The sequence below is a fragment of the Pedobacter mendelii genome (assembly GCF_014635725.1).
In the GTDB taxonomy this organism is placed as follows: Bacteria; Bacteroidota; Bacteroidia; order Sphingobacteriales; family Sphingobacteriaceae; genus Pedobacter; species Pedobacter mendelii.
This window is the reverse complement of record NZ_BMDJ01000007.1, coordinates 1-57,671: the sequence shown is the minus strand read 5'-3', so window position 1 is coordinate 57,671 and position 57,671 is coordinate 1. Positions and strand designations below refer to the sequence as shown.

The following is a 57,671-nucleotide window of genomic DNA, read 5'->3' as shown; positions in this document are numbered from 1 at the left end:
TATAGTTTTGTATATTACTACCTCAGTACCAAATTTTACTACATGCACCTACCCGATTTAATTGCCGATTTAGGTTTAATACTTGCCGCAGCAGGGATAACCACATTAATATTTAAAAGCATTAAACAGCCTTTAGTTTTAGGATACATTTTAGCTGGCCTTTTGGTTGGTTCACATTTAAGCTTTTTTCCAACAGTAACCGATACAAAAAGTATTAATATTTGGGGTGAAATTGGCGTAATCTTTCTTCTTTTTAGTTTAGGTTTAGAGTTTAGTTTCAAAAAACTGGTTAAGGTTGGCGGTTCGGCATCTATCACAGCTATCGTTAAGGTGTTATTTATAATTTTGGCAGGCTATCTAGCTGGTAAAGCGATGGGCTGGAAAGATATGGATAGCTTATTTTTCGGTGGAATTCTCTCCATATCATCAACAATGATAGCCATAAAAGCTTTTGAAGAACTTGGTTTAAAGCATAAAAAATTTGCAGGCTTAGTTTTTGGAGTTTTAATTGTTGAAGATTTAGTAGCCATTTTGCTATTGGTACTATTTTCAACTTTAGCGGTAAGTCAGCAATCTGCCGGAACGGAAATGCTTTTCTCTATTTTAAAGCTTGCATTTTTCCTGGTATTATGGTTTTTGGGTGGCATATTTCTTATCCCATCATTTTTAAAAGCAACTAAAAAGCTAATGAACGATGAAACCATGTTGGTTGTATCATTAGCCTTATGTTTAGTTATGGTTTTACTAGCCGATAAAGTTGGTTTCTCTCCTGCCCTTGGTGCATTTATCATGGGTTCTATCTTGGCAGAAACTACACAAGCCGAAAGGATAGAACATTTAACCAAATCTGTAAAAGACTTATTTGCAGCGGTATTTTTTGTTTCCGTTGGGATGCTTATCGACCCGGCAATGTTGGTTAAATATGCGGTTCCCATATTGGTATCAACAGCCGTAATTATTTTTGGCAAAATCCTTTTTACCATTCTAGGTGCATTATTGTCGGGACAACCTTTAAAAACTTCGGTTCAATCGGGTATGAGCTTGGCACAAATTGGGGAGTTTTCATTTATTATCGCTTCATTGGGCTTAACGTTAAAAGTAACAAGTGATTTTCTTTACCCTATTGCCGTTGCTGCTGCAGCCATAACAACATTTACTTCGCCTTACCTCATCAAACTTTCTGAGCCTTTTTACGAATTTCTGAAACGTGTTTTACCACAAAAATGGCTTGATGGGATAGATAGATATAGTTCTAGTACTGAAGGTATCACAACATTAAGCGATTGGAGAATATTGCTGCGTTCATACATTTTCAATACCATCATTCATTCGGTTATTATTATCGCGATTATCTTTCTTACTTATCGTTATGTTCAGCCTTTTATCGTTAAAAATATTGCTAACAGCCTAACTTCAATCATCATAAGTATTGTAGTATCTTTTATTTTAATGGCACCTTTTCTTTGGGCATTGTCTATCCGAAGGATTCAAAAAACAGCTTATTCGCATCTTTGGCTAAATAAAAAATACACCAGAGGACCATTAATTGCTATTGAATTTTTCAGAATTGCACTAGGAATTTTCTTTGTTGGATTTTTAATGTATGAATTTTTCGATACCTGGGTTGCGGCGGGAATTGCTTTAGGTTTAATTGTTATAGGGATGATTATTTTTTCTCGAAGATTACAATCTTTCTATGATAAATTAGAGAAACGTTTCATGTTGAATCTGAATGCTCGTGAAAACCAAAAACCAGCAATTTTACCATGGGATACACATTTGGCCGAATTAACGGTTTCACCAGAGTCGGAAGTTGTGGGTAAAACTTTATCAGCACTAATGATTCGTGAAAAATATGGTGTTAATATTGCCATGATTGAACGTGGAAGAAATTCTATTCCAACCCCAGGAAGAGAGGAAAGACTTTACCCAAATGATAAATTACTTTTAATTGGAGCCGACGACCAACTAGCTGCCGTAAAATCAATTTTAGAGATAGACATGCCAGAAAATGAGCAGGAGAAAAGTTTCCCTGATAATGAAATGACTTTGCAGAAAGTGGTGATAAATACGGAATCGCCAGTTTATGGAATGAGCATTAGAAATGCAGGCATTCGTGAAAAAGCGCAAGCATTAATTGTTGGTATTGAACGTGGCGCTGATAGAATCTTAAATCCCTCATCAGATTTTATTTTCGATAATGGTGATGTGATTTGGATTGTTGGAAACAATAAGAAAATTAAAAAAGTGATTTAACTATCAGTTGTGCGCCTCAATACTATATACTCACATCTTAATACTTGATACTCACATATTGATACTTAATACTCACACCTTGATACTTAATACCCGCATCTTGATACTAGATACTCACATCTTGATACTTAACATTCACATATTGATACTAATTTATATCTTCGCGTACAACCCAACCTATGAAAGTTGACAGAGAAAAGAGTGAGTTTCTTGATGATATGATTGAGCAATGGCAAAGTGATGGATTCATAAACGAAGAAACAAGTAATAAACTACGTAAAAGCTACGAAGCTAAAAATTTCGATTGGTTGAGATTAGCACAATATGCATTTTGGGTTGCCTTGGCCTGCGGATTTATTGCACTCGGCTCGCTATTAATCGATAACACCATACTCAATTATTTAAAACGCGTTTACAATACACCTAATATAGTTATCGCAATTGTATCAGGTGGTTTAGCAGCTTGGTTATATATTTTGGGTTTCAGAAGAAAGAAGAAACTGGCACATTTAAAATTTAGCAACGAAGCTATTGTATTTTCAGCAATTCTATTAACAGCCAACGCCATTGCTTATTTTGGTAAAGCCATTGATAACGGTTCGGGTAATTTTTCTATTCTTATATTGATTTCAGTTTTCATTTATGGCACTTTAGGATACATTTTTACCTCAAGATTAATCTGGATTTTTGCTTTAATATCTCTTGGTGCCTGGTTTGGAACAGAAACAGGTTATTTAAGCCGTTGGAATTATTATTTCCTCGGAATGAATTATCCATTACGTTTTGTAGTATTTGGTGCAGTGTTAACCGCAGCATCTTTCATAATGAAAGCGATACCGAAAACGCAGCATTTCTTTCAGGTAACCTACATAGCAGGGATGGTTTATCTTTTCATTTCTTTATGGGCATTATCTGTATTCGGCAACTTTGCCAGTTTAGAAGAATGGTATACCGTAAGGCAATTAAACCTATTTTATTGGGCTTTAATTTCTGCAGGAGTTTGTGTAGCTAGCACCGTTTTCGGATTAAAATACCATGATGATATTGCCAGAGAATTTGGGATTACTTTTCTCTTCATCAATCTTTATACCCGTTATTTCGAATATTTTTGGGATAGCTGGCATAAAGCTTTATTCTTTTCGGTATTAGCTGCATCTTTTTGGTTAATTGGTAGAAAAGCTGAGAAGATTTGGAATGTAGAGTTTTTGAAGTGAACACCAACTGATAAATTTTTCCTTACAATTATTAGTATAAAAATTAACTGTATTAAAATGAAAAGTAAATAACTTCGATACAGCTTAAAGATGGTCTATTAAAATAAAGCCATTCGTATTATTCTTGGTCAGGATAAAAGTGCATAAGTAGTAAAATATACCAAGCCAGGAAACAAGTAAGCAAATTTTTACTAGTATTATACCTCATTGTTAATGAACTAAAACCAAAGTATTAAATAAACGAGATTTTTTAAAAAAGGAAATCAATTTATTTCATTTCATTAACCACAAAATCAACAAAACCAAATTACTGATTCTTATTTTGGTTAATCGCCTAATGCAAGTTCTTTTAAAAAATGTCGTTATAGCTGTAATTATAAACAACTTGTTTGAATTAAATAAGCTGTTAAACCTAAATCAGTATAAAATGAATTTGACAAAAAATCTTCTGTTTACAGTGCTCATCGGATTATCTTCACTAACCATGTATTCTTGCAAAGCAAAAAAATTAGTGGTTAAACCTACTTCTGCACCCATAGAAAAAACTGCTACACCAGTTGAAGAAAAAAAACCAGAACCTGCACCTCAGAAGGAGCCTGAAAGATCTGCTCCAATTGAAAAACCTGATTTTAACTTAGATAATATTCAGTTTGAATTTAACTCATTCGTTTTAAAAACCTCTTCTTTCCCAATATTGGATAAAGCAGTAATGGAAATGAAAAAGTCGCCCGATACAAAATTTGTGCTTAATGGCCATTCATCGGCTGAAGGTACACCTGAACATAATATGTCATTATCGGTTGATAGGGCGAATGCGGTAAAATCTTATTTTGTAAATGCAGGTCTTAGTGCTTCTAATTTTACAATTGTTGGTCATGGCGAAAAAGAACCAATCAGCAGTAATAATACTGAAGAAGGAAGAATGGTAAACAGAAGGACTGATATTAAAGTTCAAAATTAATATATAGATATAAGGCATAAACTTATAAATTATAAGGATACTGTCTCATAAATCAATTTATCTTCGCAGCTTGTCACGTTGAGCTTGTCGAAATGCCTTAAAAGGCAGTTTTGTAAGTCCTTCGATAGGCTCCGGAAATATTTCGTATCTATGAGACAGCCTCTTTACAGTTAAATAAAATACGAAATTTTATTAAAATATAATTATTGACTGCTTCACGATCAAATAAGCTGCAAGAACAAACAAGAAAATAGCGATTGATTTATTAATAATTAGGCTGCTTAGTGCAAATTTCTCCTGAATATAGGTTGCGAAATGTGCATAAAAGTAAAGTGCTAGTGCTGACCCAAATCCCGAACCAACACTAAAAACTATCAGCGAAAGATAGTCTGTCTTAATCCATTCGTGAAGGATAACGTAGTTACCAAAAAACAACCAGAAAGGTATTTGAACAGGATTTAATACACCAAGTATTAAACCGTAAAGTACACTACCACTTCTTTTATCTTCTTTTTTTTTACTTGTTTTCGGAGCTTTTTTACGATTTACCCAGGTTATGGTTCCCATTACAATGAACATGAGAATCATAAAGCAATCTACCAAAGTTCCAAGTCTAACTTCACTTACTGCCGAATTAGGATTGATATCGCTCATCGCCCAACGGGCAAATCGCATCATACCAAATGTAAAACAGATTTCTATGCAAGAAAATGAAAGAATAAAATACCAAACCTGCCGCATACCCTTGTTTATAGCAAGCTGAGCTACAGTAAGATTAATATTACCAGGGGGGATATAACCCATGGCATTGAGCATGATGCCTAAGAAAAACGTTATAAAAAGCATTACCGAAATTATGGATTTAAATTTAAATGCGATGCTAAATATTTTCCGGTATAAGAATTTTTAGTTTTAGCCAATTCTTCAGGAACGCCTTCAAAAACCAACTTACCTCCGCCATCTCCCCCTTCAGGGCCAATATCAATCACCCAATCGGCACATTTTATCATATCCATATTATGCTCGATAACCAAAATGGTGTTGCCCTGTTCGATTAATGTATTTAGTGCTTTCAATAACTTTTTAATATCGTGAAAGTGTAAGCCAGTAGTCGGTTCATCAAAAATGAATAAGGTTTTATTTGCATTATTCCCTTTAATTAAAAACGATGCAAGTTTAATCCGTTGCGCTTCTCCGCCTGATAACGTATTTGATGATTGACCCAAATGGACATAACCTAAGCCAACATCAACCAGTGGATTTAATTTATTAAGGATTTTTTGTTCATCCTTGAAAAAATCGACAGCCTCGTCAATCGTCATTTCTAAAATTTCGGATACATTTTTTTCTTTGTAGGTAATATCCAAAACCTGCTGTTTAAATCGTTTACCGCTACAGGCTTCGCAAGGCAGATAAATATCGGCCATAAACTGCATCTCGATTTTAACTTCACCTTCGCCCTGGCAAACATCGCAACGACCACCCTCTACATTAAAAGAAAATGCGGCGGGCTTTAATCCTGCTGCTTTTGCTGCCGCCAAACCTGAAAACAATGCGCGAATATCATCCCAGGCTTTAACATAGGTAACCGGGTTTGATCGACTCGAACGGCCAATCGGATTCTGGTCTACCATTTCAACCTGGCTGATTAAATCTGTATTGCCAAAAATTCCGTCATAACTGCCCGTTTGTTCTCCAGCATAATTTCCGATTGCTTTCTGCAAGGCGGGATATAGAATCTTCTTCACTAAACTGGTTTTTCCTGAACCTGAAACACCACTTACAGCTGTAAAAACACCAAGAGGAAATTTTACATCGATATTTTGAAGGTTGTTTTCTCTTGCACCTTTAATTAAAATATGGTCTTTCCACTTGCGCCTTTTTTCAGGAATGGCAATTTTCTCCAATCCTGCCAAATACCTACCGGTTAAGCTTTTTTTATCTTTTAAAATTTCTTCGTAATCACCACTAAACACTAAGTTCCCTCCGTGGGTTCCAGCTTCTGGTCCGATATCAATAATGTAATCGGCAGCTCGCATCATTTCCTCCTCATGTTCTACAACGATTACCGTATTACCAACATTTTTAAGCGAAATCAAAACCTCAATTAATTTATTGGTATCTCGTGGATGTAAACCTATACTCGGTTCATCCAAAACGTAGATAGAACCAACCAAGCTACTTCCTAATGAAGTGGCTAGATTAATTCTTTGCGATTCACCACCGGACAAAGTATTTGATAATCGATTTAATGTCAAATAACCTAATCCAACATTATTTAAGTAAAGAAAACGGTTATCTATTTCTGCCAATAAACGTTTGGCTATTTTTGTATCATTAGCATTTAGTTTTAAATCGTTAAAGAAAATTAAAGCTTTTGATAACGGCATTAATACCACATCGATGATAGATTTTTCAGCAATTTTTACATAAGATGCATCTTTGCGTAACCGAGAGCCTTTACAATCCGGACATATCGTTTTTCCGCGATAGCGAGATAGCATTACGCGGTATTGAATTTTATACGTTTGCTCTTCTAACTCTTTAAAAAAAGCATCTAAACCTGCGAAGTGCTTGTTACCGCTCCACAATAATTGTTGTTCTTTTTCTGTTAATCCGCTGTATGAGCGATGTATCGGGAAATCAAATTTTGGTGCAGCTTTAATAAAATTTTGCACCCAAACATTCATTTTTTCTCCCCGCCATGGCGCAATTGCATTATCGTAAACACTTTTGCTTTTATCCGGAATAACCAAATCTTCATCAATACCAATTACATTTCCGTAGCCTTCGCAACGCTTACAAGCACCATAAGGATTATTAAAAGAGAAAAAATTGGGTGTTGGTTCTTCAAAACGTATTCCATCGAGCTCAAATCTATCGCTAAAATGCTTGGTTTTACCTTCTGCTTCAACATAACTATCACCTTTACCTTCAAAAAATGCGGTCTGCACTGAATCTGCCAAACGGCTAAGGGTTTCTTCTTCGTTATCGGTTACAATCCTATCGATTAATATCTGTACAGTTTTATCATCCGTTAATTCAACATCTTTAAAATTAGCATCATCTAAAACAGATTCTATTTTTTCAATTTTATTATCAATCAAAACCCTTAAAAAACCCTTTTGCAATAAAATGGCGAGTTCCTCTTTAATTGTACGGTTATTATGCGGATATAGCGGGCAAAAAATAGTAACTGTTGTATCTTCAGGTAAAGCACTTACATAATCTACAACTGTGCTTACCGAATCCTTTTTAACTTCCTTGCCAGAAATTGGAGAAATCGTTTTTCCAATACGGGAAAAAAGTAATTTTAAATAATCATATATTTCTGTTGATGTCCCTACCGTAGAGCGTGGATTGGAAGTGATTACCTTTTGTTCAATAGCAATTGCAGGCGCAATACCTTTAATATAATCTACATCAGGTTTGTTCATTCTACCCATAAATTGACGGGCGTAAGATGATAAACTTTCTACATAACGGCGCTGACCTTCAGCGTAAAGCGTATCGAAAGCGAGTGATGATTTGCCAGAACCTGACATACCTGTTATTACCACCAATTTATTTTTCGGAATGGCAACATCTATATTTTTAAGATTGTGCACACGCGCACCTTTAATGATTATATTTTTATGCGGATCTTTTTCGGCTTCTTTTTTGCTCATGTATTATAACAGATGTAAAATATAACCCTTTTTGGCATAATTGGGTTTTATAAATAATATACAAAAATAGGGTACTGAGGCCGTTAATTTATTTTTTAACATTTTATTTTTTGTTTTTTGATAAAAAAAACACTTTCTTTGAATATTAACAACCTCAAAACCAAACTAACACATTCAAAAAACATAGGAGAGCAGCTATAGAAATTAAACTTTTACAAATTAATTTTTAGCAAATAGTACGGGATTTAGTGTAGGTAAACCTATGAATTTACAATCATATAATGATCAAGACCTGGTAAAGTTATACGTTACTGGGAATGAGAACGGATTGCAGGAACTTTTACGAAGACATAAAAGCAAAATTTATACTTCTATCTATTTATTGGTTAAAGACCAATATCTGGCGGAAGATATTTTTCAAGACACTTTTATCAAAGTAATAAATACACTGCGGTCAGGACGATATAACGAGGAAGGTAAGTTCTTACCTTGGGTAATGCGTATTGCGCACAATCTGGTCATCGATTATTTCAGAAAAGAGAAGCGCACGCCTATCATCACGAGTTCAGATGGTATGGATGTATTCAATATGCTACACTTTTATGATGAAAGTGCAGAAGAAAAAATGCTCCGCGACCAAACACATAAAGATTTAAAAGCGATGATTCATTTATTACCAGATGAACAGAAAGAAGTTCTTTTAATGCGTCACTATGCTGATTTGAGTTTCAAAGAAATTGCCGATTTAACCGATGTAAGTATTAATACTGCCTTAGGCCGGATGAGATATGCATTAAGCAATTTGCGCAAGATGCTTAAAACTAAAGAGATGACATATAAAGGGTAACGGATATATTACATAAAATGTTTTAGGGTTTAAAATAAAGCATAATAACTATCGTTAAGTTTATAAAACAATAACATTTAGTTGCTTATGACAAAAACCTCTACATCAAAAACAAATGTAAATTTACCTACCCAAAACATGTTTCAGTCAACAATTGATAATGAATCTGATGCGGAAATCGACTTATTTTACGAACAAATAAAAAGTAAGTTAGATGGATTAATTAAAAATCCTTCCGATGAATCGATAGGCAGAATATTAGCCTACAGCAAAAAGAAGTAATTTACACGAGCTAAAAAGCTGCATCACAAAGTGAAGCAGCTTTTTTTATGCCTTTCATTTACACTTTTATTACAAATTCTTCTTTCAAAAGCTATACCTTTGCTTAGTGTAATTTTAACACTAAGTATCGCTATGAACAAGAACTTACTTCCACTCACTTTAGGCGGTTTAGGCATAGGCATAACAGAATTTGTTATGATGGGCCTACTACCCGATATTGCAAAAGATTTAAATGTAACCATTCCAAAGGCTGGGCATTTAATTTCTGCGTATGCATTAGGTGTTGTAATTGGTGCACCATTGCTAATCATGATTGCAGGAAAATATCCACCGAAAAAGATTTTAATTGCTTTAATGGTTATGTTCACCGTGTTTAATGCATTTTCGGCCTTTGCTCCTACTTTTAATACACTATTTGTTGCTCGCTTCTTATCAGGATTGCCGCATGGTGCCTTTTTTGGTGTAGGTTCTGTAGTTGCTAGTCGCATAGCCGAAAAAGGAAAAACCGCACAGGCAGTATCTTTAATGTTTATGGGTTTAACCATTGCTAACATTGTTGGTGTGCCGTTGGGTACATTTATTGGTCATAATTTTTCTTGGCGAATTTCTTTTGCCGTTGTTGTTTTTGTTGGACTTGTTACTTTATTGAGCCTGAAACTTTGGTTACCTGCATTGGCAGCTACAAAAAACAGAGATTTAAAAGCGGAACTAAGTTTTTTTAAAAAACGAGAGGCATGGATAATCATCTTTATGATATCTATAGGTACCGGCGGCCTATTCACCTGGTATAGTTACATCGCACCTTTAATGACAGAAGTAGCCGGATTTTCACCAAATGCAGTAACCTATATTTTAATGCTAGCTGGTTTCGGTATGATGGTTGGAAATTATATTGGAGGCATACTTGCCGATAAGTTTTCGCCGGCAAAGGCATCGGCTGCACTATTAATAACAATGGCCGTAACGCTTACAATTGTTCATTTTATATCTGCAAGCCAGCCATTGGCATTAATAATGACTTTTGTTACTGGTGCTGTTTCATTTGCCTTAGCTGCCCCAATTCAAATGTTAATGATTCAAAGCGCAAAAGGTTCAGAAATGCTGGCCGCATCTGCTAGTCAGGCCAGTTTTAACATTGGTAATGCTTTAGGCGCATTTTTTGGTGGCCTTCCTCTTGTTTACGGTTTTGACTATACATCACCTGCTTATGTGGGTGCTGCAATGGCTTTGGTTGGTTCTTTCTTTGCATTTTGGCTAATAAAAAGTACCCAAACCACAACTGATGAGGTTAAGATGCCGGTAACTTCATTTCATTAATTTTTGAAAACGAAGGTTACTGCAATAAAAAATTGTTACTCCTGCTGTTCGCTGTAGCCTCGCAAAAAAGCTCGGGCTGCCGCTACCATCAGGTTTAAAAACAAAAGATTGTGCACCCAGCAAACCGTTAAAATGGAACACTACATTTGCAAATATAGCCCCGATTGAAGCGAGCACGTAGCAACAGCCATTTCGGCTGTTAGCGAAGTAAAGCGTAAAACGGGAACAAATTTAGTTTCTTATACAAGCCTTGCGCTACTAAATTATAAACCGCAGGATATATTTAAACCAGTTTGAAATTATTTTGGAAATGAAAAGGCAGTACTTATGGAGATCTTCAGCCCTGCTGTTCGCTGTAGCCTCGCAAGAAAGCTCGGCTGCCGCTGCCATCATGTTTAAAATTAATGGTAATTAACGTTGATTCAAATTTACAACCTTGATAGCGGCGAAGGTTTTCAGAACCATTTTGAGTTTATTAATTCTGATTATAACAATATAGTTTTTATTGCAGCCACCGTAAATATCAAAACCAAAGCATACGATAGAAAAAATTTTTGTGCCGAATATTTTAAAGATTTAAAAAAAAGATACAGCGACAAGCAGGATGAAAGCACCAAGTCACAAATTTGATTTTTCTAATAATTACTAAGCTTTATAAATCTGCTTGTTATATTTGCCGATGCTTAAAAAAGAACGTTATAAACTTTTTGTAGAACATTTTTCGGCGAAGCAGCCCGATGCAGAAACGGAGTTACATTACAATAATCCCTATCAACTATTAGTGGCAGTAATTCTTTCTGCTCAATGCACCGATAAGCGAATTAACATGGTTACTCCTGCATTGTTTCAACGTTTCCCAAATGCTAAAGCACTTGCCGAGGTTACTCCAGATATCGTTTTTGATTACATAAAAAGTATAAGTTACCCTAACAACAAAGCCAAACATTTGGTTGGAATGGCAAATATTCTGGTAAATCAATTTAACGAAGTTGTACCATCTGATGTTGATGAGTTGCAGAAAATGCCAGGGGTTGGGCGTAAAACAGCGAATGTAATTGCATCTGTTATTTATAATGCTCCGGCAATGGCGGTAGATACGCATGTGTTTAGGGTGGCCAACCGACTTGGCTTAACCAATGGAAAAACCCCTCTAGCCGTAGAAAAAGATTTAGTTAAAAACCTTCCTGAACATGATATTCACATTGCCCACCATTGGCTTATTTTACATGGCAGATATGTTTGTGTTGCCAGAAATCCTAAATGTGCTGTATGTGAGATTACTTATATGTGCCGCTATTTTGAAAGATTAATGGCACAAAACGAACGGGATAAATTGAAGGGCTGAGGATTGAGTTAAGATCGAGGCTGAGGGTAAGATTGAGATTAAGGCTGAGGCTGAGGTTAAGGCTGAGGTTGAGATTGAACTAATTTAATACAACACATAACCCACAGTCTGTAACTCATAACTTAAAAAAAAATAAAAAATACTATTGATATTAGCTAAAAAACAATTAACTTAGCTAAATATTTTAGTAACATAAATTATTTAACATACGACCACTTTAGCCGATAATCAATTATATTTACGCAATCAAAAAATGAAAAAAGATATGAGTACTGCGAATCCTGACAAACTAAAAGCCCTACAATTAACTTTAGATAAATTAGAGAAATCTTATGGTAAAGGAACGATAATGAAACTTGGCGATACAGCCATAGAGCCTATAGACTTTATTTCTACCGGTTCAATTAGTTTAGATATTGCTTTAGGTATTGGTGGCGTTCCCAAAGGTAGAGTAATAGAAATTTATGGGCCAGAATCATCAGGTAAAACTACCTTAGCTACCCATATAATCGCAGAAGCACAAAAAAAAGGTGGCATTGCAGCATTTATTGATGCAGAGCATGCTTTTGACCAGTTTTACGCTAAGAAACTTGGTGTTGATACAGACAATTTATTAATCTCTCAACCCGATAATGGAGAGCAGGCACTAGAAATTGCAGATAATTTAATTCGCTCTGGCGCTATTGATGTTATCGTTATTGACTCGGTTGCTGCCCTGGTACCAAAAAGTGAGATTGAAGGCGAAATGGGCGACAGTAAAATGGGGTTACATGCCCGTTTAATGAGTCAGGCCTTACGTAAATTAACAGGAACGATTTCAAAAACCGGATGTTGCTGTATTTTTATTAACCAGTTACGTGATAAAATAGGCGTAATGTTTGGTAACCCTGAAACGACTACAGGTGGTAATGCATTAAAATTTTATGCTTCAGTTCGTTTAGATATTCGTCGTATTTCTCAAATTAAAGATTCTGACGAAGTTTCTGGTAACCGAGTAAAAGTTAAAATCGTTAAAAATAAAGTTGCTCCACCTTTCCGTATCGCAGAATTTGATGTGATGTTTGGTGAAGGTATTTCTAAAAACGGCGAGATTGTAGATTTAGGTGTAGATTTTGGAATTATTAAAAAAGCAGGTTCATGGTATTCATACGGAGATACTAAATTAGGTCAGGGTAGAGATGCAGTTAAACAACTTTTAAGTGATAATCCAGAATTGGCTGATGAATTAGAAGTTAAAATTAAAGCCGAAGTAACAGGCGATAAACTTGAAGAAAAATAATCTTCAAAATTTTAAAAAAGCGGCTGTCTCATAAATACTAAATGTTATCCTGAGCCTGTAGAAGGACCTGTAAAACTGCCTTTTAAGGCGTTTCGACAAGCTCAACTTGACAAGGTGCAAAGATAAATTGATTTATGAGACAGGCTCTTTTTTTAACTATAAGTTAGCTATTATCCTGACTAAAAATAGCGTTAAAATCTTTCGTTATGTAAACGATTACCAAAATTGCTGCTATTAACAAAGCACCTAAAATGATAACTCCCCAGCTCCCTTTTAATTTATTTTTGTCTTTCCTAATCAGATAGTATAAAATTCCCATCAAAGGAATTGCGCAAACTATCCAAAATACTAATGATGCTCCTGTCATATAATTCAATTTTCAGTTGGCAATTTTCAAACCAACAATAAACAATTTAGCAATAAAATAATTATCCAGTTTACAGTTCTCAATTATAAGTTAACCTGCTAACCAATCTCAACAATTATTCAGTTTTCCACTTTGAGATCAATAATTCAGCGATAAAACAATTAATAAATTTACCGTTCTCAATTACAAGTTTCATTTAACCAACTTATAAACAATTAACCTTACTTAAAACTCCATTCTTGCCATTGGAGAAACTTCCTGTCCTACAAAATCTTGTTTTAAAAATTTGTGGTAACCTGCAATTGCAATCATTCCTGCATTATCTGTACAATATTGAAACGCAGGAATATAAACTTTCCATCCCAATTCAACAGCGGTTTCTTGTAATGTGTTCCTTAAACCAGAGTTAGCAGAAACACCACCAGCAATGGCAATTTCTGTAATTCCAAATTGCTTTGCTGCTTTTTTCAATTTATTCATCAAAATCTGAATAATGCTAAACTGAACTGAGGCACAAATATCATTTAAATTTTCTACGATAAAATTAGCGTTTTCCTGTTCTTGTTTCCGGATAAAATAAAGTATAGAAGTTTTAAAACCACTAAAACTAAAATTTAAATTGTCAATTCTTGGTTCGGCAAACTTATATGCTGCGGCGTTTCCCAATTGTGCATGCTTGTCAATTAATGGTCCGCCAGGATAAGGAAGTTGCAAAATTTTAGCTGTTTTATCAAAAGCTTCTCCTGCTGCATCATCTAAAGTTTCGCCTACAATTTCCATATCAAAATAATCTTTCACCAGCACAATTTGAGTATGGCCACCAGAAACCGTTAAGCACAAAAAAGGAAAGCTAGGTTTAGGATCATCAATAAAATGAGCTAATATGTGTGCATGCATGTGATTGACAGAAATTAGCGGTATATTTAAAGCCAACGCAAAAGATTTGGCAAAAGAAACACCCACTAAAAGCGAACCCAATAAACCCGGACCACGTGTAAAAGCTACAGCATTTATGTCTTGTTTTGTAACCTTTGCATTTATCAACGCCTGATGAACTGCCGGAACGATATTCTGTTGATGTACCCTTGAAGCCAATTCAGGGATTACACCACCATAATTTTCATGAATTGTTTGGTTTGCAATAACATTGGCCGTAATTTTGCCGTTGTTACAAATAGCGACAGATGTATCATCGCAAGAGGACTCGATAGCAAGTATAACAGACAAATTATTTTTATTTAAGCTGCAAAATTATTAAAAAACTATTTAAAATACTCCTTTGGGTAATTGCATCAATAATTTTGTTGCTAGCGCTACTAATCTTTTCGTTGCAATTTAAATCTGTTCAAACTTATTTTGCACAAAGAGCAGCGGCATATTTATCAAAAGAGCTTAATACTACTGTTTCAATTAAGAGCCTTTACATAAAGCCATTCAAATCTATTGTTTTTGAAGAGTTATTAGTTTTAGATCTTCAAAAAGATACTTTATTAAATGCTCCTAATTTCATGGTTGATCTCAATAATCTTTCTATAGAAAAGAAAATAATTGATATCAATACCGTCCAAATTAATAATGGGACGTTCTTTTTTAAAGAATTCAAAGATAATTCATCCAATCTTGATTTCATCATTAATTATTTTGATTCTGGTAAGCCGAGTGTAAAAGATCCGAAAAAGAAGCCTTACAAAATAGATTTCGGCAGAATTATCATCAACAAACTAAATTTTAAATACAAAAACTTTAAAGCAAAAAATTTAACTCAAGGGAAAAGTGTAAATTTTGATAATGTAGATGTTAAAGAGCTAAGTGTAATTTTAGAGGGATTAGACACAAAAAATCATCTGTTTAAAACCAACATTAAAAACCTGACGCTGAAAGAAAAGAGCGGTTTCTATTTAAAAAATTTAAGCGCAGAAACTACCGTAGATTCTAATGCCATTGAGCTAAAAAATCTTTTGCTGGTTACCAATCAAAGTCGGTTAACTAATTATTATCAAATGAAGTTTAACACCTTCAAGGATTTTAATAAATACATTGATAATGTTAGGATGAAAGCTGTTTTTAAAGATAGTCACATTACATGTAAAGACATTGCATTTTTTGCTCCTGAAATGAATTCTATGAAACTCGACATAGATGTTGATGGGCAAATTACAGGCTTAGTTAATAATTTAAAAGCAAAGAAACTATCTATTAAAGCGGGTAAGGCAACTTACATAAAAGGTGATTTTATTATAAAAGGTTTACCCAAGTGGAAAGAAACTTTTATGGATTTGAACATCGAAATGGCCGGAACTAATAAAACGGACCTCGACGAGGTACTTGCAGGAATAACTGGAAACAATAAAAAACTGGTTCCAATTATTGTAAACAAATTCGGAAACATTAATTTTAATGGCAGTTTTACGGGCTTTCAAAACGATTTTATAGCCTACGGAGAGTTTAAAACTAAAATAGGAAGAATCGTTTCTGATGTGAATATGAAAATCGATAAGAATAATATTCCATCGTACACAGGAAATGTAAAAACTTACGATTTTAATTTAGGCAATTTAATTGATGAAAAAAGTTTAGGTAAAATAACTTCCTCACTTTATGTAAAAGGTAGAGGTACAGAATTAAACCATTTAACAGAAAAACTAAATGGTGATATCACCTACATCGATTTTAACAATTACCGCTACAGAAACGTAAAAGTTGATGGTACTTTTGAAAATAAATATTTTGATGGAAAACTGAGCATCAATGATAAAAACATAAAATTGCTTTTCGATGGAGGTGTAAACTTAAATCCGAAATTACCAGTTTTTAATTTTAACGCGACAATTACCGGAGCAAAACTGAAGGCACTGAATCTGATGAAAGATTCGTTAAGGGTTGATGCAAAATTTACTACCAATTTCTCGGGTACAAACCTTAATAACATTGAAGGAAGATTGCTTATACAGGAAATTACTTTAAAAAACCCTAAAGGAACGTATAGCATTGATTCAGTTGAGTTAACAGCAAATGGTACTGGTGTAGCAAGAAACTTAACCATTAAATCTGATATTCTAGATGCCAGTATTAATGGAAAATATGATCTAAATTCTATTGGCTCTTACTACAAAGCCATCGCGAAAACATATGTACCATCTTTTCAAACAAAAATCATCAAATTTAACGAACAGATTTTTCAATTCAATTTAAAGATTAAGAAATTTGAACCACTTGCTCAATTGATCTCTCCTGGTTTAGAAATGGAGGAAGGTGCTAATTTTATTGGAAACTTCGATTCAAGAAATAATACTGCAACGCTGAATGGTTTTGTAAAGAATTTAAAATATCAAGGCATTGTTGTAAATAATATCATTGTGGATGAAAATACAACTCCACAACAATTACAGCTAAATATAACTTCGGATAAAGTTCAGATAAACGATAGTTTGTTTATAAAAGATGTGAATATTTCTAACATTCTCCGTAACGATAGTCTGGCTTTTAACTTAAAAATGTCAAGTGCTCAGGAAGAAAATCAATTGGATTTAAACGGCTTGGTAGAATTTACTAAAAACCAGGATACTACTGCACGGTTAAGCGTTTTACCATCTATTTTAAAAATAAACAAAGAAGAATGGCTTATTCAGGAAAAGGTTCGAATTATATTAAATAATGGTAAAACGGAAATTAAAAACTTTGATTTAACAAATGGAAACCAGAAACTTACCGTAGATGGCTTAATATCTGAAGATCCGAAGGATTTGCTAAAAGTTGGCTTTAAAGATTTTAGTTTAAAAACAATTAATCCATTTTCTAAAGGCTTTGGTGTAAAACTAGCAGGGAACGTAAACGGAGAAACGAATTTATATGGAATTTTGAAAGCGCCAAAAATTAATGATAATATTAAAATAGACTCCTTAAATTTCAATGATATTTACATTGGCACGCTAACAGATACCTCTTCATTTAGTAGTGAAGAGAAGAAAATTAATGTTTTTACCAATGTAATGGCCGATGGTTCTGAAACCTTTAAGTTAACCGGAAACCTAGATTTAAAAGAAAAAGATATTGATTTAAGTGTTAAAATGGACGATAGCAAACTAACCATTTTTGAACCTTTTGTTAAAAAACTCGTTTCTAAACTTAAAGGAAACGTATCATCTGATTTAACTGTAAAAGGTAAATTGGATAACCCCAAAATTAACGGAACACTTTCTTTAGATAAGGGCGAACTTATGGTTAATTACCTGAAAACAACATATGTTATTTCTGATGAGGTGAATGTTGTAAATAGTGTAATTGAACTTGATGACTTTAAACTTTCTGACATAGAAGGAAATGAGGGTGTTGCAAATGGCTCTGTTGATTTAAACAATATTGACGACCCTACTCTGAGTGTAACTGTAGATGCCAACAATTTTATGGCACTAAACACCACTGCAAAAGATAATTCTGTTTACTACGGAAAGGCTTACGGAACTGGGAAGTTCAAGTTTACAGGACCAACCAGTAAAATGAGAATTGATATAAAAGCAAAAACTGAGAAGGGTACCGTTTTTAATTTACCACTAAACAGTTCGGAAACGGTTTCTGATAAAGATTTTATAAATTTCGTGAGTAGAGATTCTGCCAAAGTTGTTAAAAAAACAACCACTTTTGATGGATTAACCTTAACATTTAAATTAACAATTGATCCGAACACTACGGCCAATATTTTTACAACCCTTGGAAATTTAAGCGGAAAAGGAAATGCTGAATTAAACCTCAACATTAATAGTTTGGGCGATTTCGAAATGTCTGGCGATTATATTATTGAAACTGGTAGCTTTGATTTTACGGCTCAAGAAGTAATTAATAAAAAATTTGAGATAAGACAAGGAGGAACCATCAGGTGGACGGGAAATCCAACAGCTGCACAAATAAACCTTAAAGCCGTTTATGCTTTGAGAGCAAGTTTAAATGAATTATTTAAAGCTGCAAACAGAGATGCAAGTGCAAATGCCAATCAAAGGGTTAATACTGAAGTTGAGATGGGATTAACAGGCTTACTCTTGCAACCAGATATTAAATTAGACATTAACTTTCCATCTAACCCGGCAATTAAAGAAGAGTTACAAACTTATTTTAGCGATCAAAACAACTTAAACCTTCAGGCATTCAGCTTAATTATCAGGAGAAGCTTCGCCCCTGGTAATGGAGGTGAATCTATTGGCAAACAATTAGGTTCAAGTGTTTCAAGCACAGCTACCGAACTGGTATTCAACCAGTTCAATAATGTACTTTCCTCTTTAAATTTAAACTTTGTCGATTTAAACGTAAAATCTTTAAGTGAGGCGAATGCGTCATTCAAATTCTTTAATGATAGGCTGATTATTAATGCAGGCATTGTTGATAGGAACAGTTTAAGTGATTTTACCGTTATCGATTTTTCGAAAAATAACGTGGGTAGTGAGGTTGAAGCCTTATTCCTGATTAAGAAGGATGGAAGTTTGACGGGTAAATTGGCCAATAAACCTCCAACTCAACAAAGCATTTTCTTAAACAGTGGAATCAGTGCCACGGCAAATGTAACCTCAATAGGATTAGTTTATACGCAGCAATTTGATACTTTTAAAGAATTTTTGCAGAAATTAACTGGTGCTTACAGAAAAAATTTGAGAAAGAAACAAGATGAACAGCCTGTTAAGAAAACGCTTAATAAAGAAGCAATTATAAATGAAACTAAAAATAATCCACGCCGTTAAAGCGGAGATTATTTTTAACTTTTATGCTGTTAACCTGAGAGTTCGATTCTTAAACTTAATACTTTGCTATTTTATCGCCGTATTGCTTGTACGATACGTCTTGCTGAATTTACTTCAGCATCTTTCCTGCAAAAAAGACACTCAAATAAATTCATGGTGACGTAAACTAAAAAAAAGCAGCTTATTAATAATGAGAAGGAAATTAATAATCGAACTCTTCAGGTTATTAAACTTTAAGCAATTCAAAGCACTGACTAGAAATTTCGTATTCTTCGTTTGTTGGAATAACTAAAATTTTAACCTGCGAATCAAGCTCATTTACCGCTAAAATTTCTCCTTTATATTTCAGATTTTTATCATCATCCATACTTATACCTAAATAATTTAAATTTTTACAAACGGCTTGCCGCATTGCAGAGTCGTTTTCCCCTACCCCTGCAGTAAAAATAATTGCATCTATTCCATTTAATACCGCTGCATAAGTGCCTATAAATTTTTTAATTCTGTAGGCATATAAATCTAAAGCTAGTTTAGCAGCATCATCATCTTCACCAAGCAATTTTCTAATATCACGCATGTCGCTTGAACCTCCAACACCTAATAAACCCGATTGCTTGTTAAGTAGAGTACTCAGTTGATCCAAAGTGTAACCAGCGTGTTCCATTAAATGAAAAACTACAGAAGGATCGATATCGCCAGATCTGGTTCCCATCATCAATCCGCTTAAAGGCCCGAAGCCCATACTGGTATCAATACATTTACCATTTTTAATTGCAGAAATGCTACATCCATTGCCTAAATGAATACTGATTATTTTCGATTCCTGCTTTTTTAAATAAGTTATAGCCTGCTCACTAACATATTTATGACTTGTGCCATGGAAACCATAAACTCTTATTCCATGTTCTTTGTAATACCATTCAGGGATTGCATATCGATATGCTTCCTCTGGCAATGATTGATGAAAAGCAGTATCGAAAACTGCAATTTGCTTAGCACCTGGAAAGGTTTCTTCGGCTACTTCAATACACTTATAATTTATCGGATTATGTAAAGGCGCTAATGAAAACAGTTTTTTTATCTGCTGTTTAACGTCATCGGTAATTATGGTAGCACCAGAAAAATTTTCTCCGCCATGAACTACCCTGTGCCCAACGGCTGCAACATCTTCAGGCGAAGTAATAACCGCAAATTCACCTTGTGTAAGAAGCTTTAAAATCTGTTTTAAACCTTCTCCATGATTGGAAATAAAAGAAGTTTGCTCTATGATATGCTTATCTTCTTTATTGTATACAGTGTGTTTTATAAAAGAGCCATCAATACCAATGCGTTCTGCCAAACCACTACAAACCGGGCTTTTTGATGGCATTTTAAATAGTTGATATTTAAGGGAACTGCTTCCAGAGTTTATAACTAAAATATTCATAAATTAATTTAAAATGTCCTGACACTGAATGGCTGTAATTACAACGGTATTAAATATATCATCCACTGTACAACCACGACTTAAATCATTAATTGGTTTGTTTAAACCTTGCAACATTGGTCCGATGGCTAATGCTCCGGTTTCACGTTGAACGGCTTTGTACGTATTATTGCCGGTATTTAAATCAGGGAAAATTAGCACGCTTGCTCGTCCTGCTACTTCTGAGCCTGGTAATTTTTGTTGCCCCACCAGCGGGTCTACCGCAGCATCATATTGTATTGGCCCTTCAATTTTCAATTCCGGATGCCTCATTTTAACAATGGCCGTTGCTTCACGAACACGCTCTACATCCTCTCCTTCTCCTGATGTACCTGATGAATACGAAAGCATTGCAATTCTTGGCTCGATGCCAAACTTAGCACTACTTTCTGCAGATGATATGGCAATTTCCGCCAGCTGTTGCGCTGTAGGATTTGGATTAACGGCACAATCGCCAAAAATGGCTACCCGCTCCGGTAGACACATAAAAAATATGGATGAAACTACAGAAACGCCTGGCTTTGTTTTAACAAACTGAAGTGCTGGCCTAATAGTATGTTGCGTGGTATGCACTGCACCTGAAACCATTCCGTCGGCATCTCCTTTGTACACCATCATGGTTCCGAAATATGAAACATCTGTCATCATATCTCTAGCCATTTCCATATTTACATTCTTTGCTTTACGCAAATCATATAAAGTTTCTACATAATTATCATAATGTGCCGAATGAGCAGGATTATGGATATGAATCAAATTTAAATCTAAATTTAAACCTAACCTTTTTATTGATGTTGAGATTTCAACCGGATCGCCTAAAAGCGTTATATCAACAATATCTTGAGCAATAAGCTTTTCTACTGCTTTCAAAATTCTTTCATCGTTCCCTTCTGGCAAAACAATATGCTTCTTTTTACTTTTGGCCCATTTAACCAACTGATATTGAAACATGTGTGGCGTAATGCCTTCATAATTAAAGGTTATAATTTTATCGTCTAATGCTTTAATATCAACATATCTTTCGAAGAGTTCTATCGCCAGTGCAATCTTCTTTTTATTATCAATGGTGATTTTAGAATGTATTGCACCAATAGCGGTTGTGGTTTCAAATGTGCCTTTTTGAACGGCAATAATTGGGATAATTGTTTGTAAACCTTCAATTAATTTAATCATGGGTTCATCAGGCAATGTTCCTGCGGTTAAAACGATTCCTGCTACTTTAGGATAGTTGGCCGATAAATTTGCCTGCAAAGAACCAATAATGATATCGCCTCTATCACCAGGCGTAACAATCAATAAATTATCTTTAATATGCCTTAAAAAATTAGGCAGCATCATTGCACCGGTAACAAAATTATCAACCTGATTATCCATTAAGTCTGCACCGAATAGAATTTCAGCACCTAAGGCTTCCGTAATCTCTTTCATTGTCGGGCTTTGTAAACCATTTTCTATCGGAATTACCGCTATCAACAGCTCTGCAGGCAATTGATTTGTTAAGGCTTGCTTAATACGTTCGGCCTCATCAGGATTAACCATATTTGCCACAACACCCAAAACCTGTACATCGCGAAGCAAAAAATTACGGTAAATATTTATTGCCGTTTTAAATAGTTGGCTTGCTGTTTTATTTTTTCCAGAAACAACAATCAAAACCGGTGCACCAAGATTTTTGGCCATCAAAGCATTCGATTCGAATTCAAAAGCAATTCCCTCACCTAAAAAATCGCTTCCTTCGATAACTGTAAAGTCATAATTATCTTCGAGTTTTTTGTATTTACTGATGATGGTGTTGATGATCTCTCCACTATTTTCAGATTGATGGAGCATGTCTTGCCTGGTAAACGCAAACGCATCCTCATATTTTATTGGCAGGGAAAAATAATCGAGCATTGCCTCTACATGAAGATCCTTTTTCGAGGCATCATCTTGTGCAATAATAGGCTTAAAATACCCAACTTTTTGAGTTTTTGCCAGTAGCATATTAATCATTCCAAAAGCAATTACTGATTTACCTGTGTAAGGTTCGGCTGATGCTATGAAGATATTTTTAGTCATAAAATGGGCATAATTTATTTAATAAATCAATCGCTTTAAATATAGTTGGAAAAATTTATAAGCCGTTTAAATAATGGTATAGAATTTTTACCCATAAAGCACAGCTCATAAAATATCAAAACGATTTAAGAATTCTATTGTTGCAACGGCCGAATTTCTATATTAGTTTTGTTGATGTTTAAATTTTTAAGATTTTCAATCTTCACCACACTCATATTTCTGGTATTTGTATCAAATGCACAAAATAAGCAAGGAATTTATGTTGATAGCAAAGGTGTAATCCGCTGGGAAAAAGATAATAAAGAAGCTGCTTTTTTTGGCGTAAATTATACTGCTCCGTTTGCTTATGGCAACAGGGCCATTAAAAGAATGGGGGTTGAGCCCGAACAAGCTATTAAAGATGATGTTTATCATTTATCCAGATTAGGTTTAGATGCCTTTCGTGTGCATGTTTGGGATACAGAGATTTCTGATGCTCAAGGTAATTTAATTGATAATGAACATTTGCGCCTTTTTGATTTTTTAGTCGCAGAGCTTAAGAAAAGAAAAATCAAGATATTAATTACGCCTATTGCTTTCTGGGGCAATGGCTATCCTGAAAAGGATGAAAACACAGGAAGTTTTTCTAGCAAATATGGAAAACAAAAAGCATTGGTAAATGAGGATGCTTTTAAGGCTCAGGAGAATTACCTTAAACAATTTTTCAAACATAAAAATCCATATACCGGCCTTACCTACCAGCAAGATGTAGATGTTTTGGCGACAGAAGTAAATAACGAGCCACAACATAGCGGACCAAAAGAGCGAACCACAGAATACGTTAACCGAATGGTTGCAGTTATAAAAAGCAGTGGTTGGACTAAGCCCATTTTTTATAACATCAGCGAATCTCCAAAATATGCAGATGCAGTTGTAAAAGCTAACGTTCAAGGCCATAGCTTTCAATGGTACCCCACTGGTTTGGTAGCCGGCCATACTTTACAAGGGAATTACCTACCGAATGTATCCAAATATGAAATTCCTTTTGATAGCATTCCCGAATTTAAAAACAGGGCAAAAGTGGTTTACGAATTTGATGCCGGAGATGTTATGGCACCAATTATGTATCCTGCAATGGCTAGAAGTTTTAGAGCAGCTGGTTTTCAATGGGCAACACAATTTGCTTACGACCCAATGGCTACTGCTTATGCCAATACAGAATATCAAACGCATTACCTAAATCTTGCTTATACACCATCTAAAGCCATCAGCCTGCTAATTGCTTCGAAGGTTTTTCACAATACTAAGCTTTTAGATGCTATCAACAATGGAAACACCTTCGGATTTTTTAACATTGATTATGAAAATTCGCTTAGTGAAATGAATACTGAGCAAGAATTTTATTATACAAACAACACACTGTCAAAACCTTTAAGCAGTAAGAAATTAATACATTTAGCTGGTGTTGGTAGCTCTAAAATTGTTGCTTATGAAGGAAAAGGCGCATATTTTTTAGATAAAATATCTGCAGGCGTTTGGCGACTTGAAGTGATGCCCGATGCCATTCAAATCAGAGATCCTTTTGCAAAAGCATCACCAGAGAAAGAAGTTACCAGAATAAATTGGGCCGATTTACCGATGGATATCAATCTACCAGATTTAGGTAGTAATTTCACCGTTAAAGGATTAAATCAAGAGAATAAATACAGCGCTAAAGCAAATAGCGGCAATTTTAATATCTCTCCAGGCACTTATCTATTGGTTAAGCAAAATCAAAAAACAAATCTTGTTGCTCATTATAAATTTGGAAATATTTTATTAGGAGAATATGTTGCACCAAAATCATCAGCTGAAGATGTATTTGTTAAGCATCAGGCTTATGAAACTGTATCACAAGGTGTTGCTTTTAAAGTAAATACCGAAATTGTTGGTTTACAGGCAAAAGATTCTGCCTTTGTGCAGTTAAGTAATTCTTATAATCGATGGAAAACCGTTCCATTAATTAAAACAAAGGAATATAATTATGTTGCTGAAATACCTGCAAATTTAGTAGAGGCAGGTTTAGTTAAATATCAGGTTATCGTTAAAAAAGCAAATGGCGATTATGTTACCTTTCCAGCCAACAAAAAAGGAAATCCCTATGCCTGGGATAGTTTAGAATCACCGTATTATCAAACTTATGTTGCGAAAAAAGGTTCGATTTTAGAAATCTTCAATCCTTATACTCATGGCAAAAAAATCGATGTTTATAACCCAAATTGGGAAAATAATCGCATAGATTATACATCAGATGAAAACCCAAAGGCTTTAAACATCAAGCTCAGTATGAATTCGCTAAATAATAACTCTATGGGTTTTCAGCACTTTTTTAGGGAAGAAATATCAGGCAGAGCTTCTGAGATGAATTCTTTTAAAACCTTAGTAATTAAAGTAAAATCAAATTTAGAAAACGCGAAGATGAAAATAGGTTTGATAGATACCGATGCAAACTTCTTTTCAACCGATATATTGATTGGTAAAGATTTTAAGTTGATAGAAATTCCTTTAAACAGTTTAAAAGCAGATGCACAACTTATACTGCCAAGACCATATCCAGGTTTTTTACCTTTGTATTATCAATCATTAAAGCAATCATCATTTCAACTTAACAAAGCGGAAAAACTTGAAGTTAGGGTAAGCAAAAACGAAACAGACAAACCAATTAGCATTGAGATAGCTTCAATTTATTTAATTAATTGATTAAATTTTAAAGGAGAACGATTAATTAATTCATAAAAAAACTGTATCAAAACTTCAAAAGTGAAGAATTGATACAGTTTAAATAAGTGTTTTCTTTTAACGTTAATTTGTTGCGGCAAATTCCTCTGCACTTAGGATGGTAGTGGTTAATGCAACATCAACATTGCCATTAACCGCGTTAGAATAAGGGCAAACCTGATGTGCTTTTTCAACTAGTGAATTTGCCGTTTCCTGATCAACATTTGGAATATTTACTGCTAAAGTAACTACTAAGGCGAAGCCACCTGCGTTGTTTGAGCCTATGCCAACGTGTGCTCTTACGGCAGTTGTTCCGGTTTCGGTTTTTGTATTTTTGATTACCAAATTAAGTGCACTATCAAAACAAGCCGAATAACCTGCTGCAAATAATTGCTCAGGGTTTGTATACGCACCACCAGCACCCCCCAATTCTTTCGGCATTCTAACCTCAAGGTTTAAAACGTTATCTGATGATGAAACATTTCCGTTTCTACCGCCTGTTGCAGTTGCTACTGCTGTGTACATTGTTTTTACTGACATGATAATATTTATTTATTTTTTAGTTTTATCTAATATGGTATTTATGTTTTTCCGTAATAATGTAATTTCATCAGTAGTTAAACCCAAACTACATTTGAAAGCTTCGGGTATAGAACTAGCTTTATCCTTCAATTGCAAGCCATTATTAGTTAAACTTACATTTACAATTCTTTCATCAGTTTTACTTCGCTCACGTAAAATCATTTTTTTTGCTTCCAGCTTCTTTAACAATGGCGTTAAAGTTCCAGAGTCAAGCAATAACTTTTCTCCAATTTCTTTAACTGATAATTGATTATGCTCCCACAAAACCATCATAACTAAGTATTGAGGATAAGTGAGTTCAACTTCATCCAAAATGGGCTTGTAATGAGCCGTTAATACTCTTGATAAAGCATATATTGGAAAGCAGGCCTGGTTTTCAAGTTTTAAATAATCCATTGAAATCTATTTAACATAACAAATATATATTTTATAAAATTAAATTGTACACAATTTAATTTATTTGACAATTCTGCTGCAGAGTTGAAAATTGGAGGTTTTTGAAGAAAATTGAAAACCCTAAAATTCTTACGATTTTTAAATTTTTTACTAATTGACTTGATCGTTCCGAAAAGGATGTTCAAATTCGCCATTGAATATCAAACCCTTGAACCATAATGACTATTGAAACAAAAAGACTAATAGCCTCTCCCCTTGCCAGAATTGTATTTTTCACTTTTTTGTTACTCTGCTTCGGTCGCATTGCATCTGCCCAGAGTGCAGCTGTTAAGGTCATTCCTGCTGAGCTCAGCGAGATATCCGGCTTATTTATCTCCAAAGACAACCTATTTTTCGTACATAATGATAGTGGTGACACCTCGCGGTTCTTTACCATCGATGCTAAAGGCAAATTAATATCTACATTATATTTTAAGGGTGACCCTTCAAAAAAGCATTTTGGAGTAACTGATTGCGAAGATATAGCTGGTGGCCCCGGGCCTGTAAAGAATAAAAGTTACATCTACCTCGGCGATATTGGAGACAACGGTGGTAATCGCCCTTATGTTACAGTATATCGTTTCGCTGAGCCTAGCAAGTTCTCAAGTAATATGCAGATCGAAAGTGAGGCAGTCCACCTCAAATATCCAAATGGTCAGCAAGATGCCGAGACTTTAATGGTTGATCCTATTTTGAAAGAACTGATTATCATTTCCAAACGACAAGATACCGTTGGAATATATTCAACTGCTCTTTTCTTCAAAAACAAAGATACCCTTACCATGAAAAAGCAGGGAAGCCTCTTCCTAGCAGGCAAAGGTTTGGCAAAGTATGTTGTTTCTGGCGACATATCTCGTGATGGACGACAGATTATATTAAAGACTTACACTAACGTTTATTATTGGCAGAGAAATGGTAAAGAATCAATTTCCCAAACCTTAAAGCGGATGCCAATAAAACTTCCATACATCCTAGAGCGACAAGGAGAGGCTATTGGTTTCAGCCCAGATGGAAAAACATATTACTGCATCAGCGAAGGAAAAAATGCAGTAATCTATCGTTATAATCTTCCCAACACGGCCTCAAAGCAGGTGTTGCCTTCGAGGGTTCGTCCATCTGGCAAGCTATAAATGAAGAAGGTTGTCCCAGTTGAAAGCCGGCGTGGAGTTAATAATAGAATTTCAAAGGCTTGGGCTAAAATGTTGAATGATTTAATCCTTGATTTTGAATGTAGAAAAATCAAATCTTAATGTGAGAACAACATGCTGATCTTAGACAATAATATACATTGAACTGTTAGGATGAACAAGGTTGTACGCATTTTAGGTACTTTAAAGGCAACCTTTTAGGCAAAAAAAAAATGGGCAAACCAAATAAAAGTTTGACTTGCCCACTATGGCAGCCATTACTGGACAGATTTCGAATTTTTTCTTGCCTGATTTGCAGGAATTGGCGAAGGTTGCTAATTATCTTAAACATTAAATAAGGCTTTTTTTTGTGAGGCACTTTCTTTCATTGTAGTAATTGGAAGTAAACTTACAGGTGAAAGAAAAATATACAGTAAGAGATGAATACTTTGATTATTTAAGACATTCTTGTTGAACAGAAAAATAAATAATTGATTACCTTCCTGAAGAACAAGCTCAATATTCCGGCTATCAATAGCATGTTTGAAAATATTCCTATCTTATTCAAAGTCGACTTCAATAATTGACAAGATATTCCCCGCTGGATCGGTAAACCATGCTATACTAGGCCCCCCATTTCCTCTACATATATCATTTTCATCTGTTTTTAAATCTTTTTCATCATAGCGATTAAACTTTGCACCATAAGCCTTTAATTGAGCAACAGTTTTCACTATGTCATCTACAGGAAAGTTTAAAACGGTATAGGTAGAAGGGATATGGTTAGTCTTTGGATAAATTAATACCGAAATGCCTTCTTTTATCTTGATGGTAAGTACTCCCCCCATATCATTATCCTGAATTACTTTTAGACCTAATATCTGGCTATAGAAGTGCTTAGCTTTTTCTGCATCGTCAACAGAATAACTAGCAAATGCTTTTGAATTTTCTAACATAGAATTTGTTTAATGGTTAGCTTTTCCATTTCTTTTATTAAAGCTAACACTTTATATTTTAAAAGCTGTATTCGTTTTGCTTGGTATATGCTGATAATTTTACAGCAAAAAGAATTAGAGGTTGGTGACCTTCCTTATTTGGGATGATTTAAATAAGAAAAATTTTTTGCCCAATGAAAAATCAGAGTTGATTGGATAGTCAATTGCATATTAGTCTCATTTACACAAATCCATCTTTCGCCACATTTTTCAGCCTTTCCGTCACATTTTTGCAAAAGATATATTCTTTGGATCTAATTTTATCTTCATAACCTTTATCAAAAGTGGAATGAGAAAATTTTTTATTGCCTTACTATTAGTGTGTATCTACGGAACATTATCGGCCCAGCAGATTAAGCTTGATAATAAAAATAAATTTACTATATATTCAAAATCTGAAAATTTAGAGCGCACAATCTATATTCAATTACCTAAAGATTATGGAAGAGTGAATAAACATTATCCCCTAATAATTTTATTTGATGCACAGAATCAAACCCTTTATAACTATACTTCCTCCACAATCGATAGGCTGACATGGACTAATGATATTCCTGAAGCAATTTTCATTGGTATAGTTCAGGACGACAGAAGTAAAGAACTGAATTTTGAAATAAATGAGACAACGTCTTTGCAATTTTTGGATTTTATCAAAAATGATCTGATTAATTATTTAAGTGAAAAATACCTATTGAATGGATTCTATACACTCATAGGTCATTCTTTAGGTGGGCAATTTGTCACCAATGCTATGTTAACCTATCCAGAAACATTCAAATCGGTAATTAGTATTAGCGGTGCATTGAATTATCCGAATAAAGATAACGTGGTTAAGTCAAAAATAATTGGCAAAATAAACTATTATATAGCCAATACGCCAGATAGTAAGTTTTCTCGACAAAAGTATTATTTTTCGACAGGAGACGATGGGTTTCAGGACAGTGGCTTTAAGTTAGGTGCATTAAAAGTAGATAGTATGCTTAAGGCGAACAAACCAAATTCCAAAAACTGGCGTTTCGACTTCTTTAAGGGATTAAACCATATGACTACTCCACTAACAAGTCTTCCATCAGGTTTAATATTCATATTCAACGACTGGCATTTTTCGGATAGTTTAGCGATGGATGTATTAATGTATCATAATAATGATCCATTGAAAGTTTTAAAGTCAAAAACAAAAGATATAATCAAATCTTTTGGTACTGATATCGCACTTCCGTATAATGCATATTACCAATTTACAGACTATTATTTAACCAATGGAAAAACTATTGAGGCTGAAGAGTTGACCAGACAGCTTCTTAATCTGTATCCTGATGATGATGGCGCTTACAGCTTAATGGCAGAAGTACTAACTAAGAAAGGGGATATAAAAAATGCAATTAAATATTTAGAAAAGGCCCAGTCTAAATCTTCAGTAGATAAATACACTGAAAAAATTAGAAAGCTAAAAAACCTATAAATTTTGGAGCAAAAAAAATTAAACAACCTTAATCCTTCTGGCTGAATGGCAGGTTGAATTTATCTTTATTTATTCGTTTTTTGAGACGGATTAATACAGGTAACTGGATAAACCAGTCATAGTTATTATACTTTTAGATCTAAATTTCTTATTTTAAGAAAATCAAGATCTCTTTTAGATTTGATATTCACACTGTGTAGTTTATCCGCCAATGAAAACCTTTACCTAATGCTATTTTTTCATAAAATTACTGCAAAATATTATTAGTTAACCAGTCGAAAAATATTCTAAGCACTCTATTAGAGATATTAAGTTATATAGTTGAATTTACGCTGCAGATTGTCCATTAATATAAATAAGTCTATCTCCCTGCCCATCAAGATTTAATATCATTAACTCCAAGTAAACTTCAAAATCTACAAACAACATCATTTTTGGAAATAAGTGTTTCAAAAACTCTTTGGGGTTTTCTTCATCTTGAAGATATATAAATGCTAATGAATCGGTTTTAAGGTTGTAATGATCGATAAAATTCGGCCATTCCAATTGCAATTTGTTAAGGAAGCTATTGACTTTCTGTTTTTCAATTATCTCTTTCATAGTTATTAATTACGAAATGAAAGTTTCAGCAGATTTAGTTTATAGCTTTATGGAGTTTGTTAACTAGAGCTACTACGACGCATGTTCAAATTTCAGATGATTAATATCTTTATTTATAAAGTTCAAGAGAGGCATAGATGCCTCTCTTGAATGATAGATTAATCACCGATTTTTTTCAAACCAATTTCTACCCTTCTGTTCTTTTGTCTGCCTTCTGGAGTCGCATTCGAAGCGATAGGAACTGTGCTGCCGAAAGGTGTTGTAATCACTCTGCTTTCTTTAACTCCTTTGCTAATTAAGTATTTTTTCACCGTTACAGCTCTTTTATCTGATAAAACCCAGTTGTATTTATAAGCCCCGATAGCATCAGCATGCCCTTTAAGAGAAACGGCATAATTATCATCAATTACTGCTTTTGCTAATTCATCGAGCTTCTTGTAATAAGCATCCCGAACAGCAGGCTTATCAAAATCATACTCTAAATTTTTTGTTAAATCTGCAAGAGCTATTGCACTTACACTTGTAGTTTTTGCTTTAATTTCTTTAGCACTTTTAGTGGCTTTAGTTGCGTTTACAGATAAGAATAAAATCACAACTGCTGACAAGGCAATAATTTGAGTCTTCATACATTTGATTTTTATAGTTAATATTGAAAATTAAATCAATAACAAGCTGACTGTCAAAATGTTCTAACGTAAACGTATAGGTTGTACTTATTTGTGATGAAGATAACACATCAAAAACTGAAAACGTACTTTCTACTCATAAATACCCATATTTGTATTATTTATTGCACGAAATTATTATCTAGGAGTTTAGGGTTTACGAAGCCATTTAAGTCTACAATCCCGCCCGAAACAAAATTATTATATAGCTGAAGACCGTTTGGTTTAGCGCCGAAAGCGGTAATTGCATTAACAGGGATGTTATTAGAATTTTTACTGAAATGCGCATTAATTCGGATTTTTTCTAAGCGTGTATTGTCAGTTCTTATTACCACGCCAAAATCCACGCCTTTTCCAGCTGCAGACGATGGTAAAAAGTTAATTGTGTCTGTATTCATTATCAATTGTTGATGTGCATTTCCAGGTTCAAATTTTGTGTAACTGAACAAAGCAAATCTATCTTGAGTATTTGGAACCGAAAAACTAAAATTATTGTTTTTAGAAGTAATGAGGAAATTCTTAGCGCCCGATTCTATGCTGATACTCTTACTTGCATTATTGATAAACGAATTTTTATTTATCGTGACTTTTGCTTCATAGTCTCCAAAAATGTGTAACCCGATAAATGCATCCGTAATTTTATTATTATCTACAATGGCCTGCGGTAGGTTAGCCTCAGGCGGTAAAAAGGTAAAGTTTAATATAATTCCGGTAGTATTACTTGCAGTATAAATTTGGTTACCGGTTACGTTCACTCCGTAATTACCTCTTACTTCAATGCCGTATATTTTACCATCGGTAATTATATTATTGGAAACTGTTGTATTTTTTCCAACAGCCGATAAAGCGATTCCATCCATCGCCTGTTTTGGATCTTTTCCTGTGCCGGAAATGGAGTTACCTCTAATAATCGTACCCTCTGTATTTCCCCAATCTTCTATACCCATTCTGCCGGCATTTAAAACCTTATTATTTAAAACTTTACATCCCGAAATAAAATCAGATATATGATTACCTGTTGATGTTAGCGCATTAGAGTAGGATTTATTTATAACATTACTTTCAACAGTTGTGGAATCGGCGCCATCTTCTGCATAGCGAATGCTTAAAGTATTTATTTCATTAGCTTTTATTATGTTGTTTTTGGATGCTATACCTGAAATCCAAACGGCTTCCATGCCAAGTGATTGATAACTTAAATGAAAATTGAAAATGCAATTCTGCACGGTAAAATTTCTTGTATTTAAAACAAAAATGCAAGAATTGGCCCACTCCTTAAATTTATAAAGATTTTCAGACTGGCTAAATGTAATGTTTCTAATCAGGGAATTGTCTGATTTTTCTACAAGGATATAACGACCATGTTCCAACAAGTCACCCTTCATTTCTTTGCCTGCTTTAATAACTGTGCCGTTTTCGCCGTAAATTTTTGTACTTGCCTTAAATCTAAGTGTTTGGTTAATAATATAAACACCAGCCTTTAGATAAATATTAGTTGAATCTAAGATAAGTTTCTGCAAACCTCCAGTGTCATCAGACATTCCATCGCCTTTAAGATTGTATAAGTAAAAAGGATGATTTATTAGTTCATCCTCATTAACTGGAGATTTTTTGTTAGGTATCGAAGAAGATTTCGTGCAAGAAAGCAAGATAATTAATGAACAGGCAATGACCGATAACTTCTTCATAACTTGTTTGATGAATTAGATAAAACTGATATTATTAATTTTAAAAAAAATATACAAATTATTTCCGTGTTGTATTAAAACTAAGACGTTAAAAAAAACGTATACAATATTAGGAAGTCGTGTTATATCATGAAAAGTAGTTTAATTTTTTAAATATAAAAAAAATATAACTATCTGATTATAAATTAATTAAAAAATATATTATGCATAAAATTTTTAAGGGTTTTGTTAACAGTTCGCAGCCATTTTTCATTTTTTTGTTTCTATGCTCAGTAATTATAAGTTCCTGCTCAAGTACCAAGAATACAGTTTATTTTAATAACCAGCAAGATGCAGTTTTAAAAGCAAGTAATTTATCTTCTAAAAATGTGATTCAACCTAACGATATTTTGAGCATTGCTGTAACAAGTTTAAACCCTGTTGCTACCGAAATATTTAATAAGCCTAATAACTCTTATGTTAGCACAAGTAGTGTTACAGGTGCCAATCTACAATCGCCAGGTTATTTGGTAAGTAACGAAGGAAATATACAGTTTCCTGTTTTGGGTACTATGAAAATTACCGGATTAACAACAAATGAACTTCGTGAGAAAATTACTACTGAACTGTTGAATAAAAAATTACTTGTTGATCCTATCGTTATTGTTAGACAGTTAAATTTTAAAGTTTCTGTTTTAGGCGAAGTAGGCCGACCATCTGTAGTCAATGTACCAAGTGAAAAAATATCATTACTAGAAGCGTTAGGCTTAGCTGGTGATATCACTATTTATGGTAAAAAGGATAATGTTATGATTATTAGAGAAGAGGATGGTGTGAAAAAAATCAAGAGAGTTAACTTAAACACTAGCGAAATATTTACTTCAGATTATTACTACCTCAAATCAAACGATATTGTTTACGTTGAAGCTAATAAGGCAAAAGTTGCCAGTTCAACAAGAAGTTCAACGCTTATTCCAATTTTATTAAGCGCACTTTCTTTTGGTGCGATAATTATTGATCGTATTGCGAAATAAATTATGAATATTACAAGAAAACTTTCGGAACCAAGAGCGCCCGGCGAATCAAAAGGCCACATTATTTTTAGGCTTTTGCCTTATTGGCCTTTATTTGTAGGATTATTTATTATCGCAATAATTGGAAGCTTAATTTATCTCAAAATTACTCCTCCAATTTATGAGGCCAATGCCAGAATTTTAATTAATGAGCGAAAAGTTGATGATGCTTTAAAATCTAGCGACCCGATGGCTTCGACACTTAATACAAAACAAACTGTAGATAATGAGCGAGAAGTTATAATATCAAACCCAATAGTTTACAAAGTTGTTGAAGATTTAGGGTTATACTCATCGGTTTTTAAAAAAGAAAGATTATCTGATGTTGTAATGTATAAAGCTGCACCTTTAAAAATTATTGTACAAAATCCAAATTCTTTAATTCCATTAAAGAATACAACTTTTACAATAGAAAAAGATAATGTGGTAATTGATGGAAAAAAATATCCGTTCGATAGATGGCTAAAAATGCCATACGCAATTTTAATGTTTAGGTTAAATCCGGCTTACAAAACCGTTGATGGCGACAAGTTTAGCTTTACGCTTACATCACCAAAAAAAGTTGTTGCCTCAATTGTTCAAAATATTAAGGTTACTGAAGCGAATAAACTTTCCACGATACTAAATGTTTCGCTTTTAGATCAGGATAAGTATAGGGCAGAAGATATTCTTAACGACATTTTGCATGTGTACAGCTCATCGGCTATTGAGGAACATAACTTATTGGCTGCAAATACCCAAGAATTTATAAATAAAAGGCTAATGTCTGTAGAGAAAGAACTTCTAGACATTGAAAGCAAACTTCAAAACTACAGGTCTAAAACCGGAGCCATTGATTTAGGCACACAGGGGAAATTATATTTGGAAAATGTAAGTGTTAATGATCAAAAAGTCGGAGAAATAAATATGCAACTATCTGTTCTTAATCAGGTAGAAAGTTATGTAAAATCAAGAGATTTGACTGGCGGTATCGTTCCATCAACAGCTGGAATTAATGATCCGGGCTTATCCCAAATGGTTAAAGATATATATGAATTACAGCTTACTGCAGAAAGTTTGCGTAAAACCACTGGAGAAAATAACCCAATGGTTGTTGCTTATACTGATCAGATAAACAAGATTAAACCACAAATTTTACAAAATCTGAAAAATCAACGAAATAGCCTCTCCGCAAGTAGAAACAATTTATCTGGTACCACAAATAATTATTCTTCTGTTCTGCAATCTATGCCAGAAACTGAACGGAATTTAGTAGACATTAATAGGCAGCAACAAATAAAAAGCGGAATATATACCTTTTTACTTCAAAAGAAAGAAGAAACAGCATTATCTTACATTACTAATGGATCTGATAGTAAAGTTATTAGCAAAGCTGAATCATCTGAGTTTCCGGTAAGTCCAAAGCGAAAAATGGTTTTATTAGCCTCTATCTTTGGTGCAGGAATTTTAGGTATTGCTTTCGTATCTGTTAAAGAAGGTATGCGAAGAAATGTGATGTTTCAAAGTGAAATTAAGTCGCTTACATCTTTGTCGGTCATCGCCGAAATTAGTGCAAACTCATCAAAAAATTATATTGTAATAGGTAGCCAGCAGAGAACCCTTATTGCAGAACAATTCCGAAGCTTGAGAACAACTTTGCATTTTTTGGGTATCGGGAAAAAAAATAAGAGAGTGATGGTTACATCGGCCATAGCGGGTGAGGGTAAAAGTTTTGTGGCATCAAATTTAGCAGTCACCCTGGCCATGACAGGTAAGAAAGTTGCTTTACTAGATTTCGATTTAAACCACCCGACTTTACATCATAAGTTTAATTTGAAACAAACCATTGGTATCTCCGAATATCTGGAAGGTAAAGCTACTGAAGCAGATATTATTCAGCCATCTTTAATAAATGAAAACTTATCAGTACTCTTAACCGGTAAATTACCTGCAGATCCAGCAGAATTAATTCTAAACGGAAAAGCTGAACAGTTACTAAATTATTTAGAAGTAGATTTTGATTTTATTATTGTAGATGTACCTCCTGTAGGTCCCGTTTCTGATGCTTATATATTAGCGCCAATTTGTGATGCAACCTTATTTGTGGTGAGACATGCATACACACCAAAGGTTTTTGTAGAAAGAATTGATGAAAATATAAGGCTCAACAATCTTCCAAACCCTGCAATAGTATTTAATGCTGTTGCACAACGTGGGTTTGGTAAAAACAACTACGGTTACGGCTACGGTTCAGGTATGGTTTATGGTGGAACTTATGACCAAAAATTAATTGAATAATAAAATTTTTAATGGATAGAAACATATTAAAATGGAATTTTATTTTTCAGTATGGATATGTGATAACTAATATCTTTAACGCCTTAATTCTATTACCCATTTATCTGCATAAAATTGATGCATCTACTTTAGGCGTTTGGTTGGCTACTGGAAATATTCTTGCATGGATGACTTTGGCAGATCCTGGAGTTGGAGACGTTTTACAGCAGAAAATTGCACAATTAAGAGGACAAAATCAACCTGAAGAAATAAATTTAACCATAGGGTCTGGTATAGTAACCTCTCTTTTTATTTTGTTACTGGCAATTGTTGCTGGCATTGCGTTTTTCTTTTTAATTGGTGCAATAATTAATAAAGATGTTTCGCAATACGAAGGTTTACAGGTTGCGCTTTTAATATCAATAATTGCAACTGGAATGTCTTTAGTTTCGTTTAGTTTATCAGGGATAAATCAAGGGCTTCAAAACTCAGCACAAGTGGCAATTGGTTCGCTATCAGGTAATTTCATTTTTTTGATATCAAATGTCGTTTTGCTTTACTTAGGCTACGGCGTAATATCAATTGCTTTTGCAAACCTTTGTCGTGCATTTTACATCAATATTTATAATTATTCGGCACTTAAGAAACAGCTAAAACGCGAGCACCTTAAAATAATATTCCAACTGGAGCATCTTAAAAAGTTTGTTAAAATATTTTCATTTACATCCTTTTCTCGGATTATTGGTGGGTTTTCGGCAAGCTTGGATATGATTGTATTGGCAAGATTTGTTGCTCCTTCAATGATTACAATTTTCGAAATTAATAAGCGACCTATTCAAATGACACAGTCTCTTATTGGTCGTCATTCTGTTGCTTTAATGCCCTTAATTTCTCACGCCAATGGAAAAGGAAACGTTGCAGAGATTAAAACATTAATTTACACCCAGTTTAAATACTACTCTTACGCCGCAATATTTATTGGCTTTTGCTTTATAACCAACTACGAAAATCTGATTACAATTTGGACTGGAGTTGGTAAATACGCTGGAAATTCTGTTGTGTTCTTATTGGTAGGAAGTTTCTTTTTTACGCTTATAGGTTACTTTATGTCTAATATGGGCTATGCCTTAGGTGATATTAAGATGAATAGTTTCATAACCATTATTAAAGGAATCGTCTCAGGCCTATTATATTATATCGCTAGTAAGCATTTTGGCTTAATTGGTTTACTGGTAGTAATGCTTTTTGTTAGCATAACTGTAGACTTTTTATTATTCAGTTATCGCCTGAATAAACTTGGCTTTTTAAATTCAAAATTTATTGGTGATATATTAAAGAAATGGCTTTTAATCATTCCGCTTTCAGCACTTTTCAGTTTGGGAATAACCTATGGTTTTAATTTAATTATTCCGGGAGGTATGAGAATTGTTAGCCTTCTTTTAAATGGGATAAGTTTTACAGTAGTTTTTATAATCCTGCTATTAATATTCGATAAAGATTTAAAATACACAATACAGAATAAGTTTTCGAGTATTTTTTCGAAACGATTCGATAAACAAGAACTTTCAAATAATCCTTAATAAAATATGCCAAAATTCGTTATCATGTTGCGTGTTAAAGATGGTGTTTTCTTCGCTGAAGAATGGTTAAACTGTTTTGAAAAGCTGGCAGATGAAATTGTTGTGCTAGATAATGGCTCAACTGATGGGACGCTTGAAATTTTAAAAAAGCACCCTAAAGTTGTTGATATAATACAAACAGAGGGCTATAATGAAGGGCGAGATAAAAATCTTTTATATCAGCATGTTCGCTTAAGAAACCCAGATTGGTGTTTGTGGATTGATATTGATGAAATTTTTGAGCCGCAATTAACCAGAGCACATTTTGATGAATTAATGAAAAACAGGTTTGTCAATAAATTTGCATTCCGTCGTTTTCATTTTATGGATAGAACACATTTTGCAGGTTCATGGTACCGCTTAAATTATTCTGCCGGCCATGATAGATTAATGTGGAGAGAAAATAAATCTGGATATTTTCAAGATTTAATTATTGATTCGCCCAATGTGAAAGGTATAAAAGGGTTAAAAAGTAACACGAACTTTAGAATCAAACATCTTGGGTACATCAATAAAGAACTTGTAGATAAGAAGGCTGAAATTTACAGGGCAATTATTCCAGAAAAGGAAGATATTTTTCAAAGTATGTACTTAAAAGGCGAGCGCCCAATCAAATGGGAAGATAATCGGAAATGTGTAAAAACAATTATGTTGAATCAATTATTAAATGCACTTCAACTTACCCATATTTTCCCTAAAGTGATAAGAAGAGCAAGAAGTATATTTCAATGAACTATGTAATTAGAATATCGAAGTATGAATTTGAGGTAAAAGAAATTTTATTACTTTTTTTTACCTTTTTCCTTATGGAAAATATATTCTCATGGTTGATTATGCCAATCTCGAACATTGTACTGATGTATGAGAAAATTTTAAGTCTTGTTATTTTTGGATTCGTGCTTTATAAATTTAATAAATTAAAGTTTAGTGAAAAGATTTACATTGGTTTATTGAGCATTATAATTGTAAAGATGATTTTCGAATCTATGTTAGATTATGGAACAATCTTTCAGCAACTTACTTTATTTACCATACTTTTCCCTATCGCCTTCACAATTTTCATCAAATACATCTGTCGCACCTATAATTTCGATATTTTAGAATTGATTGCTCAATTTTATATTGTGCTATATATCGTTTTCATGCTCATCTATGGGAGAACATTTTCATTTAGTTTAGAGCAAGTAGAAATGGTCGATTATGGTCCATTTTCTGGTGATAGCAGAATTATACACGCCCGTTCTATATTTATGATGATTGTTCCCCTATTGTGGTATTTCAATCAATTTTTAAAACACGGTAAAATCACAAATCTTTTACTTTTCTTATTTTGCATAACGGTTATTGTAATTCATCAACATAGGTCTGTTTGGGCAAGTGGTATTTTTTCCATGTGTGTTTATTTCTTTATGAGTTTAAGAAATAACCTCACTCCAATATCAAGGGTTGTAAAAACTTTTTTAAGTGGATTAATACTTATTGCCTTAGTTGCATTTGTGGTTTCTCAGGCATTTCCTGGAACTTTAGAATTTTTCTCTGACAGATTTAGTGAAATTTTAGATCCTGCCAAGGAAGATGGAACAGGCAAATTTCGTGCAGACCAGCGTCAGGTTTATTTTCCGATGGTTTTAGAACGGCCATTTTTCGGTTGGACATTTGAAGGCTTTGAAATGAAGAACCCACTGGTAGATTGGTGGCCCGAAAAAACCGGGCAACACTTTCACGAGGGTTTTATGGAAATGCTTTTCTATCATGGTTTTTTTGGTTTGATATTAAAATATTTTTATCTGGTTTATCTAGCTTATAAATCTTTTAGTAAAAATTTAGATCAAAAATCTATTATTCTTATCGCTTTCTCACTTGCTGGGCTAATATTTTCATTCAGCTATGTACTCCCACTAATTTTTTGGGGCATGGTTGGCCTATGCTTTTATTATCTCGAAGCAAGACCAGAAAATGAAGAATTTGAAAAACCAGAACATATAATTATAACCCAAACAACATCTGCAGAGCAGATAAAGCTAAACTAACTATGGATTATATATGCACCTGGATATGTACTGATGCAGTTGGGGAAGAAAGTATTTATCCCCAAACCGGAGAGAAATCTTCGAGCCAGAAACACCAAAATATTTACTGGCGGTGTATTTTATTGTTTTTTGCCACAAGTAAGCGGTTTAATAAAAAGCAAAAACATATACTTTTTAGTAATAATAAAACACTGCCTAGTTTAGATGGAAGAAGTGTAGAGGACAGTCTCAAAGATTTAGAAGTTGAAGTTATATTTACCGATTTTAATTACAAAACACCAAAAGGTTATTTTAATTTATTTCAAAATCAGTTTTACGAATTTTCTATACTTGAATATATTTCTCAAAATAATCTGAATCATGATGACCAATATCTTATTCTTGATTCAGATTGTATCTTTACTCAGCCTGTAGAATCGCTTTTTAGAAATGCTACACCAAAAGGTTTTACTTCTTTCGAAGATGATTGCAGCACCGATTTGGTTATCCATGGCTTGAGTAGAAAAGACATGAAACTACTTTACGAGGATTTATTGGATTCTGATATTGACATAGTTCCCGGATACCATTTAGGTGAGTTTTTTCTAGCCAGCGTTAAAAACATAAATATTATATATAATGATTTTATAGTGCTTTGGCCGAAGCTTATAGAAAGATACCATAAAGGTCAGCCGAAATTTAACGAAGAAGCACAAACTTTAAGTTTTATCTATTTTAAAAATAATTTCCAAGCAAGTAAAAGCAAAGTTTTTTTGAAGCGAATATGGACTAATCCGGTATTTTACAGAAATGTTGAACCTACCGATGTTAATGTTGCTATTTGGCATCTGCCCGCCGAAAAGACTTACGGTTTATATGAACTCTATAATGAGCTAATAAAGAAACTACCAAATTATGGACAAAATATCTCTCATCAGAAATATATGGATGCTGTAAAAAAACTTTTAGGCATTCCTAATTTAAATCTAAAAGGGTATTTTAAATATTACGTTTTAAGTTATTTCAGAGCGATAAGTAAACGGGTTAAGAAAATTTTATCAAAAAGTTAAATATGGAAATAGCAGTGCTTTTAGCAACATTTAATAGAAAAGATAAAACACTTTCGTGCCTAAAAAGTCTTTTCGAACAAGAGACTAATTCGGATGTAAAATTTAATGTTTTCCTCACTGACGATAATTCTACAGATGGAACAGCAATGGTGTTGAAGGCTCAATTCCCTTCTGTAAATATCTTTAAGGGAACAGGTAACTTATTCTGGGCTGGTGGTATGAGAAATTCTTGGAAAAAAGCGATTAAAAGTAAGCCAGATTTTTACTTGCTTTTAAATGATGACACCCTGCTTGTTAAAAATTGCATCACCCGATTATTAACCTATTTCTCCATCAAAAATGAAGATGCCATTTTAATAGGCAGTACGATGGATAATCTCAAGAATAAAATTACCTATGGTGGGCATAAATTATATACTGCCGGTAAAGTTCAGTGTTATAACGTTTTTAGCGAAACAGAGTATTTGGTATGCGATATGGCAAATGCTAATATAATGCTTGTTCCTGCATCAGTAGTAAATAAAATTGGAATTCTTTCTGCTAATTTCACTCATAGCATAGCTGATTTTGATTACACTTTAAGAGCAGGAAAAGAGGGCATCAAAACGGTTGTTGTTCCTGGAGTTTTAGGTTTTTGTGTAGATGACAATCTTGACGATGAATTCAAAATCAAGCGCAATTTAAAGCAACGTATTGCTCACCTAAAAAGCCCTAAAGGTTTGGCTTACAAAGAATACATGGGTTTCATTTCCACTCATTTTCCTGGTCATCGTTTAGAGGTTAGTATAAAAATTTGGCTTAAAACACTCTTCCCTTTTATTTGGCGTAAATTTAAACCCAGTAATTCATGAAAAACTCTATAATCATTGGCGTATTTTGTTACAACAGGGTTAGTAAATTAAAAAGGTGCATAGATGCACTATTAAAAAACCCAGAATGCAAAAATATGGATATCGTTTTCTTTAGCGATGGCCCGAAAATAGGTTCCGATGATACACCTGTAAAAGAAGTTCGCCAATATATCGATAATCTTGATGGATTTAGAAATATCATTAAGCATTACCGTGAACATAATTTAAGTACCGGGCCAAACTTTAGAAAAGGTTTAACTTTTTTGAGCGAAAATTATGAACGATTCATCATCGTTGAAGACGACCTTATTGTTAGCTCAAATTACTTAAAATTTCTTACAGATGCGTTGGAGTTTTATAAAGACGAACAAAGTGTATTTTGTGTAACTGCTTATGTTTTTCCAATTAAAGCACCAAATTATATTTACGACACAATTGTATATAAAAGATTTTGCTCTTATGGTTGGGGTGGTTGGGGCAATCGTTTTACAAATATTATTTGGGATGAAAACGATCTGAATAACTTGATGCATAATTCACCCGGGTTTAAAAAACGGCTTAATGCTGAAGGTTTTGATTTGGTAAGGATGCTGAAAAAACAAATTAAAGGAACAATTTCTACCTGGGATATTCAAATGCAAACTCATGTTGCTGAAAATAGATTAAAGGTCATCTATCCAAAATTATCTAAAGTTAGCAATATTGGGTTTGATGAGGAATCGACAAATACATCGGGGGTAAATTATTTAATTACTCCAATTGATAATGGCATACAAAGAACTTTTAAATTTACGCCGGCTACAAACATAGTTGCAGAATTGCAATTACAGATTAAAGCGCCATACGCTTATCATACCTTGGTTATCAGAAAACTAAAAAATGAGTTTATAAAACTTACAAATACCGTTAAAAGCGCCAATTAATGAGAATTTTAATAATTCATACCTTCTACAAACTTCAGGGTGGTGAAGATATTGTTGTAGAAAATGAAATGAAACTTCTGCATGAAAATGGGCATGAAGTGGAATTATTGAAATTTGATAATAGCAATTCTAGCTTCATCAAACTTATTTTAATGCCTTTTAATTTATTCGCCTATTTTAAAACTAAAAAGTTTATTCGGCATTTCAAACCAGATATTATTCATATACATAATCTCCATTTCGGAGCTTCACTATCGGTTTTATATGCAGCGAAAAATCTTAAAATACCAATAGTTATGACACTGCATAATTATAGGTTTCTATGTCCATCTGGTAGTCTATATTTTAACGGAAAATTATTTATTGATTCATTACAACCTGGTTTTCCTTGGTTAGCAGTTAAAAAAGGAGTTTATAAAAACTCAAGAGTTTTAACTTTTTGGCTTGCATTATCTAACTATTTTCATCAAAAAATAAACACGCTTAATATAGTTGATAAGTTTATACTTTTAGGTAACCACTCTTTGCATTTATTTTCGGAAAGCCATTTTAAAGCGTTTAAAGATAAATTGGTTGTAAAACCAAATTTTACTTATTTAAAAACATTAGAAAAAAAAATAACTGGTAAATATTTTATTTTTATCGGGCGATTAACTGAAGAAAAAGGCATTAATACCTTGCTTAAAGCTTTTCTAGATCAATCAATAAACTTAAAAATTATTGGCTCCGGACCTTTAGAAAATGCTGTTTTAGATACTTGTCAAAAAAGTATAAACATAGAGTTTTTGGGGCAAAAGTCATCAACTGATGTATCAAAACTACTGGAAAATGCTGAAGCTTTGATTTTTCCATCAGAGTGGTTTGAGACTTTTGGAATGGTGCTTTCAGAATCTTTTTCGAAAGGAGTTCCGGTAATTGCCTCTGAACTTGGAGATATAAAAAATATAGTATTAAATAACCAGAACGGTTTAACTTTCGAGCCAGGTAATTTTCTTGATTTGAGAGAGAAAATAAATTACTTTGATAATCTATCATTAGCAAAAAAAAACAGTTTAAAAAAGTTAGCTCTGGAAACTTACAATGATAAATTCAGTCCCAAAGCCAACTACCAAGAACTTCATTCAATTTATAAGAAAGTTATTAGTACGCATTTTTATCGCCAATAACCATCTTCTGAATAGTTAGCCAAATAATCTTTAAATCGAGCCAGGTATCCCAGTTTTCGATATACCAAATGTCATGCTCTATTCGCTTTGTTAATTGAAATGTTTCTTTAATTTCTCCTCTTAATCCATTTATTTGTGCCCATCCTGTTACACCAGGTTTTGATAACATACGTATTATATACCTGTTTTCTAAACCGGCAAATCTAACGTCGTGTTGAAGCATGTGTGGTCTGGCACCCACAACAGACATGTTTCCCATTAAAACATTAAAGAATTGTGGTAGTTCATCTAAATTCGTTTTTCTTAAAAAACTACCCACCTTGGTTAATCTGCTGTCGCCCTGCTTAACTTGTACCGTAGCATCTGATGAAATTACGTGAGAAAGAGTGCGTAACTTAATGCATGAAAAACCTTTATTGTTTTTGCCACCTCTTTGTTGCCTAAAAAATACAGGACCTTGCGAATCTAACTTAATTATAATTGCCAATAATGGAAGCAACCATGATAGTATGAAAAGTATGACCAAAGTGCTAATCACAATATCAAAGATTCGCTTTTTAATCTGGGCAGTTGCGTAATTCATTGGTTCAGATCTTAAAGAAAACACTGGTATTTCGTCAACAAAATCTAAATGTGCCTTTCTGTTTAGAAATTCATATATATTAGGAACAAACCTAAATCTTATAAATTGTTTCTCAGCAGTTTCTGCAAGTTCGTACAGATATGGGGATTTTTCTGGTGATAGTGTGCAATAAATTTCAGCAATTTTATTTTCCACTGCAAAATCAAGACTTTCATCAATTCTGCCCAAATATTGAAAATTTGTAGTATTTGCATCCAGCTCAATATCATCAAAACAGCCAAGACATCGCAAATTACTTTGTGTGGATGAGAAAGAATTAATGAGATTGTTTGCTGTTTCGTTGTACCCGATTATAATTATTTTTTGAAAAAATTTACTGTTTGATCTGGTGTAAAGAACATAACAGATAAGGGTTAACCTTGTAATGAGCAAGATAAGGCCAAAGCCAAAAACTATTGTTAAAATTAAGTAGTTTGCTTTTGAAAAATTAGCTAAATAAACAAAAATGGATACAAGACTCCCAAAAATTGCAAAGGATATTAAAGTCCTGCGGGCTAAAATCCGCAAGTTAACTTGTTTATAAATTACATAAGCTGCTAAAAGATATGAACTTAATAGCCAAATTATATTTGAAACAAGATTCAGGATTATTAAATCTTTTAGATCAGACTCAGGATTTTTCTCGAATAAAAAAAGCGGCAATATAAAGAGTATATTAAGGGTTACAAGGTCCATAATTAGGAAGAAAACCCGGTGGATATTTGTGTATCTCTGTGTCATAGTCTGGCGTGTTTTTAGATTTAAGCAGAGTTTCTAAAAGGAATAAAAAAGCGAAGTTTTAAAATCTGAAAAACATAAATTGGTCCGTAGTATAAATATCTTCTCCACATCCTTGATGGATTGCTTACCAAACGGCCCATCCATTCCAATTTATTATCTACCATGAATTTGCTTGGTCTTTTAACGGTTTCAGCATAAAAATCGAATACTGCCCCTATTGAGCAGATAAATTTCGCATTTATTTGATTTTTGAATTGTTGTGACCATTTTTCTTGCTTCGGCGCTGTAAGTCCAATAAACAATGCATCAGGATTAAAATCATTAATTGCTGCTATCATTTTTTCATTGTCTTCACTAGAAAATGTTGCCGTAAATGGTGGTGAATAAAAGCCAACTTTGAGGTTAGGATATTCATTAAGTAGCTTGTCTTTGATTTTCACAAGTGTTTCCTCACAGGAACCTAAATAAAAACAACTTCCTGCTTGAGCATTTAATGTAGAAAGTAAATAAAGATGAAGATCTGTTCCCGAAATCTTTTTTATTTTTTTCCCAGTTAAAAAACGCTCAGCTAATACTACGCCTTCGCCATCTGGTAATAAAATATCCGATGAGGTTAAAGCACTCCTAAATTCAGCATCTTCACGAGCTATACAATAAGAATATTGGTTAATAGTGTTGATAACTATTTTAGACTCAAGAGAAATTTCGTTCAAATTTCCATGGTACAAATTGTAGTTAATGCCTTTGCTGTTTAAATTAAGCTGATTTTCCATAAAACGTACTAATTAATGATACAATTGTGATTGTTTCTGTGGGAGTATTATACGGGTTTTTTAAAGTTTTGGTTTTAAATTGTTAATATAAATTTGTAAGTTTATCTATTGTTAATCAATTAGTTACAACTAAATGGAGTACTCCTTTTTAGTTAGAGCTTAGGGTTTTACAGCATGCTTTTTTGAACCAAAAAATAAGTTTTATTTTTTTAAAATATATATTGAAAATATGAGCCAGAAAATGAAAAATTAAAATTAAAAATCCTTTAAAATCTCTACTTATGCTTCTGAAATCCTATCAGGAAAAAATTCCTACTAAAGGCAATTTTTTGGATAGTGCTAAACAATTGTCGGATCTGACTAGTCTCTCCGATGACTTGGTTTTAAATAATCTTTACCGAAATCACTCGGCAGAACTGTTAACAACTATTTTGAAAATAATTCCTCAAACTGAAACTGCAGAAGACATTTTGCAGGATACTTTCGTGAAGGTTAAACGATGTATCCATTCCTATAATGCAGAACGATCCCAACTGCTAACCTGGAGTAAGGCAATTGCAAAAAATATGGCACTGGATCATCTGAGACTAAAAAGTAGTCGAAATAGCCGATTGAATCAATCAATAGATTTTTCTCAAGCTGAATTGGCATCAAAACATTTCTGTAGTTTTAATATTGACAGAATAGGATTAAAACAATTATTTTCTGTTTTAAGTTCCGAACAATTGTCAATCCTGCAGCTATTTTATTATGAAGGTTACACTCATGAAGAAATTTCTGAGGCATTAGATATTCCTCTCGGTACGATAAAAACAAGAATTCGAATGTCGATTGTGACATTGAGAAGATTTTTTAACTAAATTTTCTGCTAATAACTCAGTTACTTATATTAAAATCATTATGAAAACAGCTCTAATAACGGGAATTACCGGTCAGGATGGTGCATACCTGGCAGAATTATTATTAACTAAAGGGTATTCTGTTCATGGAATAAAAAGACGTAGCTCATCATTTAATACTGATAGAATCGACCATCTCTATCAGGATCCTCATGAACCTGAAGTACGTTTTAAACTTCATTATGGAGACCTAAGTGACTCAACAAATTTAATTAGAATTATTCAAGAGGTACAGCCAGATGAAATATACAATCTCGGTGCCATGAGCCACGTAAAAGTTAGTTTTGATACCCCAGAATATACTGCTAATGCAGATGGGATAGGAACATTACGCTTATTGGAGGCTTTGCGAATATTAAAGTTAGAAGGCAAAACGAAAATATATCAAGCATCAACGTCAGAATTGTATGGATTAGTTCAAGCAGTTCCACAAAGCGAAACAACGCCTTTTTATCCAAGATCCCCCTATGCCGTCGCCAAATTGTATGCTTACTGGATTACCGTAAATTATAGGGAAGCTTATAATATTTTTGCTTGCAATGGAATATTATTTAATCATGAAAGTCCTTTGAGAGGAGAAACTTTTGTTACTCGAAAAATTACAAGAGGAACTGCCAAAATAGCACTCGGGCTTCAGGATAAAATATATTTGGGCAACTTGGATGCTAGACGGGATTGGGGGCATGCAAAAGATTATGTCGAAGCTATGTGGCTAATTCTCCAGCAGGATAAACCTGACGATTATGTTATAGCTACTGGGGTAACTACATCGGTGAGAGATTTTATAATTTTAGCGTTTGGTATTTTAGGTATCAGTCTTGAATTTAAAGGCGATGGTTTAAATGAGAAGGGTTATGTAAAGAATTGCTCGAACTCACAATATAACTTGGAAATAGGTAAGGAAGTCATCGCTGTAGACCCTGCGTACTTTCGTCCAACAGAGGTAGATTTACTTATAGGAGACCCAACAAAAGCGAAAACCAAATTAAATTGGACACCAAAGTATGATTTGAAAGGTCTTGTCAAGGAGATGATTATTTCAGATGTTGAAATTTTTGAAAAGGAAATTTTACTAAAATCTGCTGGCTATTATGTTAAAAATCAATTTGAATAGAAACTTGAAATTAATTGGATAACTACAAACATCCAATATCTGATGGATTGGTAATGTTTTAAATTTTGATGAGTAATTTACTTACTATTGGTAGTTGGGTTTAATTCAAAAATGGCGGACTGGGGTTAAAGATGTGGCTTTTGGCCATTTTATAGGCTAAGAATGGTTAGGCTTACTTAAGTATTGAATGTTACATGAGACGTATGTTATGTTTGAAACAGGTTTATTAAGCTTTTTCAAGTTAAGATAACGTAGAATTGGCTAATGTAAAAAAACAGTTGGAAGAGTTTAATAATAGGATTTCAAAGGCCATGGATAAAATTCTCAATAACGTAATCCTTGGTTTTTAGTACAGACAGATCAAATCCGACTGTGAGAAAAACATCCTTATTCTTGAAAACAGACTCATCGATTTATCCCGGGGAAAAGGGAATATTACTGATTTGATTAGCAAAGCTATTGGATTACTTAAAAACCTCAATGAAACGTATACAGAGCCAGATTCGGAGGGAAAAAGACGACTAATCAGTTCGGTCTATCCCCAAAAACTCACTTTTAACGGCACGCAACACCAAACTACTCGGGTTAATGAGGCTATGCGTGTTCTAGGTACTTTAAAAAAGGTTTTTGAGGGCAAAAAAAAAGGGCAAACCAAACAAAATTTGATTTGCCCACTATGGTAGCGGGGAGCAGGATCGAACTGCCGACCTCAGGGTTATGAATCCTGCGCTCTAACCATCTGAGCTACCCCGCCAGGTTCAAATATTTATGTTATATTACAAATATTTGCTTGGTTATTTTTTGGAGTTGCAAATATAGAATAAATTACCTTTCTTTAGAAAAATAAAATAAAAAAAGTAATCCGGAATTTTCATCCGGTAATGAATTAACATGGCAGATAAGAAAAAATTTACGCTCGAGTATGAGGTTAAATCCTCGCCACGAATACTGTATAGTTTTATAAGTGAGCCTAATGGCCTATCACAATGGTTTGCCGATGATGTTAATTTTCGAGATCAGATTTATACTTTTACCTGGGATGATGAGGAACAAAAAGCTAAACTTGTTTCTATAAAAGAAAACAAACTTGTTAAGTTTAAATGGCTTGATGATGAACCTCAATGCTACTTTGAAATGGAAATCGTTCAGGATGAATTAACTAACGATGTTGCGCTTGCCATCACCGATTTTTCTACTGATGAGTTAATGGCAGAAAAAAGATTAATTTGGGATAACCAGATTGATTACCTCATTAGCGTTTTAGGTGCGTAATATTTATTATGCTTTGTTTACCTTTGTTAGGTGAAAAAAATACATCTTTTAGTAATTAAAACATTCATAAGGCCATTTATTGCTACATTCTTCGTAGTAATGTTTATCCTTTTAATGTTTTTTCTTTTTAAATATGTAGATGATCTTATTGGCAAAGGCTTCGAATGGTACACAATTTTAGAATTAATGTACTACCAATCGATGGTTCAAATTTCTATGGCACTACCCCTTTCGGTTTTGCTTTCTTCCATCATGACTTTTGGAACGCTTGGTGAAAACTACGAGCTTGTCGCTATAAAATCTGCAGGTATTTCTCTCCAAAAGGCAATGAGACCACTTATGGTTTTAATTCTTTTGCTCACAGTTTCTTCATTTTTGTTTTCAAACTTCATTTTACCTAAAGCCAATCTAAAATTTTATTCGTTAATGTACGATATGAGGAATAAAAAATTAGCATTCCTTATTAAACCTGGTGTTTTTAACAATAGTATACCTGATTATTCTATACGTGTTGATAGGAAAGATGAAAGTGGTAAAATGAATGGAATAATGATTTATGATCATAAAGGGACTAATGGTATTCCGAAGGTAATTATGGCTAAAGAAGGTGAAATGGTTAAATCATCTGATGGAAAATTTTTGGTATTTAATTTAAAAAATGGGGTAACTTACGAAGAACAAGCCAGCAGCACCGGAATCTACAACCCGAGACAAGTAATGTTAAGAAGCCGATTTAAAGAAACTAAGCCTAAATTTGATATGAAATCTTTTGATTTGAGTAAAACCGATCAAAATGCTTTCGGTAACAGTACAGTAATGCTAAATTTAAAAGGTATTGTAAAAAAACGTGATTCATTACAAAAGCAAATGGATACGTTAAACCGCAATATGGCGAGGACATTGAGCAATAACTTTAAGCAAAGTAATATAGCCCTAGGGTATACTAAAGTTAAAGTGCCAAGAAAAGCTATAGGTAATAATATTTTAAAGGGCATACCCAACGGCTTCAGGTTACAAAGCATTCAAAACGCTGCAAACACGGTTTCTGTTATTACTCAGAGCCTAACAAATGGAGTACCCAGACAAGAAGATTTATCGGGCGAAATCATCTTTACCAGTGTAGAATATCAACGTAAATTTACATTGGCTGCCTCATGTATTTTGCTGTTTTTTATAGGTGCCCCGCTTGGAGCGATTATAAGAAAAGGTGGTATGGGCTTGCCTGTAGTTATAGCAATTGTATTTTTTTTAGTTTACCATATTATAACCACTGTAGCAGAAAAATCAGCACGCGAAGGTTCCATCAATCCAATATTCGGGATGTGGATAGCCTTTATTCTATTAACACCACTCGCTGTTTTTTTAACCTATAAAGCAACAGTAGATTCTGCCCTCTTCGATGTCAATTATTACAAACAGTTTTTTATTAAACTTCTACGAATTAAACAGCGTTAATTACGCCTTTTCCTTTACTTCTAAATGATATATTCTTAAGCATATTGCTTAAGAAGGTTGTACCTTTGCATTAATTAATGACTAAAGCTTGCAGCAATTGGTAAGTATTAGGCCATATTGTAACTACGTAAAATGCAAACAAAACTAAATACCATACAAGAAGCTATTGATGATATCAAGGCCGGTAAAGTTATTATCGTTGTCGATGATGAAGACAGAGAGAATGAGGGAGATTTTTTAACTGCTGCGGAAAATGCAACACCCGAGGTAATTAATTTTATGGCAACATATGGGCGTGGTTTAATTTGTGCTGCTTTAACTGAAAATCGCTGTGATGAACTGAACCTCAACTTGATGGTTGGGAAAAATACTGCTGCACATGAAACTAATTTTACGGTTTCTGTTGATTTGGTCGGTCATGGTTGTACAACAGGTATTTCAGCAAGCGATCGTTCAAAAACAATAATGGCATTAGTTAATCCTGATACAAATCCTGATGAGTTAGGTAGACCAGGTCATATTTTCCCTCTAAGGGCTAAAGATGGTGGTGTAATAAGAAGAGCAGGCCATACAGAAGCATCTGTTGATTTGGCAAGGCTCGCTGGAATGAAACCAGCTGGCGTTCTTGTAGAAATTTTGAAAGAAGATGGTGAAATGGCACGTTTACCTGATTTATTTAAAATCGCAGAACAACATCAGCTTAAAATAATTTCGATTGAAGATTTAATTACTTACCGTTTAGGCATTGATAGCTTGGTAAAGCAAGAAGTTACCATCGATTTACCTACAGAATGGGGCAATTTTAAAATGACTGCATATACCCAATTAGATAATAATGCAACACATCTAGCCATTTTTAAAGGCGAGTGGAATGCTGATGAACCGATTCTAGCCCGTGTTCATAGTTCTTGTGTTACAGGTGATATTTTTGGCTCTTGCCGTTGCGATTGTGGCCCGCAACTACATAAAGCCTTGGAAATGATTGAAAAAGAAGGTAAGGGTGTTGTAGTTTATATGAATCAGGAAGGACGTGGTATTGGACTAATTAATAAACTTCGTTCTTACAATTTACAGGATGCAGGTTTTGATACTGTTGAAGCGAATATTAAATTAGGCTTTAAAGGTGATGAACGCGATTATGGAGTTGGTGCCCAAATCCTAAGATCGCAAGGCGTAACTAAAATGCGCCTTATGAGCAATAATCCAACTAAACGAGCGGGTTTAATAGGTTATGGATTGGAAGTTATAGAAAATATCCCAATTGAGATAGAAAGCAATATACACAATGAACGTTATTTGAAAACCAAAAGGGATAAAATGGGTCATTCCATTATGAAGGGATAACGCGGTTGATGGTAGCCAGCCTTAAGATAAAATTTTAAAACATTATCTCTAAAACTCATAAATTAATCAGATTTTTAGCAATGGAATTTAAATTCTTATATTTACGGCGCTAATCATAATGAACCCGTTTAAGAAATTTAATTTCAATGAAATTACTGCGTTCTTGCTAAAAAAACAATCTGTAATTGTTGTTTATATTTTACTAGCAATTATTACAGGAGGAAAGCAATACGTTCATCATAGTTATAATAACTATTCAATATTTAAATATGTTTATTGGCATACTGTACAATTTCAAAATTTATACAATAACTACACTGAATATTTAGACAGCAACCATTACGGGCCATTATTTTCTATCTTTATTGCCCCATTTGCTTTACTACCAGACGGTTTAGGAATCATATTATGGAATATTACAAACGTTTCAGTTTTGCTTTGGGGAATTTACAGCCTACCTATATCATTAAATAAACGTTCAGTAATTGCATGGATTTGTGCTCATGAAACGCTAACTGCATTATTTAGTTTACAGTTTAATATCGCATTAACAGGAATAATAATCCTTAGTTTTTCTTACTTGCTGAAGAAACAAGCGCTTCAATCAGCATTTTTCATTGCACTTGGAACGCTTATAAAACTATATGGAATTGTAGGATTAGCCTTTTTCTTTTTCGCAGAACACAAATTGAAATTTATTATATCAAGCTTGGCCGCCTTTACTCTTCTTTTTGCCCTGCCAATGGTACTTTCCTCTCCTGCCTTTGTTATTCAATCTTATCAGGATTGGTATAACTCCTTAGTTTATAAAAATGATATTAATGCTTCCTTAACATCCTTTCAGGATATTTCAGTAATGGGAATTGCAAGAAGAATTTCGGGGAATGTAAATTTACCAAACTTACCTTTTTTAACTATAGGTATTTTACTTTTTGGATTACCTTACTTAAGAATTAAACAATACAAAAATTTAGCTTTCAGGTTGATGCTATTGGCGTCAACGTTAATTTTTACTGTAATTTTTAGCAGCAGTTCAGAATCACCAACTTATATTATTGCTTTCGCGGGCGTTGCAATCTGGTTCATAATACAGCCTGAACCAAAAAAAATATGGATAATTTCACTATTAGTTTTTGCTTTTTTACTAACTAGCTTATCGCCAACGGATATTTTCCCTAAAACTGCCAAAGAATTTATTCGTCTATATTCGCTCAAAGCCCTACCTTGTATCATCATTTGGCTAACTATAATTTATCAAATGATGAAAGAAGATTTTAAATCTTATTCTTTTGCAGATAAATGAAAAAATTAGTTTCAATAGTTATTCCTGCCTATAATGAAGTTGATAATGTTTTTGTGATTGCAGAAAGCATTAAAAAGGTTTTTTCTATTATCAATTACGATTACGAAATCATTTTAGTAGATGATGGTAGTACAGACCAAACCCTTCAAACAATTAAAGAGTATGCTGCCTCCTCGGAAAACATATTTTTTCTCGAATTTTCTAAAAATTTCGGCCACCAACTAGCGGTTAAAGCCGGAATGGATAATGCCTATGGTGATTGTGTTATTTCTATGGATTGTGACATGCAGCACCCACCAGAACTTATTCCTGATATGTTAAAAAAATGGGAAGAAGGTTTTGAAGTTGTTTACACCATCAGAGAAGAAGATAAAAACTTATCAAAAAGAAAGCGAGGCTCATCTGGATTATTCTACAAGGTATTAAACTGGCTTTCTGATATTGAATTAGAACCAGGAGCTGCAGATTTTCGTTTACTAGACCAGAAAGTTGTTAATGTTTTCAGAAACTTTCATGAAAATGAACCATTTTTAAGAGGCTTGGTTAAGTGGTTGGGATTTAAACAGTTTGCAATAAGGTATAATCCAGCAGCACGTTTTTCGGGTAAAAGCAAATATACTTTTAAAAAAATGTTCCAACTTGCGCTGCATGGTGTAACATCTTTCAGTATAAAACCTCTTTATACGGCTGTTTATTTAGGTTTTATTCTTTCTTTTGCATCAATACTTTATATTCCTTATATCATTTATGCATTTGTAAATAATGTTGAGGTATCTGGTTGGGCATCAGTAATTATGACCATCGTTTTCTTCGGAGGTTTACAATTAATCATTTTAGGCATAATTGGCATTTATGTAGGTAAAATGTTTATGCAAACTAAAAATAGACCAAGTTACATCATACGTTCAACCAACATACCTATTAAATAATGGTTCTTTTAAGTTTTGATATCGAAGAGTTTGATATGCCTTTTGAGTATGGAAAAGAAATTTCATTCTCCGATCAGATCGCAATTTCAAGGACAGGTACTATTGCAATTCTTGATATTTTAGATAAATACAAAGTAAAAGCAACTTTTTTTTGTACAGTTACTTTTGCTGAAAATGCCCACGATTTAATAACAAGAATTATCAATAGCGGCCATGAACTGGCATCTCACGGTTATTATCATTCTGATTTCAAGCCTGAGCATTTATTGCAATCAAAATTAAAACTCCAGGAAATTTCGGGTAAAGAAATTACTGGATATAGAATGGCAAGGATGATGCCTGTTGATGAAAAGGAAATAGAAAAAGCAGGCTATGTTTATAATACATCTATAAATCCAACTTATCTCCCTGGCAGATATAACAACCTTAACATTTCAAGAACATTTTTTATTAAAGATAATGTGTTACAAATTCCTGCTTCGGTTAGCCCCTTAATAAGATTTCCATTATTCTGGTTATCATTTCATAACCTGCCATTAGGCATTTATAAATCATTGGCAAGCTGGACTTATAAAAAGGATAAATACCTAAACGTATATTTTCATCCCTGGGAATTTACTGATTTGGATAATTTTGATCGCTTTGGCTTTCCTGGCTATGTAAGAAAAAATACAGGCACAAAAATGATTGAACGGATGGAAAATTTAATTTCCTGGATGAGAAATGAAAAATATTCATTTGGTACCTTTCAAGATTTTATCAAAATGATAAAGAAATAGTACTGCCTCGTATGAATCAGACACAGCTTGTTGCTAATTACTTATAAGTTTCTGCAAGTTTCAATGCATTATAAGCATTCACGATTCCTCCACTTACGCAAATATCACTAAAAGGAACACGAATATTTTCACCTTTCTCGTTTTTATATTTTACTTTATGATCAACTTTAACAACAGACTTCATTATAATTTCTCTAAGCTGAGCAGGTTTTAAATCAGGATAATAACTTAAAATTAAAGCTGCTAAGCCCGAAACAACCGGTGATGCCATACTTGTTCCATCTAAATCTTCATATTTGTTATCAGGCACCGTTGAGTTTATCAAAAATCCAGGTGCAAAAACATCAACATTATACTTTCCATAATTAGAAAAATTAGCCTTTAAATTATCATCATCTTTATATGAACTGGCACCAACTTCAATCCAATTAGACGCATGAGGGAGTTGGTATTTTGTAGAATCTAAAGGAATTGGTTTAGTAAATGAGGTTCTACCAATTGATGGTCTCATTCCCATTCCATTATTCTGTTGCAAAGGCTTGGGTGGCGTAAAATCTGCCAATGTAGGTTTTTTATGTATTAATTTATATGCTTCGGCTTCAGGACTATCGTAATATTTATTAGGATAATTTTCCTCAATATCGTTATTCTGGTTATCATTTCCTGCCGCGTGAACCAGCAAAACACTTTTGCTTTCAGCATATTTTACAGCTTCATCTACTATTTTCTTATCCCATTTATACGATTTTCCAAAGCTCATATTTATTACTTTAGCGCCATTATCAACAGCATAACGAATACCATTGGCAACGTCTTTATCTCGTTCATCACCTGTTGGTACAACTCTAATAGCCATAATACTTACGTTATCAGCAACACCTAAAATCCCTAAAGTATTTTTCCTGTTGGCACCTATAATGCCCGAAACATGGGTGCCATGTAGAGGATCAGGTCCTTTTACATCAATATTTCCATAGTTTTTCTGACTCGAATTTAAATAATCATCACCAACAAATTCCGCTCTCAAATCATATTTCGGATTCAAATTATACTTCAACATGGCATCATATTGTTTGTAACCATCTTTAACATTTTTATAGAATTTCTCAAAACTTCCATCATCCTTTGAACCCTTTCTTATAATAGTTTTAACTTGTTCTTCTATCTCATCATCGGCCCTATATTTCTCAATATCCTCGTAAGTTGGAATTTCTTTTTTACTTGTTTTTGCTACAGAATCTAATACTTTATTAATGGCAAGAAGAACAGAAAAAGTGTTACTTGCATCTTCATACTTTTTACCAAAATCGCCCACCATTTTCTTATACAATCTAAACTCCTCTTTTTGCATACTATCTAAACGGGTTAAATTCGTTGTAGATTGATACTTAGGTGTATAAATTCTTAATAATCGAATAAGTTCAAGATTATCAAATTCAAGATTTCCCTTTTTTGAGCCAATGAAGTTCCAGCCATGAATATCATCAATATAGCCATTTCCGTCATCATCAATTCCATTACCAGGAATCTCTTTCTTATTCGTCCATAAAACATCCTTTAAATCCTCATGATTAACATCTACACCTCCATCAATCACAGCTACAATAATATTTTGTTTTACCTTTTTATCCTTAAGAATATCTCGATAAGCTTTCTCCGTACTAATACCAAAAAAACCACTCTCTGTTAAATCCAGATTAAACCAATTAGCCGGTAATTGCACATTTTTATTTTGTGCAAAACCGATTGTATTTAAGCACATTAAAAAAGAAAGAAAAAGTAATTTTTTCAAATTAATATTCGTCATAATCCAACTTACGTAATATTACAATAATACGGTTTTATTGCATTTGGGATGAAAATTTTAGCATATTTTAACAAAAAGATCTCGTAATTTTCTACAAGCCTATGTTAGCATTCAGTAGATTCTTCCATCCTGTCCTAACTTCAACCTTTTTGATTGTTTTTTTAGGGAAAAGAAATGCATGTGACAACCAGAAAGACTTTCTGCTGATGTTTCGTTATTCATTTTTGGTTTTAATTCTTTTGTTTTTGATATTTTATTTTCAATAAACGAAGAAACCCCTGCAGTTGTTACTGCAAGGGTTCTTGTTAAGAGCCTGTTTTGAGGCTTTTAAGATTTGGCACCGACCTACTCTCCCACGTGTTACCGCAGTACCATCGGCTCTGGTGGGCTTAACTTCTCTGTTCGGAATGGGAAGAGGTGGACACCACCGATATAGGCACCTAAATATTTTATAAAGGTAGAAGGTAGAGGGTTGTAAGGTGGAGGGTAAACCCTAAACCTTAAGCCTTTCGCCTTAAACCTTAAACATGATTGAAAGAAGTTAGTTTGAAGAACAAACAACAGTCTGTTTGCTTTGAAAGCTTCGGATGATTAGTATTACTCGACTGTGAT

At 33.7% G+C, this 57,671-nt stretch carries 44 protein-coding genes, 1 tRNA gene and 1 rRNA gene; 29 read left to right on the top strand and 17 right to left on the bottom strand.

Annotated elements, in window-relative coordinates; genetic code table 11:
- The first annotated feature begins 42 nt into the window (after positions 1-42).
- The 3 genes from IEV50_RS12905 to IEV50_RS12895 all read left to right on the top strand — a co-directional run bounded on the left by IEV50_RS12905 (position 43) and on the right by IEV50_RS12895 (position 4,431).
- On the top strand, positions 43-2,256 hold the full coding sequence (locus tag IEV50_RS12905; RefSeq protein ID WP_188414971.1) for a cation:proton antiporter domain-containing protein: 2,214 nt from the start codon (positions 43-45) through the stop codon (positions 2,254-2,256).
- A 179-nt stretch (positions 2,257-2,435) separates the two neighbouring features.
- Positions 2,436-3,470, top strand: a complete 1,035-nt coding sequence (locus tag IEV50_RS12900) for a DUF2157 domain-containing protein (RefSeq protein ID WP_188414970.1) — start codon at positions 2,436-2,438, stop codon at positions 3,468-3,470.
- A 427-nt stretch (positions 3,471-3,897) separates the two neighbouring features.
- Positions 3,898-4,431 carry an OmpA family protein gene (locus IEV50_RS12895; RefSeq protein ID WP_188414969.1) on the top strand — a complete coding sequence of 178 codons (534 nt, stop codon included), beginning with the start codon at positions 3,898-3,900 and terminating at the stop codon, positions 4,429-4,431.
- A gap of 192 nt (positions 4,432-4,623) precedes the next feature.
- On the opposite strand, the gene IEV50_RS12890 is transcribed toward IEV50_RS12895, so the two are convergent.
- Complete coding sequence (locus tag IEV50_RS12890) at positions 4,624-5,277, bottom strand: LysE family transporter (protein WP_188414968.1); 654 nt, start codon at positions 5,275-5,277, stop codon at positions 4,624-4,626.
- Between the two features lie 8 nt (positions 5,278-5,285).
- Positions 5,286-8,099, bottom strand: a complete 2,814-nt coding sequence (uvrA, locus tag IEV50_RS12885; protein ID WP_188414967.1) for an excinuclease ABC subunit UvrA — start codon at positions 8,097-8,099, stop codon at positions 5,286-5,288.
- 262 nt (positions 8,100-8,361) lie between these two features.
- Between uvrA and IEV50_RS12880 the strand changes: the two genes are divergently transcribed.
- The 5 genes from IEV50_RS12880 to recA all read left to right on the top strand — a co-directional run bounded on the left by IEV50_RS12880 (position 8,362) and on the right by recA (position 13,169).
- The gene (locus IEV50_RS12880; protein WP_188414966.1) at positions 8,362-8,946 is read left to right on the top strand and encodes an RNA polymerase sigma factor; all 585 of its coding nucleotides are present in this window, start codon (positions 8,362-8,364) and stop codon (positions 8,944-8,946) included.
- Between the two features lie 87 nt (positions 8,947-9,033).
- Complete coding sequence (locus IEV50_RS12875; protein WP_188414965.1) at positions 9,034-9,228, top strand: hypothetical protein; 195 nt, start codon at positions 9,034-9,036, stop codon at positions 9,226-9,228.
- 132 nt (positions 9,229-9,360) lie between these two features.
- A complete protein-coding gene (locus IEV50_RS12870) occupies positions 9,361-10,545 on the top strand; it encodes an MFS transporter (RefSeq protein ID WP_188414964.1) in 1,185 nt (394 codons plus the stop codon).
- A 679-nt stretch (positions 10,546-11,224) separates the two neighbouring features.
- The gene (gene nth, locus IEV50_RS12865) at positions 11,225-11,890 is read left to right on the top strand and encodes an endonuclease III (protein WP_188414963.1); all 666 of its coding nucleotides are present in this window, start codon (positions 11,225-11,227) and stop codon (positions 11,888-11,890) included.
- A 265-nt stretch (positions 11,891-12,155) separates the two neighbouring features.
- Entirely contained in the window at positions 12,156-13,169 is a 1,014-nt protein-coding gene (gene recA, locus IEV50_RS12860) for a recombinase RecA (protein ID WP_188415206.1), read from the top strand.
- Between the two features lie 163 nt (positions 13,170-13,332).
- On the opposite strand, the gene IEV50_RS12855 is transcribed toward recA, so the two are convergent.
- Together IEV50_RS12855 and tsaD are read right to left on the bottom strand one after the other, a co-directional pair.
- Positions 13,333-13,536, bottom strand: coding sequence for a hypothetical protein (locus tag IEV50_RS12855; protein WP_188414962.1), 204 nt, complete (start codon positions 13,534-13,536; stop codon positions 13,333-13,335).
- Positions 13,537-13,761: 225 nt separating this feature from the next.
- Positions 13,762-14,763: a tRNA (adenosine(37)-N6)-threonylcarbamoyltransferase complex transferase subunit TsaD gene (gene tsaD / locus IEV50_RS12850; protein ID WP_188414960.1), complete on the bottom strand. Its 1,002-nt coding sequence runs from the start codon at positions 14,761-14,763 to the stop codon at positions 13,762-13,764.
- A 101-nt stretch (positions 14,764-14,864) separates the two neighbouring features.
- Here tsaD and IEV50_RS12845 point away from each other — a divergent pair, with 101 nt between their 5' ends.
- Positions 14,865-19,262 (top strand): translocation/assembly module TamB domain-containing protein, encoded by a 4,398-nt coding sequence (locus IEV50_RS12845; protein WP_229746725.1) that lies wholly within the window; start codon positions 14,865-14,867, stop codon positions 19,260-19,262.
- A gap of 226 nt (positions 19,263-19,488) precedes the next feature.
- On the opposite strand, the gene IEV50_RS12840 is transcribed toward IEV50_RS12845, so the two are convergent.
- Together IEV50_RS12840 and pta are read right to left on the bottom strand one after the other, a co-directional pair.
- Positions 19,489-20,688, bottom strand: a complete 1,200-nt coding sequence (locus tag IEV50_RS12840; protein ID WP_188414951.1) for an acetate/propionate family kinase — start codon at positions 20,686-20,688, stop codon at positions 19,489-19,491.
- A gap of 3 nt (positions 20,689-20,691) precedes the next feature.
- Positions 20,692-22,785, bottom strand: coding sequence for a phosphate acetyltransferase (gene pta, locus IEV50_RS12835; RefSeq protein WP_188414949.1), 2,094 nt, complete (start codon positions 22,783-22,785; stop codon positions 20,692-20,694).
- A 174-nt stretch (positions 22,786-22,959) separates the two neighbouring features.
- Here pta and IEV50_RS12830 point away from each other — a divergent pair, with 174 nt between their 5' ends.
- On the top strand, positions 22,960-25,503 hold the full coding sequence (locus IEV50_RS12830) for a membrane or secreted protein (RefSeq protein ID WP_188414946.1): 2,544 nt from the start codon (positions 22,960-22,962) through the stop codon (positions 25,501-25,503).
- A gap of 102 nt (positions 25,504-25,605) precedes the next feature.
- Here IEV50_RS12830 and IEV50_RS12825 read toward each other — a convergent pair whose 3' ends face one another.
- The gene (locus tag IEV50_RS12825) at positions 25,606-26,061 is read right to left on the bottom strand and encodes an organic hydroperoxide resistance protein (RefSeq protein ID WP_188414944.1); all 456 of its coding nucleotides are present in this window, start codon (positions 26,059-26,061) and stop codon (positions 25,606-25,608) included.
- A 12-nt stretch (positions 26,062-26,073) separates the two neighbouring features.
- Positions 26,074-26,499, bottom strand: coding sequence for a MarR family winged helix-turn-helix transcriptional regulator (locus IEV50_RS12820; protein ID WP_188414942.1), 426 nt, complete (start codon positions 26,497-26,499; stop codon positions 26,074-26,076).
- 218 nt (positions 26,500-26,717) lie between these two features.
- Here IEV50_RS12820 and IEV50_RS12815 point away from each other — a divergent pair, with 218 nt between their 5' ends.
- On the top strand, positions 26,718-27,668 hold the full coding sequence (locus IEV50_RS12815; protein WP_188414940.1) for a hypothetical protein: 951 nt from the start codon (positions 26,718-26,720) through the stop codon (positions 27,666-27,668).
- Between the two features lie 557 nt (positions 27,669-28,225).
- Here the strand turns inward: IEV50_RS12815 and IEV50_RS12810 are convergent.
- Positions 28,226-28,621: a VOC family protein gene (locus IEV50_RS12810; RefSeq protein ID WP_188414938.1), complete on the bottom strand. Its 396-nt coding sequence runs from the start codon at positions 28,619-28,621 to the stop codon at positions 28,226-28,228.
- 328 nt (positions 28,622-28,949) lie between these two features.
- Here IEV50_RS12810 and IEV50_RS12805 point away from each other — a divergent pair, with 328 nt between their 5' ends.
- Entirely contained in the window at positions 28,950-30,122 is a 1,173-nt protein-coding gene (locus tag IEV50_RS12805) for an alpha/beta fold hydrolase (RefSeq protein ID WP_188414936.1), read from the top strand.
- Between the two features lie 327 nt (positions 30,123-30,449).
- On the opposite strand, the gene IEV50_RS12800 is transcribed toward IEV50_RS12805, so the two are convergent.
- The 3 genes from IEV50_RS12800 to IEV50_RS12790 all read right to left on the bottom strand — a co-directional run bounded on the left by IEV50_RS12800 (position 30,450) and on the right by IEV50_RS12790 (position 33,075).
- A complete protein-coding gene (locus IEV50_RS12800; RefSeq protein ID WP_188414934.1) occupies positions 30,450-30,722 on the bottom strand; it encodes a hypothetical protein in 273 nt (90 codons plus the stop codon).
- A gap of 158 nt (positions 30,723-30,880) precedes the next feature.
- Positions 30,881-31,348 (bottom strand): OmpA family protein, encoded by a 468-nt coding sequence (locus IEV50_RS12795; RefSeq protein WP_188414932.1) that lies wholly within the window; start codon positions 31,346-31,348, stop codon positions 30,881-30,883.
- 161 nt (positions 31,349-31,509) lie between these two features.
- A complete protein-coding gene (locus IEV50_RS12790; protein ID WP_188414930.1) occupies positions 31,510-33,075 on the bottom strand; it encodes a right-handed parallel beta-helix repeat-containing protein in 1,566 nt (521 codons plus the stop codon).
- Between the two features lie 203 nt (positions 33,076-33,278).
- Between IEV50_RS12790 and IEV50_RS12785 the strand changes: the two genes are divergently transcribed.
- From IEV50_RS12785 to IEV50_RS12745, 9 genes are all read left to right on the top strand, one after another.
- Positions 33,279-34,088 (top strand): polysaccharide biosynthesis/export family protein, encoded by an 810-nt coding sequence (locus IEV50_RS12785; RefSeq protein WP_188414928.1) that lies wholly within the window; start codon positions 33,279-33,281, stop codon positions 34,086-34,088.
- Positions 34,089-34,091: 3 nt separating this feature from the next.
- Positions 34,092-36,404 (top strand): GumC family protein, encoded by a 2,313-nt coding sequence (locus IEV50_RS12780; protein WP_188414926.1) that lies wholly within the window; start codon positions 34,092-34,094, stop codon positions 36,402-36,404.
- Positions 36,405-36,415: 11 nt separating this feature from the next.
- Positions 36,416-37,963: a lipopolysaccharide biosynthesis protein gene (locus tag IEV50_RS12775; RefSeq protein ID WP_188414924.1), complete on the top strand. Its 1,548-nt coding sequence runs from the start codon at positions 36,416-36,418 to the stop codon at positions 37,961-37,963.
- Positions 37,964-37,969: 6 nt separating this feature from the next.
- Positions 37,970-38,734 carry a glycosyltransferase gene (locus tag IEV50_RS12770; RefSeq protein ID WP_188414922.1) on the top strand — a complete coding sequence of 255 codons (765 nt, stop codon included), beginning with the start codon at positions 37,970-37,972 and terminating at the stop codon, positions 38,732-38,734.
- 74 nt (positions 38,735-38,808) lie between these two features.
- On the top strand, positions 38,809-40,032 hold the full coding sequence (locus tag IEV50_RS12765) for an O-antigen ligase family protein (protein ID WP_188414920.1): 1,224 nt from the start codon (positions 38,809-38,811) through the stop codon (positions 40,030-40,032).
- Between the two features lie 2 nt (positions 40,033-40,034).
- Positions 40,035-41,081 (top strand): hypothetical protein, encoded by a 1,047-nt coding sequence (locus IEV50_RS12760; RefSeq protein ID WP_188414918.1) that lies wholly within the window; start codon positions 40,035-40,037, stop codon positions 41,079-41,081.
- Between the two features lie 2 nt (positions 41,082-41,083).
- Complete coding sequence (locus IEV50_RS12755) at positions 41,084-41,932, top strand: glycosyltransferase family 2 protein (protein WP_188414916.1); 849 nt, start codon at positions 41,084-41,086, stop codon at positions 41,930-41,932.
- The gene (locus IEV50_RS12750; RefSeq protein ID WP_188414914.1) at positions 41,929-42,855 is read left to right on the top strand and encodes a glycosyltransferase family A protein; all 927 of its coding nucleotides are present in this window, start codon (positions 41,929-41,931) and stop codon (positions 42,853-42,855) included. Before IEV50_RS12755 ends, IEV50_RS12750 begins: the two co-directional genes overlap by 4 nt.
- Positions 42,855-44,021 (top strand): glycosyltransferase, encoded by a 1,167-nt coding sequence (locus IEV50_RS12745; protein ID WP_188414912.1) that lies wholly within the window; start codon positions 42,855-42,857, stop codon positions 44,019-44,021. Before IEV50_RS12750 ends, IEV50_RS12745 begins: the two co-directional genes overlap by 1 nt.
- On the opposite strand, the gene IEV50_RS12740 is transcribed toward IEV50_RS12745, so the two are convergent.
- Positions 43,996-45,339, bottom strand: coding sequence for an exopolysaccharide biosynthesis polyprenyl glycosylphosphotransferase (locus IEV50_RS12740; RefSeq protein ID WP_229746734.1), 1,344 nt, complete (start codon positions 45,337-45,339; stop codon positions 43,996-43,998). The genes IEV50_RS12745 and IEV50_RS12740 overlap by 26 nt on opposite strands.
- Positions 45,340-45,404: 65 nt before the next feature.
- The gene (locus IEV50_RS12735; protein ID WP_188414901.1) at positions 45,405-46,157 is read right to left on the bottom strand and encodes a WecB/TagA/CpsF family glycosyltransferase; all 753 of its coding nucleotides are present in this window, start codon (positions 46,155-46,157) and stop codon (positions 45,405-45,407) included.
- A gap of 281 nt (positions 46,158-46,438) precedes the next feature.
- Here IEV50_RS12735 and IEV50_RS12730 point away from each other — a divergent pair, with 281 nt between their 5' ends.
- Together IEV50_RS12730 and gmd are read left to right on the top strand one after the other, a co-directional pair.
- Positions 46,439-47,017, top strand: a complete 579-nt coding sequence (locus tag IEV50_RS12730) for an RNA polymerase sigma factor (protein ID WP_188414899.1) — start codon at positions 46,439-46,441, stop codon at positions 47,015-47,017.
- Positions 47,018-47,057: 40 nt separating this feature from the next.
- A complete protein-coding gene (gmd, locus tag IEV50_RS12725; protein ID WP_188414897.1) occupies positions 47,058-48,170 on the top strand; it encodes a GDP-mannose 4,6-dehydratase in 1,113 nt (370 codons plus the stop codon).
- A 677-nt stretch (positions 48,171-48,847) separates the two neighbouring features.
- On the opposite strand, the gene IEV50_RS12720 is transcribed toward gmd, so the two are convergent.
- A tRNA-Met gene (locus tag IEV50_RS12720) sits at positions 48,848-48,924 on the bottom strand.
- A 137-nt stretch (positions 48,925-49,061) separates the two neighbouring features.
- Between IEV50_RS12720 and IEV50_RS12715 the strand changes: the two genes are divergently transcribed.
- From IEV50_RS12715 to IEV50_RS12690, 6 genes are all read left to right on the top strand, one after another.
- Positions 49,062-49,442 carry an START-like domain-containing protein gene (locus IEV50_RS12715; protein WP_188414890.1) on the top strand — a complete coding sequence of 127 codons (381 nt, stop codon included), beginning with the start codon at positions 49,062-49,064 and terminating at the stop codon, positions 49,440-49,442.
- Between the two features lie 30 nt (positions 49,443-49,472).
- Positions 49,473-50,897, top strand: a complete 1,425-nt coding sequence (locus IEV50_RS12710) for an LptF/LptG family permease (RefSeq protein ID WP_188414887.1) — start codon at positions 49,473-49,475, stop codon at positions 50,895-50,897.
- Between the two features lie 132 nt (positions 50,898-51,029).
- Positions 51,030-52,241, top strand: coding sequence for a bifunctional 3,4-dihydroxy-2-butanone-4-phosphate synthase/GTP cyclohydrolase II (locus IEV50_RS12705; protein WP_188414885.1), 1,212 nt, complete (start codon positions 51,030-51,032; stop codon positions 52,239-52,241).
- Positions 52,242-52,359: 118 nt separating this feature from the next.
- A complete protein-coding gene (locus IEV50_RS12700; RefSeq protein WP_188414883.1) occupies positions 52,360-53,544 on the top strand; it encodes a glycosyltransferase family 87 protein in 1,185 nt (394 codons plus the stop codon).
- A complete protein-coding gene (locus IEV50_RS12695; RefSeq protein ID WP_188414882.1) occupies positions 53,541-54,473 on the top strand; it encodes a glycosyltransferase family 2 protein in 933 nt (310 codons plus the stop codon). Before IEV50_RS12700 ends, IEV50_RS12695 begins: the two co-directional genes overlap by 4 nt.
- On the top strand, positions 54,473-55,252 hold the full coding sequence (locus IEV50_RS12690; protein WP_188414880.1) for a polysaccharide deacetylase family protein: 780 nt from the start codon (positions 54,473-54,475) through the stop codon (positions 55,250-55,252). The genes IEV50_RS12695 and IEV50_RS12690 overlap by 1 nt, the downstream gene beginning before the upstream one ends.
- 37 nt (positions 55,253-55,289) lie before the next feature.
- Here the strand turns inward: IEV50_RS12690 and IEV50_RS12685 are convergent, their stop codons facing one another.
- Together IEV50_RS12685 and rrf are read right to left on the bottom strand one after the other, a co-directional pair.
- Entirely contained in the window at positions 55,290-57,059 is a 1,770-nt protein-coding gene (locus IEV50_RS12685; protein ID WP_188414878.1) for a S8 family peptidase, read from the bottom strand.
- A 332-nt stretch (positions 57,060-57,391) separates the two neighbouring features.
- A 5S ribosomal RNA gene (gene rrf, locus IEV50_RS12680) occupies positions 57,392-57,503 on the bottom strand.
- Positions 57,504-57,671 lie beyond the last annotated feature (168 nt).

Excerpts from the sequence above, each read along its gene's own strand:
- IEV50_RS12905 (WP_188414971.1), top strand. The coding sequence starts at position 43 with ATGCACCTACCCGATTTAATTGCCGATTTAGGTTTAATACTTGCCGCA.
- IEV50_RS12900 (WP_188414970.1), top strand. The coding sequence starts at position 2,436 with ATGAAAGTTGACAGAGAAAAGAGTGAGTTTCTTGATGATATGATTGAG.
- IEV50_RS12895 (WP_188414969.1), top strand. The coding sequence starts at position 3,898 with ATGAATTTGACAAAAAATCTTCTGTTTACAGTGCTCATCGGATTATCT.
- IEV50_RS12890 (WP_188414968.1), bottom strand. The coding sequence starts at position 5,277 with ATGCTTTTTATAACGTTTTTCTTAGGCATCATGCTCAATGCCATGGGT.
- uvrA (WP_188414967.1), bottom strand. The coding sequence starts at position 8,099 with ATGAGCAAAAAAGAAGCCGAAAAAGATCCGCATAAAAATATAATCATT.
- IEV50_RS12880 (WP_188414966.1), top strand. The coding sequence starts at position 8,362 with ATGAATTTACAATCATATAATGATCAAGACCTGGTAAAGTTATACGTT.
- IEV50_RS12875 (WP_188414965.1), top strand. The coding sequence starts at position 9,034 with ATGACAAAAACCTCTACATCAAAAACAAATGTAAATTTACCTACCCAA.
- IEV50_RS12870 (WP_188414964.1), top strand. The coding sequence starts at position 9,361 with ATGAACAAGAACTTACTTCCACTCACTTTAGGCGGTTTAGGCATAGGC.
- nth (WP_188414963.1), top strand. The coding sequence starts at position 11,225 with ATGCTTAAAAAAGAACGTTATAAACTTTTTGTAGAACATTTTTCGGCG.
- recA (WP_188415206.1), top strand. The coding sequence starts at position 12,156 with ATGAGTACTGCGAATCCTGACAAACTAAAAGCCCTACAATTAACTTTA.
- IEV50_RS12855 (WP_188414962.1), bottom strand. The coding sequence starts at position 13,536 with ATGACAGGAGCATCATTAGTATTTTGGATAGTTTGCGCAATTCCTTTG.
- IEV50_RS12840 (WP_188414951.1), bottom strand. The coding sequence starts at position 20,688 with ATGAATATTTTAGTTATAAACTCTGGAAGCAGTTCCCTTAAATATCAA.
- pta (WP_188414949.1), bottom strand. The coding sequence starts at position 22,785 with ATGACTAAAAATATCTTCATAGCATCAGCCGAACCTTACACAGGTAAA.
- IEV50_RS12830 (WP_188414946.1), top strand. The coding sequence starts at position 22,960 with ATGTTTAAATTTTTAAGATTTTCAATCTTCACCACACTCATATTTCTG.
- IEV50_RS12825 (WP_188414944.1), bottom strand. The coding sequence starts at position 26,061 with ATGTCAGTAAAAACAATGTACACAGCAGTAGCAACTGCAACAGGCGGT.
- IEV50_RS12820 (WP_188414942.1), bottom strand. The coding sequence starts at position 26,499 with ATGGATTATTTAAAACTTGAAAACCAGGCCTGCTTTCCAATATATGCT.
- IEV50_RS12815 (WP_188414940.1), top strand. The coding sequence starts at position 26,718 with ATGACTATTGAAACAAAAAGACTAATAGCCTCTCCCCTTGCCAGAATT.
- IEV50_RS12810 (WP_188414938.1), bottom strand. The coding sequence starts at position 28,621 with ATGTTAGAAAATTCAAAAGCATTTGCTAGTTATTCTGTTGACGATGCA.
- IEV50_RS12805 (WP_188414936.1), top strand. The coding sequence starts at position 28,950 with ATGAGAAAATTTTTTATTGCCTTACTATTAGTGTGTATCTACGGAACA.
- IEV50_RS12800 (WP_188414934.1), bottom strand. The coding sequence starts at position 30,722 with ATGAAAGAGATAATTGAAAAACAGAAAGTCAATAGCTTCCTTAACAAA.
- IEV50_RS12795 (WP_188414932.1), bottom strand. The coding sequence starts at position 31,348 with ATGAAGACTCAAATTATTGCCTTGTCAGCAGTTGTGATTTTATTCTTA.
- IEV50_RS12790 (WP_188414930.1), bottom strand. The coding sequence starts at position 33,075 with ATGAAGAAGTTATCGGTCATTGCCTGTTCATTAATTATCTTGCTTTCT.
- IEV50_RS12785 (WP_188414928.1), top strand. The coding sequence starts at position 33,279 with ATGCATAAAATTTTTAAGGGTTTTGTTAACAGTTCGCAGCCATTTTTC.
- IEV50_RS12780 (WP_188414926.1), top strand. The coding sequence starts at position 34,092 with ATGAATATTACAAGAAAACTTTCGGAACCAAGAGCGCCCGGCGAATCA.
- IEV50_RS12775 (WP_188414924.1), top strand. The coding sequence starts at position 36,416 with ATGGATAGAAACATATTAAAATGGAATTTTATTTTTCAGTATGGATAT.
- IEV50_RS12770 (WP_188414922.1), top strand. The coding sequence starts at position 37,970 with ATGCCAAAATTCGTTATCATGTTGCGTGTTAAAGATGGTGTTTTCTTC.
- IEV50_RS12765 (WP_188414920.1), top strand. The coding sequence starts at position 38,809 with ATGGAAAATATATTCTCATGGTTGATTATGCCAATCTCGAACATTGTA.
- IEV50_RS12760 (WP_188414918.1), top strand. The coding sequence starts at position 40,035 with ATGGATTATATATGCACCTGGATATGTACTGATGCAGTTGGGGAAGAA.
- IEV50_RS12755 (WP_188414916.1), top strand. The coding sequence starts at position 41,084 with ATGGAAATAGCAGTGCTTTTAGCAACATTTAATAGAAAAGATAAAACA.
- IEV50_RS12750 (WP_188414914.1), top strand. The coding sequence starts at position 41,929 with ATGAAAAACTCTATAATCATTGGCGTATTTTGTTACAACAGGGTTAGT.
- IEV50_RS12745 (WP_188414912.1), top strand. The coding sequence starts at position 42,855 with ATGAGAATTTTAATAATTCATACCTTCTACAAACTTCAGGGTGGTGAA.
- IEV50_RS12740 (WP_229746734.1), bottom strand. The coding sequence starts at position 45,339 with ATGGACCTTGTAACCCTTAATATACTCTTTATATTGCCGCTTTTTTTA.
- IEV50_RS12735 (WP_188414901.1), bottom strand. The coding sequence starts at position 46,157 with ATGGAAAATCAGCTTAATTTAAACAGCAAAGGCATTAACTACAATTTG.
- IEV50_RS12730 (WP_188414899.1), top strand. The coding sequence starts at position 46,439 with ATGCTTCTGAAATCCTATCAGGAAAAAATTCCTACTAAAGGCAATTTT.
- gmd (WP_188414897.1), top strand. The coding sequence starts at position 47,058 with ATGAAAACAGCTCTAATAACGGGAATTACCGGTCAGGATGGTGCATAC.
- IEV50_RS12715 (WP_188414890.1), top strand. The coding sequence starts at position 49,062 with ATGGCAGATAAGAAAAAATTTACGCTCGAGTATGAGGTTAAATCCTCG.
- IEV50_RS12705 (WP_188414885.1), top strand. The coding sequence starts at position 51,030 with ATGCAAACAAAACTAAATACCATACAAGAAGCTATTGATGATATCAAG.
- IEV50_RS12700 (WP_188414883.1), top strand. The coding sequence starts at position 52,360 with ATGAACCCGTTTAAGAAATTTAATTTCAATGAAATTACTGCGTTCTTG.
- IEV50_RS12695 (WP_188414882.1), top strand. The coding sequence starts at position 53,541 with ATGAAAAAATTAGTTTCAATAGTTATTCCTGCCTATAATGAAGTTGAT.
- IEV50_RS12690 (WP_188414880.1), top strand. The coding sequence starts at position 54,473 with ATGGTTCTTTTAAGTTTTGATATCGAAGAGTTTGATATGCCTTTTGAG.
- IEV50_RS12685 (WP_188414878.1), bottom strand. The coding sequence starts at position 57,059 with ATGACGAATATTAATTTGAAAAAATTACTTTTTCTTTCTTTTTTAATG.